General features: G+C 71.8%; 55 protein-coding genes and 1 pseudogene (2 of these 56 only partly in view). 23 read left to right on the forward strand and 33 right to left on the reverse strand.

All coding sequences use genetic code 11. From position 1 onward, the window contains the following. Positions 1–531, forward strand: partial view of an aminomethyl-transferring glycine dehydrogenase gene (gene gcvP, locus ABGB21_RS22935; RefSeq protein WP_347679438.1) — the end only. It extends 2,289 nt beyond the left edge of the window; the window shows 531 of its 2,820 coding nt (coding positions 2,290–2,820); its start codon lies off the left edge, out of view; the stop codon is at positions 529–531. Between the two features lie 57 nt (positions 532–588). Here gcvP and ABGB21_RS22940 read toward each other — a convergent pair whose 3' ends face one another. Beyond that, positions 589–789 (reverse strand): DUF5999 family protein, encoded by a 201-nt coding sequence (locus tag ABGB21_RS22940; protein ID WP_331215219.1) that lies wholly within the window; start codon positions 787–789, stop codon positions 589–591. A gap of 122 nt (positions 790–911) precedes the next feature. On the opposite strand from ABGB21_RS22940, the gene ABGB21_RS22945 reads away from it, so the two are divergent. After that, positions 912–2,138 carry a chorismate-binding protein gene (locus ABGB21_RS22945; RefSeq protein WP_347679440.1) on the forward strand — a complete coding sequence of 409 codons (1,227 nt, stop codon included), beginning with the start codon at positions 912–914 and terminating at the stop codon, positions 2,136–2,138. 118 nt (positions 2,139–2,256) lie between these two features. Here ABGB21_RS22945 and ABGB21_RS22950 read toward each other — a convergent pair whose 3' ends face one another. Further along, positions 2,257–3,147, reverse strand: coding sequence for a dihydrodipicolinate synthase family protein (locus tag ABGB21_RS22950; protein ID WP_347657227.1), 891 nt, complete (start codon positions 3,145–3,147; stop codon positions 2,257–2,259). A 71-nt stretch (positions 3,148–3,218) separates the two neighbouring features. Here ABGB21_RS22950 and ABGB21_RS22955 point away from each other — a divergent pair, with 71 nt between their 5' ends. From ABGB21_RS22955 to ABGB21_RS22975, 5 genes are all read left to right on the forward strand, one after another. After that, positions 3,219–4,154: a LysR family transcriptional regulator gene (locus tag ABGB21_RS22955; protein ID WP_347679442.1), complete on the forward strand. Its 936-nt coding sequence runs from the start codon at positions 3,219–3,221 to the stop codon at positions 4,152–4,154. A gap of 177 nt (positions 4,155–4,331) precedes the next feature. Beyond that, complete coding sequence (locus ABGB21_RS22960; RefSeq protein WP_347679444.1) at positions 4,332–5,171, forward strand: helix-turn-helix domain-containing protein; 840 nt, start codon at positions 4,332–4,334, stop codon at positions 5,169–5,171. A gap of 66 nt (positions 5,172–5,237) precedes the next feature. Further along, positions 5,238–5,828, forward strand: coding sequence for a dihydrofolate reductase family protein (locus ABGB21_RS22965; RefSeq protein WP_347679446.1), 591 nt, complete (start codon positions 5,238–5,240; stop codon positions 5,826–5,828). Between the two features lie 246 nt (positions 5,829–6,074). Next, the gene (gene def, locus ABGB21_RS22970; protein WP_347657231.1) at positions 6,075–6,578 is read left to right on the forward strand and encodes a peptide deformylase; all 504 of its coding nucleotides are present in this window, start codon (positions 6,075–6,077) and stop codon (positions 6,576–6,578) included. 134 nt (positions 6,579–6,712) lie between these two features. After that, a complete protein-coding gene (locus tag ABGB21_RS22975) occupies positions 6,713–7,492 on the forward strand; it encodes an endonuclease/exonuclease/phosphatase family protein (protein WP_347679448.1) in 780 nt (259 codons plus the stop codon). A 10-nt stretch (positions 7,493–7,502) separates the two neighbouring features. Here the strand turns inward: ABGB21_RS22975 and ABGB21_RS22980 are convergent, their stop codons facing one another. Further along, the gene (locus ABGB21_RS22980; RefSeq protein ID WP_347656940.1) at positions 7,503–8,387 is read right to left on the reverse strand and encodes an AraC family transcriptional regulator; all 885 of its coding nucleotides are present in this window, start codon (positions 8,385–8,387) and stop codon (positions 7,503–7,505) included. A gap of 141 nt (positions 8,388–8,528) precedes the next feature. Between ABGB21_RS22980 and ABGB21_RS22985 the strand changes: the two genes are divergently transcribed. Further along, complete coding sequence (locus ABGB21_RS22985) at positions 8,529–9,185, forward strand: class I SAM-dependent methyltransferase (protein ID WP_347679450.1); 657 nt, start codon at positions 8,529–8,531, stop codon at positions 9,183–9,185. 136 nt (positions 9,186–9,321) lie between these two features. Here ABGB21_RS22985 and ABGB21_RS22990 read toward each other — a convergent pair whose 3' ends face one another. Further along, complete coding sequence (locus tag ABGB21_RS22990) at positions 9,322–11,265, reverse strand: ABC transporter ATP-binding protein (protein WP_347656877.1); 1,944 nt, start codon at positions 11,263–11,265, stop codon at positions 9,322–9,324. 291 nt (positions 11,266–11,556) lie between these two features. Between ABGB21_RS22990 and ABGB21_RS22995 the strand changes: the two genes are divergently transcribed. After that, positions 11,557–11,697 carry a hypothetical protein gene (locus tag ABGB21_RS22995; RefSeq protein WP_347679452.1) on the forward strand — a complete coding sequence of 47 codons (141 nt, stop codon included), beginning with the start codon at positions 11,557–11,559 and terminating at the stop codon, positions 11,695–11,697. A 16-nt stretch (positions 11,698–11,713) separates the two neighbouring features. Here the strand turns inward: ABGB21_RS22995 and ABGB21_RS23000 are convergent, their stop codons facing one another. After that, the gene (locus tag ABGB21_RS23000; RefSeq protein ID WP_347656879.1) at positions 11,714–12,715 is read right to left on the reverse strand and encodes a tyrosine-type recombinase/integrase; all 1,002 of its coding nucleotides are present in this window, start codon (positions 12,713–12,715) and stop codon (positions 11,714–11,716) included. Between the two features lie 175 nt (positions 12,716–12,890). On the opposite strand from ABGB21_RS23000, the gene ABGB21_RS23005 reads away from it, so the two are divergent. Then, complete coding sequence (locus ABGB21_RS23005; RefSeq protein ID WP_347656880.1) at positions 12,891–13,550, forward strand: hypothetical protein; 660 nt, start codon at positions 12,891–12,893, stop codon at positions 13,548–13,550. 106 nt (positions 13,551–13,656) lie between these two features. On the opposite strand, the gene ABGB21_RS23010 is transcribed toward ABGB21_RS23005, so the two are convergent. The 9 genes from ABGB21_RS23010 to ABGB21_RS23050 all read right to left on the reverse strand — a co-directional run bounded on the left by ABGB21_RS23010 (position 13,657) and on the right by ABGB21_RS23050 (position 22,095). Further along, positions 13,657–14,385, reverse strand: coding sequence for a class I SAM-dependent methyltransferase (locus ABGB21_RS23010; protein WP_347656881.1), 729 nt, complete (start codon positions 14,383–14,385; stop codon positions 13,657–13,659). Between the two features lie 213 nt (positions 14,386–14,598). Beyond that, positions 14,599–15,225: a hypothetical protein gene (locus tag ABGB21_RS23015; protein ID WP_347656882.1), complete on the reverse strand. Its 627-nt coding sequence runs from the start codon at positions 15,223–15,225 to the stop codon at positions 14,599–14,601. An 11-nt stretch (positions 15,226–15,236) separates the two neighbouring features. Further along, on the reverse strand, positions 15,237–16,532 hold the full coding sequence (locus ABGB21_RS23020; RefSeq protein WP_347679454.1) for a hypothetical protein: 1,296 nt from the start codon (positions 16,530–16,532) through the stop codon (positions 15,237–15,239). After that, positions 16,444–16,911, reverse strand: a complete 468-nt coding sequence (locus ABGB21_RS23025; protein ID WP_347679456.1) for a hypothetical protein — start codon at positions 16,909–16,911, stop codon at positions 16,444–16,446. The genes ABGB21_RS23020 and ABGB21_RS23025 overlap by 89 nt, the downstream gene beginning before the upstream one ends. A gap of 457 nt (positions 16,912–17,368) precedes the next feature. Continuing rightward, positions 17,369–17,758, reverse strand: coding sequence for a MerR family transcriptional regulator (locus ABGB21_RS23030; protein WP_347656884.1), 390 nt, complete (start codon positions 17,756–17,758; stop codon positions 17,369–17,371). Between the two features lie 23 nt (positions 17,759–17,781). Further along, complete coding sequence (locus ABGB21_RS23035) at positions 17,782–19,287, reverse strand: SulP family inorganic anion transporter (RefSeq protein ID WP_347679458.1); 1,506 nt, start codon at positions 19,285–19,287, stop codon at positions 17,782–17,784. 1,173 nt (positions 19,288–20,460) lie between these two features. After that, entirely contained in the window at positions 20,461–21,372 is a 912-nt protein-coding gene (locus tag ABGB21_RS23040; RefSeq protein WP_347679460.1) for an NADP-dependent oxidoreductase, read from the reverse strand. A gap of 25 nt (positions 21,373–21,397) precedes the next feature. Next, entirely contained in the window at positions 21,398–21,577 is a 180-nt protein-coding gene (locus tag ABGB21_RS23045; protein WP_347656887.1) for a hypothetical protein, read from the reverse strand. Continuing rightward, the gene (locus tag ABGB21_RS23050) at positions 21,574–22,095 is read right to left on the reverse strand and encodes a MarR family transcriptional regulator (protein ID WP_347656888.1); all 522 of its coding nucleotides are present in this window, start codon (positions 22,093–22,095) and stop codon (positions 21,574–21,576) included. The genes ABGB21_RS23045 and ABGB21_RS23050 overlap by 4 nt, the downstream gene beginning before the upstream one ends. 18 nt (positions 22,096–22,113) lie before the next feature. Between ABGB21_RS23050 and ABGB21_RS23055 the strand changes: the two genes are divergently transcribed. Continuing rightward, positions 22,114–23,682 (forward strand): MDR family MFS transporter, encoded by a 1,569-nt coding sequence (locus ABGB21_RS23055; RefSeq protein ID WP_347679462.1) that lies wholly within the window; start codon positions 22,114–22,116, stop codon positions 23,680–23,682. 216 nt (positions 23,683–23,898) lie between these two features. Here the strand turns inward: ABGB21_RS23055 and ABGB21_RS23060 are convergent, their stop codons facing one another. Further along, on the reverse strand, positions 23,899–24,684 hold the full coding sequence (locus ABGB21_RS23060) for a class I SAM-dependent methyltransferase (protein WP_347679464.1): 786 nt from the start codon (positions 24,682–24,684) through the stop codon (positions 23,899–23,901). A gap of 48 nt (positions 24,685–24,732) precedes the next feature. Between ABGB21_RS23060 and ABGB21_RS23065 the strand changes: the two genes are divergently transcribed. Beyond that, entirely contained in the window at positions 24,733–25,290 is a 558-nt protein-coding gene (locus ABGB21_RS23065; protein WP_347679466.1) for an XRE family transcriptional regulator, read from the forward strand. Between the two features lie 12 nt (positions 25,291–25,302). Here ABGB21_RS23065 and cpt read toward each other — a convergent pair whose 3' ends face one another. The 5 genes from cpt to ABGB21_RS23090 all read right to left on the reverse strand — a co-directional run bounded on the left by cpt (position 25,303) and on the right by ABGB21_RS23090 (position 28,812). Continuing rightward, on the reverse strand, positions 25,303–25,818 hold the full coding sequence (gene cpt, locus ABGB21_RS23070) for a chloramphenicol phosphotransferase CPT (protein ID WP_347679468.1): 516 nt from the start codon (positions 25,816–25,818) through the stop codon (positions 25,303–25,305). An 84-nt stretch (positions 25,819–25,902) separates the two neighbouring features. Next, positions 25,903–26,595, reverse strand: coding sequence for a hypothetical protein (locus ABGB21_RS23075; RefSeq protein ID WP_347679470.1), 693 nt, complete (start codon positions 26,593–26,595; stop codon positions 25,903–25,905). 130 nt (positions 26,596–26,725) lie between these two features. Next, the gene (hemC, locus tag ABGB21_RS23080; protein WP_347679472.1) at positions 26,726–27,667 is read right to left on the reverse strand and encodes a hydroxymethylbilane synthase; all 942 of its coding nucleotides are present in this window, start codon (positions 27,665–27,667) and stop codon (positions 26,726–26,728) included. 175 nt (positions 27,668–27,842) lie between these two features. After that, positions 27,843–28,034, reverse strand: coding sequence for a DUF397 domain-containing protein (locus tag ABGB21_RS23085; RefSeq protein WP_347679524.1), 192 nt, complete (start codon positions 28,032–28,034; stop codon positions 27,843–27,845). Then, complete coding sequence (locus tag ABGB21_RS23090; RefSeq protein ID WP_347679474.1) at positions 27,994–28,812, reverse strand: helix-turn-helix transcriptional regulator; 819 nt, start codon at positions 28,810–28,812, stop codon at positions 27,994–27,996. The genes ABGB21_RS23085 and ABGB21_RS23090 overlap by 41 nt, the downstream gene beginning before the upstream one ends. A gap of 284 nt (positions 28,813–29,096) precedes the next feature. On the opposite strand from ABGB21_RS23090, the gene ABGB21_RS23095 reads away from it, so the two are divergent. Further along, positions 29,097–29,405 carry a hypothetical protein gene (locus ABGB21_RS23095; protein WP_347679476.1) on the forward strand — a complete coding sequence of 103 codons (309 nt, stop codon included), beginning with the start codon at positions 29,097–29,099 and terminating at the stop codon, positions 29,403–29,405. A 16-nt stretch (positions 29,406–29,421) separates the two neighbouring features. Continuing rightward, positions 29,422–29,811 carry a hypothetical protein gene (locus ABGB21_RS23100; RefSeq protein WP_347656897.1) on the forward strand — a complete coding sequence of 130 codons (390 nt, stop codon included), beginning with the start codon at positions 29,422–29,424 and terminating at the stop codon, positions 29,809–29,811. A 76-nt stretch (positions 29,812–29,887) separates the two neighbouring features. Here the strand turns inward: ABGB21_RS23100 and ABGB21_RS23105 are convergent, their stop codons facing one another. The 4 genes from ABGB21_RS23105 to ABGB21_RS23120 form a co-directional block, all read right to left on the reverse strand. Next, positions 29,888–30,298 (reverse strand): VOC family protein, encoded by a 411-nt coding sequence (locus ABGB21_RS23105; RefSeq protein WP_347656898.1) that lies wholly within the window; start codon positions 30,296–30,298, stop codon positions 29,888–29,890. A gap of 5 nt (positions 30,299–30,303) precedes the next feature. Further along, positions 30,304–30,759: a helix-turn-helix transcriptional regulator gene (locus ABGB21_RS23110; RefSeq protein ID WP_347656899.1), complete on the reverse strand. Its 456-nt coding sequence runs from the start codon at positions 30,757–30,759 to the stop codon at positions 30,304–30,306. A 359-nt stretch (positions 30,760–31,118) separates the two neighbouring features. After that, positions 31,119–31,850, reverse strand: coding sequence for an alpha/beta hydrolase (locus ABGB21_RS23115; protein ID WP_347656900.1), 732 nt, complete (start codon positions 31,848–31,850; stop codon positions 31,119–31,121). A gap of 191 nt (positions 31,851–32,041) precedes the next feature. Next, positions 32,042–32,770, reverse strand: coding sequence for an SDR family oxidoreductase (locus ABGB21_RS23120; protein WP_347679478.1), 729 nt, complete (start codon positions 32,768–32,770; stop codon positions 32,042–32,044). Between the two features lie 148 nt (positions 32,771–32,918). Between ABGB21_RS23120 and ABGB21_RS23125 the strand changes: the two genes are divergently transcribed. Both ABGB21_RS23125 and ABGB21_RS23130 read left to right on the forward strand, forming a co-directional pair. Continuing rightward, positions 32,919–33,644, forward strand: a complete 726-nt coding sequence (locus tag ABGB21_RS23125) for a hypothetical protein (protein ID WP_347656902.1) — start codon at positions 32,919–32,921, stop codon at positions 33,642–33,644. Between the two features lie 291 nt (positions 33,645–33,935). Then, the gene (locus ABGB21_RS23130; RefSeq protein WP_347656903.1) at positions 33,936–35,396 is read left to right on the forward strand and encodes a glycine hydroxymethyltransferase; all 1,461 of its coding nucleotides are present in this window, start codon (positions 33,936–33,938) and stop codon (positions 35,394–35,396) included. Positions 35,397–35,527: 131 nt separating this feature from the next. Here ABGB21_RS23130 and ABGB21_RS23135 read toward each other — a convergent pair whose 3' ends face one another. The 3 genes from ABGB21_RS23135 to ABGB21_RS23145 form a co-directional block, all read right to left on the reverse strand. Beyond that, on the reverse strand, positions 35,528–36,427 hold the full coding sequence (locus ABGB21_RS23135; protein WP_347656904.1) for a 2-hydroxyacid dehydrogenase: 900 nt from the start codon (positions 36,425–36,427) through the stop codon (positions 35,528–35,530). A 79-nt stretch (positions 36,428–36,506) separates the two neighbouring features. After that, positions 36,507–37,505 carry a cytochrome d ubiquinol oxidase subunit II gene (gene cydB, locus ABGB21_RS23140; protein ID WP_347679480.1) on the reverse strand — a complete coding sequence of 333 codons (999 nt, stop codon included), beginning with the start codon at positions 37,503–37,505 and terminating at the stop codon, positions 36,507–36,509. 35 nt (positions 37,506–37,540) lie between these two features. Continuing rightward, positions 37,541–39,001 (reverse strand): cytochrome ubiquinol oxidase subunit I, encoded by a 1,461-nt coding sequence (locus tag ABGB21_RS23145; RefSeq protein WP_347656906.1) that lies wholly within the window; start codon positions 38,999–39,001, stop codon positions 37,541–37,543. A gap of 148 nt (positions 39,002–39,149) precedes the next feature. Here ABGB21_RS23145 and ABGB21_RS23150 point away from each other — a divergent pair, with 148 nt between their 5' ends. Further along, a complete protein-coding gene (locus ABGB21_RS23150) occupies positions 39,150–39,947 on the forward strand; it encodes a lysophospholipid acyltransferase family protein (protein WP_347656907.1) in 798 nt (265 codons plus the stop codon). On the opposite strand, the gene ABGB21_RS23155 is transcribed toward ABGB21_RS23150, so the two are convergent. Continuing rightward, positions 39,944–40,957 carry a hypothetical protein gene (locus tag ABGB21_RS23155; RefSeq protein WP_347679482.1) on the reverse strand — a complete coding sequence of 338 codons (1,014 nt, stop codon included), beginning with the start codon at positions 40,955–40,957 and terminating at the stop codon, positions 39,944–39,946. The two genes, ABGB21_RS23150 and ABGB21_RS23155, sit on opposite strands and share 4 nt — an antisense overlap. 69 nt (positions 40,958–41,026) lie before the next feature. On the opposite strand from ABGB21_RS23155, the gene ABGB21_RS23160 reads away from it, so the two are divergent. Beyond that, positions 41,027–41,608, forward strand: a complete 582-nt coding sequence (locus ABGB21_RS23160; protein WP_347679484.1) for a TetR/AcrR family transcriptional regulator — start codon at positions 41,027–41,029, stop codon at positions 41,606–41,608. A 59-nt stretch (positions 41,609–41,667) separates the two neighbouring features. Here ABGB21_RS23160 and ABGB21_RS23165 read toward each other — a convergent pair whose 3' ends face one another. The 4 genes and pseudogenes from ABGB21_RS23165 to ABGB21_RS23180 form a co-directional block, all read right to left on the reverse strand. Then, positions 41,668–43,275, reverse strand: a complete 1,608-nt coding sequence (locus ABGB21_RS23165) for a poly(A) polymerase (protein ID WP_347679526.1) — start codon at positions 43,273–43,275, stop codon at positions 41,668–41,670. Positions 43,276–43,849: 574 nt separating this feature from the next. After that, positions 43,850–44,383: pseudogene (locus tag ABGB21_RS23170) on the reverse strand (RNA ligase family protein); the annotation flags it as partial. A 77-nt stretch (positions 44,384–44,460) separates the two neighbouring features. Continuing rightward, entirely contained in the window at positions 44,461–45,000 is a 540-nt protein-coding gene (locus ABGB21_RS23175) for a LuxR family transcriptional regulator (RefSeq protein ID WP_347679486.1), read from the reverse strand. A gap of 20 nt (positions 45,001–45,020) precedes the next feature. After that, positions 45,021–47,678 carry a LuxR C-terminal-related transcriptional regulator gene (locus ABGB21_RS23180; protein WP_347679488.1) on the reverse strand — a complete coding sequence of 886 codons (2,658 nt, stop codon included), beginning with the start codon at positions 47,676–47,678 and terminating at the stop codon, positions 45,021–45,023. 182 nt (positions 47,679–47,860) lie between these two features. Between ABGB21_RS23180 and ABGB21_RS23185 the strand changes: the two genes are divergently transcribed. The 4 genes from ABGB21_RS23185 to gndA all read left to right on the forward strand — a co-directional run bounded on the left by ABGB21_RS23185 (position 47,861) and on the right by gndA (position 53,625). Further along, positions 47,861–49,378 carry a dynamin family protein gene (locus ABGB21_RS23185; protein WP_347679490.1) on the forward strand — a complete coding sequence of 506 codons (1,518 nt, stop codon included), beginning with the start codon at positions 47,861–47,863 and terminating at the stop codon, positions 49,376–49,378. Then, positions 49,375–51,309 carry a dynamin family protein gene (locus tag ABGB21_RS23190; RefSeq protein WP_347679492.1) on the forward strand — a complete coding sequence of 645 codons (1,935 nt, stop codon included), beginning with the start codon at positions 49,375–49,377 and terminating at the stop codon, positions 51,307–51,309. Before ABGB21_RS23185 ends, ABGB21_RS23190 begins: the two co-directional genes overlap by 4 nt. Then, a complete protein-coding gene (locus ABGB21_RS23195) occupies positions 51,306–51,968 on the forward strand; it encodes a hypothetical protein (protein WP_347679494.1) in 663 nt (220 codons plus the stop codon). The genes ABGB21_RS23190 and ABGB21_RS23195 overlap by 4 nt, the downstream gene beginning before the upstream one ends. Before the next feature lie 187 nt (positions 51,969–52,155). Then, complete coding sequence (gene gndA / locus ABGB21_RS23200) at positions 52,156–53,625, forward strand: NADP-dependent phosphogluconate dehydrogenase (protein ID WP_347679496.1); 1,470 nt, start codon at positions 52,156–52,158, stop codon at positions 53,623–53,625. Positions 53,626–53,653: 28 nt separating this feature from the next. Here the strand turns inward: gndA and ABGB21_RS23205 are convergent, their stop codons facing one another. After that, on the reverse strand, positions 53,654–54,979 hold the full coding sequence (locus ABGB21_RS23205) for an Hsp70 family protein (protein WP_347679498.1): 1,326 nt from the start codon (positions 54,977–54,979) through the stop codon (positions 53,654–53,656). 101 nt (positions 54,980–55,080) lie between these two features. On the opposite strand from ABGB21_RS23205, the gene ABGB21_RS23210 reads away from it, so the two are divergent. After that, positions 55,081–55,723: the 5' portion of a glycerophosphodiester phosphodiesterase gene (locus ABGB21_RS23210; protein ID WP_347656917.1), read on the forward strand. 155 nt of this gene lie beyond the right edge of the window; only the first 643 of its 798 coding nucleotides appear in the window; its start codon is at positions 55,081–55,083; its stop codon lies off the right edge, out of view.

Genomic DNA, 55,723 nt, shown 5'->3' on the forward strand with positions numbered 1-55,723 from the left:
GTGCTCGCCGCGAACTACGTGGCGGCCCGGCTCCGCACCCACTACCCGGTGCTCTACGCCGGCAACAAGGGGCTGGTCGCCCACGAGTGCATCCTCGACCTGCGGCCGCTGACCAAGGCGACCGGGGTCAGCGTCGACGACGTCGCCAAGCGGCTGATCGACTACGGGTTCCACGCCCCGACGATGTCGTTCCCGGTCGCCGGCACCCTGATGGTGGAGCCGACCGAGAGCGAGGACCTGACCGAACTCGACCGGTTCTGCGACGCGATGATCGCGATCCGGGCCGAGATCGACAAGGTCGGGTCGGGGGAGTGGCCGAAGGGGGACAACCCGCTCGCCAACGCCCCGCACACCGCGGCGATGGTCGGCGGCGACGACTGGCCGCACCCGTACCCGCGGTCGGTGGCGGCGTACCCGGCCGGGGTCGACCGGCGGGCGAAGTACTGGCCGCCGGTACGCCGCATCGACGGGGCGTACGGCGACCGGAACCTGGTCTGCGCCTGCCCGCCGCCCGAGGCGTTCGCGAACTGACCCGTCGTCACCGTCGGTGATCAACCGGTCAGGTGCGCCCCGGTCGGCGTCAGCCGTTCAGCCGACCAGGGCGTGCCGGGCCGGGCCGCGGTGCGGCGCGATCGTCCGACCGTCGGGCAGCAGTTCTCCGGTGTCGTCGAAAACGATGACACCGTTGCAGAGCAGGCTCCAGCCCTGCTCACGGAAGCAGGCGATGACCCGGGCGGCTTCCCGGTCGGGAGCCTCGGCGGAGGGACAGGTGGGTTGGTGCTGGCACATCGGGTTCTCCGGACGGTGAGGGCAGTGTGGCATGGTTCACATGGCCAGTCACGGACGGTACCAACGCCCGGGGCACGATGACGAGCAGCTTTCGAACTGACGCGGGAGAATCCACTTTTCGGATGAGGCAGATCGATACGGTCGGCGTGGGATCGCTCCCAACCGGGCTGTCCCCGGGCATCCCGGGCATCCCGGCCGGATGCCGGACCCGGTTGACCGAACACGACCGGCTGCAGTGGTGGTGCGCCGACGGCGGCGACCCGGCCCGGCTGCTGGAGGACTTCCTCGCCGGGCACGGCCTGCCGGTCCGCGACCTCGCCCGACCGGCGGCCCCACACCCCGACGTACCCCGGCCCGGCACGGTCTGCGGGGCGGGGGTGTTCGTCTCCGCCGCCGCCGGCGCCACCATGGTCCGAGGCGCGGTCGGCCCGCCGAGTCCGGCGCCGGCCGTACCGGACCTGGTCGCCGTCGTCTACCGGCACACCACGCCGTCGACCTCCCAGCCGGGCGACCCGGACACCTGGCCGGCGGCCCCGACCGGCTGGCGGCTCGGACCGTGGCAGCCCAGCTGGACCGGGCAGGCGCACGCCGCCGCCGTCGAGCAGGCCCGGGCCGCGATCGGCCGCGGCGACATCTACCAGGTCAACGTCGTCGGACACGCCGCCGCCCGGTACGACGGCAACCCGGGGCCGGCCCTGGCCCGGGTGGCCCGGCTGCCCGGCGCCCGCTACGGCGGCGTACTCACCGGACCCGGCTGGGCGATCGGCTGTGCCTCCCCGGAAACCCTGGTCGAGGCGACCGCCGGCCGGGTCACCACCCGCCCGATCAAGGGCACCCGGCCGGCGACCGACGACGGACGACGGGACATGCTCACCTCGGCCAAGGAACGGGCCGAACACATCATGATCGTCGACCTGGAACGCAACGACCTGGCCCGGGTCGCCCGCACCGGCTCGGTACACGTCGACGACCTCTACACGCTGCGCCGCTGGTCCGGACTGTGGCAGGCCGAGTCGACGGTCTCCGCCCAGCTCGCCGACGGCTGCGGTCTCGCCGACCTGCTCCGCGCCGTCTGCCCCGGCGGCTCGGTCACCGGAGCGCCCAAACTCGCCGCGCTGGCCGAGATCGCCGCCCTGGAACCGGTCGGCCGGGGCGCCGCCATGGGCGGCTTCGGCTGGATCGACGCGAACGGCCTCGACCTCGGGCTGACCATCCGCACCGTCGCGGTCGACGCCGACCGGGTCCACGTCTGGGCCGGCGGCGGCATCACCTGGGACAGTGACCCGCACGCCGAGGTCGCCGAGGCGGCCGCCAAGGCCGGCCCGGTCCGCGCCGCCCTGGCCGGCTGACCGCCCGGCCCACCAGGCCGGCCGCGTCAGGCGTCGCCGCCGGTTGACCACCGGACCCACCCGGCCGCCTTCCCACCGTTACGGACCCACCCGGCTGGCCCGTCCACCGCCACCGTGTTCACCCGGCCAGCCCGGCCAGCCGGGCCAGGGCCGCGTCGACCGCCCCGGGGCCGGCGGGCAGCAGCGGCAGCCGTACCCCGGCGGTGCGGATGCGGCCCTGGGCGTGCAGCACACCCTTGACCACGGCCGGGTTCGGTTCGGCGAACAGGGCCGCCGACAGCCGCGACAGTGCCGCCCCGAGGGCACGGGCCCGCGCCACCTCGCCGTCCCGCCAGGCGGCGACCAGTTCCGCGAACCGGCCGGTGGCCAGGTGCGCCGAGGCGAGCACCCCGCCGGTCGCGCCGAGCGCCAGCATCGGCGACAGGAACACGTCGTCGCCGGCCAGCACCGCGAACCTCGGCGGGGGATCGGCGAACAGTCGTACGGTCTGCTCGTCGATGGCGCCGGCCGCGTACTTCACCCCCACCACCCCGGGCAGCCGGCCCAGTTCGGTCAGGCAGGCCGCGTCCAGCGGCCGTCCCGTCCGGTACGGCACGTGGTAGACGATCAACGGGACGGGAGCGGACCGGGCCAGGGTGGCGAAGTGTGCGACCACACCGGCCTGTGACGGGCGGACGAACGACGGCACCGGCACCAGCGCGTACCCGATCTCCGGCCAGCGGACGAGGTCGGCGAGCGCGGCCGCGCAGGCCCGGGTGTCGCCGCCGCCGGCGCCGACCGTCACGACCGCGCCCCGGTCCCGGCCCACCCGGACGCACACCTCGACCACCCGCCGTCGCTCGGCGGCGTCGAGGGTGCCGGCCTCGGCGGTCGTGCCGAGGGCGACGATCCCGGCGGCGCCGTCGGCGAGTACGGCGTGGGCGAGTCCCTCGAGCGCCTCGCCGTCGACGGTGTCGGCGGCGGTGAACGGCGTGACCAGCGGGACGTGGATTCCGCACAGCGATGTCATGCCTCCGAGGCTGCCCGCCCCGACCCGAAAGCTCCAGTTCACATTTCTTCCTGCCAGCGTAAGGTCAGCTGATGCTCGATGTCCGTCGCCTGCGCCTGCTGCGGGAACTCGCCCGGCGCGGCACCATCGTCGCCGTCGCCGACGCGCTGGCGTTCACCCCGTCGGCGGTCTCCCAGCAGCTCGGCGTCCTCGAACGGGAGGCGGGGGTGCCGCTGCTGGAACGGACCGGGCGCAGCGTCACCCTCACCCCGGCGGCCCGCAACCTGGTCCGGCACGCCGACGCGGTCCTCGAACGACTGGAGCGGGCCGCCGCCGAACTCGCCGACACCCGACACGGGCTGGCCGGTCCACTGCGCATCGGCGCCTTCCCGACCGCCACCCGGGCGATCGTGCCCGCCGCGCTGACCGCCCTGGCCCGCGGGCACCCCGGCCTGGAGCCGATGGTGCGGGAGATCGACCCGGCCGAGGTCGCGCACGCGTTGCGGGCCGGCGACCTGGACGTCGCCCTGGTCCACGAATACGACTTCGTCCCCGCCCCCGCCGAGCCGGGCGTGGCGAGCACACCACTGTGCAGCGAGGCGATGTACGTCGCCACGCCCGCCCCGGCACACGACCACCCGGACGACGACGGCCCGGCGCTGCACCGCTGGCGGGAGTCCGCGTGGATCACCGCGACAGCGGGCAGCCTGTGTCACACGATGACGGTCCGGGCCTGCCAGGCCGCCGGATTCCACCCCCGGATCCGGCACCGCGTCGACGACTTCGACACCGTACTGGCCCTGGTCGCGGCGGGTCAGGGCGTCGCACTGGTGCCGCAGTTGGGGATCGTGAACCCACCGCCGGAGGTGGTCCTGACCCGGCTGCCGATCCACCGCCGGACCCGGATCGCGTACCGCGACGGCGCCGCCGCGCACCCCGCCGTCACCGCGGTCGCCGCCGCGCTGCGCAGCGCCGTGCCGCCACAGTTGCGTCCCCCGGCCGCGGGGGCCCTGCGTCCGCCGGCGTGACGGTCACCCGCCGGTCGGGGTGTCGAACACGTCGTACACCTGTTCGGACGTCGCGGGGGTAAGCAGGCTGAACAGGTAGAGGGCGGTGGCGTCAGTACCGCGAACCCCGGGTTGGCGGCAGCGCGGCTGGACCATCCCGGCGTGCGATGCCGGCGCGACGTCGGCGATGCTGTGCGTGTGGAGTACGTGTCCAGAGTGCCGCGACCGCCGCTGGACGGGCTGATCGACGACCTTTACTACCTGGAGGGTGCGTCGCCGTACGCCCGGCTGACGCTACCGCCCGCGCCGTCGGCGTTGCTCATCGTCAACCTCGGGGCGCCGTTCCGCATCCGCGCCGGCACCGACATCGAGACGGCCGAGTACGCCGACGGCTGTGTGGTCACCATGCCCACCCGCGCGTGGGAGTTCGGCTACCCACTCCGGACCCGGTCCGTCGGCGTGCACTTCAAGCCGTGGGGGCTGGCGCCGTTCCTGCCGATGCCCGCAGCCGAGCTGTGTGACCGGCCGCTGACGGTGGAGCAGGTGTGGGGCCGGCCCGCCATTGCCGAGCTGCGAGACCGGCTGGCCACGGCGGACGGACCGTACGAGATGCTGACGCTGCTCGAGGCGGAGCTGATGCGACGGCTGTGCGAGACCGCCGGCCTGGGGCTGGTCCGCCATACGAGCAGCGTCATCGCGGCGACCAGCGGGGCGGTGGCGATCGGCGACCTGGGCGTGGCAGCCGGGGTCAGCAGCACCCACCTGGCACAGCGGTTCAAGGAGCTCGTCGGCGTCACGCCGAAGCGGCTGGCCCGCACCTACCGTTTCGCCGCCACCGTGTTCGCGATCAACCCCGCCGGACCGATCGACTGGGGCGACCTCGCCGGTGGCGCAGGCTACTTCGACCAGGCCCACTTCGGCCACGAGTTCCGGGCGTTCACCGGGCTCACGCCGACCCGGTACGTCGAAGTCCGGCGGCGGTTTCTGCGGGAACATCCCGGTCACGCGCTGGACGGTTGGCCGCTGCCGGCCGATTGATTTTGTACAAGAGCGGCAGCGCACGGCCCGCTAGTTTGGGGGCACCCGGAAGCAGAGGAGAGCCCTGTGGGCACGGTCGTCATGTACAGCTCGGTGTCGGTGGACGGCTTCGTCGCGGACGAGAACGACCAGCCCGGACCGCTGTTCGACTGGTTGACCGGCGGTGACGTCCCGTTGGACGACAGCGGCGTATTGAAGGTGTCGCAGACCTCCTACGACCACACCCGGGCGTACTGGGACCAGGTCGGGGTGACGGTCGTCGGCCGGCACGTCTTCGACCTGACGGACGGCTGGGACGGGAAGCCTCCGGGTGGCATCGACCACGTGGTCGTCGTGACGCACCGGCCGGCGCCCGAGGGCTGGGACCCCGAGGCGCCGTTCCACTTCGTCGACGGCGTCGCGGCGGCCGTGACCAGGGCGCGGGAACTCGCCGGTGACCGCATCGTCGAGGTCGCCGCTGGCGACGTCGGTGGCCAGGTGCTCGCCGCGGGCCTGGTCGACGAGGTGCGGATGGACGTCGTGCCCGTGGTGTTCGGGTCCGGGAAGCGCTACTTCGGGTCGGTCCACGCGCAGCACCTGTTGGAGGATCCTGACCTGGTGATCCAGGGCAACCGGGTGCTTCACCTGCGCTACCGGGTCCGCCGTCGACCGAGCTGAGCGGGAACGCGAAGAAGCCCACCGCGAACGTGCCACAAGTCCGGACTGGGCGGGTTCGCCTTCGACGTCGACTCGACTCGACAAATTCGGCGATCAACCGCTTGTTCACGACCGCCCGCAGCCCGTCCGGGACCCCACCACCATCGACGCCCCCCGTACCGGCACCAGAATCTCCGTACGTTGCACAGAGCGCGGTGGAGGTGGCTGGAACAACAAAACCGGTAACGAACCGATAAGGTTCCGCTCATGACCATGCGGCCCATCCGAATCATCGGCGACCCCGTGCTCCGCACCCCCTGCGAGCCCGTCACCAGCTTCGACGCCGAACTACGAGCCCTGGTCACCGACCTCATGGACACCCTGCTCGGCGCCCCCGGCCGCGCCGGCGTCGCCGCACCCCAGATCGGCATCAGCGCCCAGGTCTTCGTCTACGACGCCGACGGCCACCGCGGCCACCTCATCAACCCCACCCTCGAACTCTCCACCGAAACCCAGACCGACGACGAAGGCTGCCTCTCCATCCCCGGCCTCTACTTCCCCACCCCCCGCGCCCTGCACGCCACCGCCCACGGCTACGACCAACACGGCGAACCCCGCACCGTCACCGGCACCGGCTTCCTCGCCCGCGCCCTCCAACACGAAACCGACCACCTCAACGGCCGGCTCTACGTCGACACCCTCCGCGGCGACACCCGCCGCCAAGCGCTCCGCGAAATCCGCGCCGGCCGCTTCGCCACCCCCGACCGGTAACCACCCCTCACCGCCCCCGCCACCGCCGCACCCACAACCCCACCAACCCCAACCCCACGAACACCACCGCCGAACAACACAACGCTTTGAAAAGCACGCCCAAACTGTGCCACGTCGCGCCGTAAGGTGCAGAGGTGCGCCTGGCAACCTTCAACCTGCTCCACGGCAGATCCCCCCACGACGGCCTCGTCGACGAAACCCGCCTCGCCGCCACCGTCGCCGCCCTCGACGCCGACATACTCGCCCTGCAGGAAGTCGACCGCGACCAGTCCCGCAGCAACCACCTCGACCTCACCGCCATCGCCGCCCAAGCCCTCGACGCCCCCGCCCACCGATTCGCCGCCGCCGTCGTCGGCACCCCCGGCGAACAGTTCCGCCCCCTCACCCACGACGACGACGGACACGGCGAACCCCTCTACGGCGTCGGCCTCATCAGCCGCTACCCCGTCCGGTCCTGGCAGGTCATCCGACTCACCGCCCTACCCGTACGCTCACCCGTCATCGTCCCCGGCCCCGGCGGCGGCATCGTCCTGCTCCGCGACGAACCCCGCGTCGTCCTCGCCGCCGAACTCGACACCCCCCACGGACCCGTCACCGCCGCCGCCACCCACCTCTCCTTCGTACCCGGCTGGAACATCCGACAACTCCGCCAGGTCGTCCGCGCCCTACGCACCCTGCCCCCACCCCGCATCCTCCTCGGCGACCTCAACCTCCCCGCCAGCCTCGCCACCCTCGTCTCCGGCTGGCGATCCCTCGCCCACCGCCCCACCTACCCCGCCACCCAACCCCGCGTCCAACTCGACCACATCCTCGCCGACCCCCGCGACAGCCACCCCCTGCCCGCCGTCACCGCCATCACCACCCCCGCCGCCACCATCTCCGACCACCGCCCCCTCGTCGTCGACCTCGCCTGACACCAGAGGCTCAGCACGCGGGAGGGACAGCGTCACGCCACCGGGCCGGAGTCACCCCGTGTTCCGCCCGGAAGCGTCTGATGAAGTAGCTGACATCGGGATAACCGACCCGGCGACTGACCGCCGCCACGGTCAGCCCGGTCTCCGTGAGCAGCAGGCGCGCCTGCCGCATCCGGCGCTGCGCGATCCACTGCTGCACCGTCCGGCCGGTCTTCCGGCGTACCACCGTGGTCAGGTGACCGGCGGTCAGCGCGAGTTCGGCGGCCACGTCAGCCAGCGAGATCGGTTCGCGGTAGCGCCGCTCGATGGTGTCGAAAACGGCCGCGAGCAGCGGCTCGTCCGCCGACCGGAACTGGTCGGCGACGCCGGCCGACAACCGCGCGGCGGCCACGAGCAACAGGGTCAGGTGCGCGAGGGCGGCCTCCCGGTGGCCGTCGCGACGGGCCCGCAACTCGGCGTCGAGCACGGCGAACCGCTCATCCCAGCCCGGCCGGTCCGCCAGCGGGATGCGCAACCGCTGCGCCCGGTCGGTACCCCGGGCGAACGGAAACAACAACGGGTGCGTCCGCCACGACGAGTACGGCCCCGACATCCCCGGCCGCACGACGTCGACCGGAAACCACACCACCCAACCGTCCGCGACGACCTCCCCATGCGAATCACCGAACGAGACGACCTGCCCCGGCGCGACGACGAACAGATCCCCGTCGCTCACCGTCCACGTCCGCCGGTCGATCAACACCCTCCCGGCAGCGTGCCGCGCGTAGAAAAGCACCAGGAAGTCATGCGCGTGCGCACCACCAGCGGCAGGACCCACCACCGGCGCGTCCTCGGGAACCCGGGCCACCGCGACCGGGACGATCCCGGGCACATGGCCGAAGCCGACGACCGGCACACCCCGCCCGGTCACCCCGACCGAACGGGACACCGGCACCAAACTTCGTCTCATCCCACCCACAGATCCGCCATTGTCCAGCCCCTCGACGTCCACGAGGCTCAGAGTACGACCCAATTTCATCCGATCTCGGAGCGTGACATGACCAGACGAATCGACAGCCCCGAACAGCACTACATACCCGGCATGGGCAAACACTGGCTGCTGCCCCTCTACGACCCGTTCTCCCGGCTCGCCCGCGTCGGACGCGTCCACCGGCAACTCCTCGACCGGGCGGACCTCCGACCAGGCCAGCGCACCCTCGAAATCGGCTGCGGCACCGGCAACCTGCTACAGGCCCTCGGACGCCGCCACCCCGACATCGACGCGCTGGGCATCGACCCGGACCCGGCGGCACTGCGCCGCGCCCGCCGCAAAGCGACCCGGGCCGGCCTGCCGATCCGGTACGAACGCGCCTTCGCCAGCGAACTACCCCTGCCCGACAGCACCGTCGACCGGGTACTGTCCGCGTTCATGCTGCACCACCTCGCCGAGACCGAACGGGCCCGGGCCCTGCACGAAGTCAGCCGGGTACTGCGTCCCGGCGGTCAACTGCACGTGGTGGACATCGACGGCACACCCAGCGGACGGAACGCGAACCGGCCCCACCGCCACCCGCGCTTCGACATCCTCCCCGAACAGGTACCCGCCGCGCTGGCCGACGCCGGCCTGACCCACGCCACCGAGAACGGTCGCAGCAGGCAATGGTTCGGCGGCCTCGCCTTCTACCGCGCCGAAGCCCCGGCCACACAACCCTGAGAGGCCCGGGACCCCCCGAACGGCTAGCCTTCTGCGGCAGCGCTCCCCAGCGTGTACCGGGACGCCCAAGCCGTCGGCGGCCATTCCGGTACACGATCCGTTCGGTCAGCCGCAATCGGCGCAGCGGTCAGCGCCCTCAGCGGGTGCCTGGGTCAACAGCACCAGGGGCATCCGCCACAACGTGGACCTGCCCCCCATCCTGATCAACGGCCGTACCGAGGAAACCACCAGACTGCCGCGACCACAGGTCCGCGTAGATCCCGCCTCGTTCCAGCAGTTCGGCATGGGTGCCCTGCTCCGCGATCCGGCCACTGTCGAGGACCACGATCCGGTCCATGCGGGCGATGGTAGACAGCCGGTGCGCGATAGCGATCACGGTACGGCTGGTCATCACCTCGCCGAGCGTGTCGTGGATGGCGGTCTCCGCCTCGGAATCGAGCGCGGACGTCGCCTCGTCCAGGACCAGGATCGGCGCGCTGCGGTAGAACGCCCGGGCCAACGCGATCCGCTGCCGCTGGCCGCCCGACAGGTGCACACCGCGCTCCCCGACATGTGCGTCCAGGCCGGTCCGGTCATCCGCGTCCCTCAGCACGGCAACGAATCCGTCGGCGGATGCCCGGCGCAGCGCCACCTCGATCTGTGCGTCGTCGGCTGAACCGGGACCAGCGATGTTCTCGCGAATCGAGCGGTGCAGCAGCGTCGCGTCCTGGGTAACCATGGCGATCTGGCCGCGCAGGCTCTCCTGCGTCACGTCCCTGATGTCGGTGCCGTCGATCATGATCGTGCCGGACTCCGCGTCGTGAAACCGCAGGAGTAGGCCAACCAACGTGGACTTACCCGCCCCAGACCGGCCGACGAGGCCGACCCGCTCACCGGCCGCGACGTCGAGGTTCAGCCGGTCGAGCCCGCCAACACCGCGGCCATAATGATGGCTGACCTGTGAAAAGCTGATGGCTCCGCCGCGTACCCGCAGCCGGGCTGCCCCCGGTTTGTCAGCGACCGCGAGCGGTTGCGCGACGGTCCGCAGGGCCCTCCGGAGCGCGCCGACGGACCCGAACAGCGACGACACGGCGTCCAGCAGCCACTCCGCCATCGCGGTGATCCGGAAACTGAGCGCCAACGCGGCCGCGACCAGACCTATCGGCGCGACCTCGGCACGCCAGAGGGCGACCCCGTATCCGACGAGTCCGACAAGCAGCGCGCTGCCGAACGCCATCATGGCGCTGTTGATCGTCACCTCGACCCGCTGCAGGTCCAGGTGTGCCCGTCTGGCCCGCGCAAACACCCCGACGTCATGCGCGGTGCGGGTCTCCTGACCGCCGAGCAGCGCGAGCGTGTCGACGTTCGCGTACGAGTCGACAAGCAGGCCGGTCAGCGCGGACTCCGCGTCCTGCAGGCGTTCCGACGCGCGCCGGTAGCGCGGCACCGCCCACCGCATGAGCAGCGCGTACGCCAGGATCCAGGTGCCGAGCGGCAGCAGCAGACGCACGTCGATCGTGGACATCAACCACACCGAGCCGGCAATGTAGGCGATCACGAACACCAACGTGTGAATCACCGCATACGCGGCGGTGCTGGCAGCATCGCCACCGTCGCGGACCCAGGTGGCGATGCGTCCGGCAAGGTCGTCGCGGAACCAACCGACGGACTGCCGGGACACGTGCCGGTGTGCCCGCCAGCGGGCGAGCGGGCGGGCGTTGGCCCGGAACGCGATGTCGTCCAGCGCCTCGCTGGCCAGGTTCACCAGCGGTCTGACCAGCAGCACAAACACGGCCACCGTGAGCAGCTCGGCGCCATGGCCGGCCCAGAAAGTGTCCGGGCTTGTGGCGGCGAGCGTGTCGACCAGGCGGCCCGCGTACCCGATGAGCCACACCTCGATCGCGGCGCACAGGATCGTGGTGGCGACGGCAGCCGCTACGACCGGCCGTAGCGGCCGGAACTCCCGCAGGAGGAACTTCCGGACACTGGCCGCCGGAGTGGAGTTGGTGCCGGTGGGGAAGGGGTCAACAGGGTTTTCGAACAGACGTAACACGAAGTGCCTCTCCGGCGGTGGAGACAGACAAGGGACCGGGACAACCACCGGACGTCCTCATAATCAATCTCCTCTTCGTGTCGTACGGGCGAAAGCTCTCCCCGCGAGGCTAGGGGAACTCGTGCGGCGCTGCCTCCGATTTCACGGCCGGCGCACGACATGTGACCCGACACGGCAGCATCAACGACAGCGAATCTCAAGTGGAGGGTCAGCGTCTGCCACGCCAGATCCCGCTCGCCCAGTTTGTCGGGGTGGGGCGCCCCGGCGGCACCAGGGCACTGGCTACCATCCCGCACGCGGCACGACGCACCCCCGACGCCGTCCCCGGCGGAGGTGACCATGAACCAGCCCACCCGTACCGCCCCCCCCGTCGACGTCGGCGCCGAACAACCCCGCCGGGTCGCGGTCAACGGCGACCTGGTCGGCGTCATCACCGCCGACCGGCGCACCCTCGTCATCGCCATCTCCCGGACCAACTGACACCCACACCGGGCCGTCAGTCCCCGCCCGCCGCCACCAACCGGCCCAACGCCCGGTTGGTGCGGTTCGCCCGCACCGCCGCCCGCTGCTGCGCCGCCGTCACCTCGATGTAGTTCTGGCTCGTCGCCAGACTCGCGTGCCCCAACAACCGCATGATCTCCGACGCGCTCGCCCCGTCCTCGGCCAACCGGGTCGCGAACGTGTGCCGCAACGCGTGCAACTGTGCACCCCGCGGCACCCGGTCCAGGATGCCCGCCCGCCGGTAACACGACCGCACCAGATACTGCAGACCACCACGCCGCAACGGATCCCCGTACCGGTCCACCAGCAGCACCGAGTCCGGACGCACCGTACGCGACCCGAACCGTCGACACCGGCTGTCCAGATAGGACGCCAACACCGCGTCGAGCTCCGGCTCGATCGGAATCGTCCGGGCCCGACCACCCTTACCTGCCACGTCCACCCGCCGCTCACCGGCCCGCCCGGCCAACGAACCCACCCGCAACGCCAACATCTCCGCCAGCCGCAGTCCGGCGCAGAGCGCCAACGCCACCACCGCCAGATCCCGCTCCGGCCACGGATCACGCTGCCGTCCGTCCGGCCGGACCAGCGCGTCGAGCAGATCCTCCGGGGTGCGCTCGCCGCGCAGTGGCTTCGGCGGCGGGGGAGGGACGACCGGCTTGTCGACCGCGGGCATCGGATTACCCGGTACGACGCCGTCGGCGACCAGGAACCCGAAGAAACCGTTCCAGGTGGACCAGGCCCGGTGTACGGAGGCGGCGGCCCGGCCGGCCGCGAACCGGGCGAAGGCCGACCGCAGGGAACGGGGCGTCAGCGCGTCGAGGGGCAGGGTGGCCAGGGGGAGGGGAGTGGTGGGGTCCTCGGCGACCAGTCGCGCGATGGCCAGCAGATCCCGCCGGTACGCGGCCAGGGTGTGCGGGGAGGGCTTGCGGGTGGCCCGGGAGGTCAGGAACTCCTCAACGAGGGGGAGTAGCAAGAAGTCCTTTTTGTCATGCATAACGAATATTATGCATGATTTGCGGATCAGGGCCAGTACCAAGATCCTTATTGTCCGGTTGTCGTGCCCCGGCCAGGGCCAGAACCGACCCAGCCGACTGGCACCCTCACGCGGGGGAGCCGCCGCACCCGTGCTCGACTGCCGCAAGCGGGATCAGGAGCGAGATGATGTCGGCGTGACCTGGGATGAGCTGACTCGAACGGGACTGGAGTACGCGCTGAACGAGGCTGAGGTGGTAGGGCTGCGTCCGACCTCGTCCGACTCGGTGTGCGAACTGCTGCTGCATGTCCGGGCACAGCCCGAGGAGGCGGCCAGGGACCACGATCCACGCAGGTTGCTCCGCCTGCGGCGGGTGACGCGGATCCGGGTGCTTCTGCGTGAAGAGCGGCAGGACGGGTACGGCCCGGCCATCCCGATGAGCAGTCTGAACGATGTCGAGTCGTTCTTCGCGTCGCTCGGCGGTTGGGAGTCGATGTACGGCTGGGAGTTCCTCGACCGCCCCTCGCGTACCGACGACTGGCCGCACGAGCCGAGCCTCACCGTCGACGTTCGATCGGGTCACGCGCCGCACTCGCTGTTCTGGTTTACCGAGTGCTGGAGGCCCGGTGACGGCGCGCGCTACTGCATCGAGGGCACCGTCGACTTCGACGACCTCGAGGTCGCCTACGCCGACGGCACGGTGGAACCTCTCGCCCGGTTCATCGCCGAGGGGCGGCGCTGGTGGGAGCTACTGTTCGGCCGCAACGGGCGGCCGCCGGAGGTGCAGACGACATCGACAGAAGCCCCGTCCTGGCGCAAACCCGGACTGGGCAGCACCTACCTGGACGGGCGGTGAGCTGATCCTCGATCGTGCGAAGGCCATCCGGTGCGCGCTGTTCCTCCCGGGAGGGTGCCACCCCGGTCGCGGGCCGGCTGGATCCGGCATCGCGTCTGGCGCCGTTTCAGGTGGAGCGTTCGGTGATGAACACGAACTCTCGACCCGGGCGGTCGGGTGCCTCCCGTACGTCGAGGACCCGGTAGCCGTTGGCAGCCAGGCTCGATTCGACCTCGTCGCGGCCGCGGAACCGGAGGGTCGAGTCCGAGGTGACGACCGCGCCGTCGGTCAGGAACCGGTAGGTGTAGCGGAACGAGACGAACGGGAGGCTGACGTCGGTGACCTCGAGGCGCCGTTCCACCGGCCCGATGCCGGGGATGTCGCGAGTGACCGGGTCGACGTCCGCCGCCCACTGCTCCCAGTCCCGATGCTCCGGACGTCGGGATTCGAAGACGAGGTGGCCGTTCGGGCGAAGGGCGTCGTGGACGCCGTGGAGGGCCTGAGTCCAGTCGTTGTCGGTAAGGAAGACCTGGGCCACGTTCCCGGTCATCGTCGCCAGGTCGGCATCGAGTGCCGGCAGTGTCGTGGCGTCGCCGTGGATCCAGCGGATCCGTCCCGCTGGATCCTTCTGCTTCGCGACCTCGAGTGATGCTTCGGCCGGGTCGACGCCCACGACGTCGTGGCCGCGTCCGGCGAGCAGGACCGCCAGGGATCCTGTCCCGCAGCCGACGTCGAGCACGAGGCCCGCGGTCAACTCGCCGGCGATCGCGAGGTAGGCGGCCAGGTCGTCGCGGTCTCCGTCGAAGGCGTCGTAGACACGTGCGAGGCGAGGGTGGGCGAAGATCGCATCGGGCATCCGCCGACCATATCCACCGGCAGGGGCTCCCGGTACGGCTTCACCACGTCGAGGTTGACATAATGTTCATTATCGACCTAACGCCAGGTCGTGATCACCCCGCCGCGTCGCCTCGCCGAGCAGGACGTAGGTGTTGCTGCTCATCCGGGGATCTGGGCCAGGGCCTGGTCGAGATCCGCCCACACCCTGGACAGCCGTTGACGAAGGCCGAGGCTAGAGTTCGGCGGCGATGGCATCCATCGACGCAGTGAACGCCTCGATCGCCTGGGTGCGGTATTGCGTTTGCTTGTCGCCACTCACGTCGGTGGTGATGTAGTCGAACTGCGCGATCACCGCGATGTCGTCCATCATGGCCTCGAAGCGGAAGTTGTACTGGTAGCCGTGAATACCGTCCTTGCAGGGCTTGCTCGCGCACGGTAACTCGTCGGTCAGCGGATCCGCCTGATCGAGGGTGAGAAGCTTCTGCACCGTCTCGGGGGTGTACTCCGGGTACCGCACCTGCTGGAGCTGCGTCTCGGTGAGAATGCCGTAATTGAACTCGGCTCGGCCGAAGGCAGGGGCCTTGGCGGCTACGTCGTAGTATTCGCCGACCGGCTCGATATCGCAGAGTGGTGCGTTGGTCGCCCATCCTGTCGGTTTGTTGAACTTGGCGGTGTATTGGATGGTCCCGTCGGCTGGCAGCTTCACCGCATCTTCCAGCGCGTCGCAGACCGCGCCGTAGTCGGCTTCCCCGGCCTGGGCACTGGACTCCGGCGCGGATGGGGGCGCTGACCCGCCATTGCTGGGGTCTGCTGGCGAGTCGCAGCCCGCCAGCAGAAGCACGACGACGACGCCGGCCACAACTCGTCTCATCACCTGGTCGCCTCCGTCTCGTACTCCGGCCCGCCTGTGTCGTCGCCACCCGGGGTGGTGTCGGTGACAAAGGGGGGCGCACCCGGGATGTGCACCTCCCAGCCGCTGCGGTCGGTGTCCTCCGCCCAGTCGTCGGCGTGGTCCGGAGCGGGACCCTCGTCCCAGTCCCGCATGATGGAGTTGTAGGCGGCCTGGCGCTCCGCGTCCGTCGACGCGTAGGACTGGGCCGCCGCCTTGATCTGCTCGCCCGCAGCATAGAGGCGTCCGCAGGCGGTCCTCAAATACCCTTGGTACTCCACGACCAAGGCCTTGACCTTCGGGTCGGCGTAGCCTTCGGAACCGTCCTCGGTGGCCAATGACGCGTCGGCCGCTTGGACGTCGCCGATCTTCGGGATGAGCTGGTCCTCGTAGATCTCGGCACATTCGAAGCAGGTGTCGGCGAGTTCCAGGACGGTGCCGATGTCGGCGTGGAATCCGTCCGGGTCTCCGTTGCCGGTGGCAGTGTTCTCGGTCAGGTCGTACAACTCCAGGTTGAAGCTGTCGATCCCGAAGATGGTGTCGCGGAGGCTGTGGATGCCGTTGTTGTAGTCGTTCTTTCGGGAGAAGAGGTCGTTGGACTGCTCGTCGAGGTTGTCCCAGAGGGCGGTCATCACCGCCTCGAGCTCGTGTGCGTACTTGGTGTGCTTGGATTCCGGTGCGAAATTCTGTCCGATGATGCCGATGAGAATGCAACTCGCGCCGACGGCACCGGAGGCTGGGTTCCAGCCGCCGCCGATGGTGAGGGCCGTGCCCATGCCCTGGAAGGTCTGCCACACCGGGTTGAGATCGGTGGTGACCACATGGGTCTCATCGAGTGCCTTGCTGGCGTCGCTGAGGATTTTCAGCGAGCCGGAGCGCATCTCCTGGATGATGGTGCCTCTGGCGCTGTAGAGGTTGTGGATGCCCCCGGCGATCTGGGCCTGGTGGAAAAGGGTCGGCGCGATCGAGGCGAAGAAGCCGTCTTTGAGGGTGTCTGCGGCCAGCCCGGTCCAGGCCACGTACCAGCCCGCATTCTGGCCGTTCGCGCCGATGAGCTTGTCGACCTTGTTGATCAGGTCGGCGTTGCTCGATGGGACGAAGCTGGCATCAGAGCCGCCAGCGGACTGCAGGCCCAGGGCACCGCCGATCGTGAGGATCGCCTGCTGCGCACTCTCGATCGCGCGCTGGTCATGGGCGTCGAATTTTGGCAGTTGGTTGAGGACGGCGCTGCCTTCGCCGTAGGCCCAGTACTCGACGCTTTGCATGACCGAGTTCATGCCGCAGTAGATCTCGTTCGGCGTGGGCACTTCGTTGCCGCTGCGGTCGTACGTGGTGGGTGGGGGGGTAGCCCATCTCCGGGCTGAAGGTGCGCCCTGGGTAGGAGGGCACCTCGCCTTCCTGGTCGCCCTCTGCCCAGGTGATGACTTCACATGAGCCCCAGATGAGGTGGACCTGGTTGATCGGGTCCCAGTAGTCCCAGATGTCTTCCCCGTAGGGAGCGTGGTAGCGGCGGAACGCCGTCTTGAATGTGTCGTTCCGGCGGATAGCTGTTGCGACCTCTTTGCGCCAACGTTTCGTCAGGGCCTTGCGGAAGGCGTTCACCTCGGCTTCGAGGGTGGAGTAGAAGTTCGTGTCGTAGATGATGTCGCCGGACATGTAGGCCTCCCCCAGGCTTCGGAGCCGACTCGAGTTCGAGCCGGTCGGCGACGCCCGCCGGCGAAGATCGTCCTCGGTCGTCCGGAAGAGCGCGCGACACTCGCACTGCACCGATACGCAGCGAGAGTAGCCGATCCGATCAGGTATGCGACTGCCTCGATCGGTCGGCCGAGTGGGTCGCGGAGGTGGGGCGTGGTGTGTTCGGTGGAAGGTGCGCGAGTTCAGGCTTGATGGGGGTCTGAGTCTCTGTGGACGGTCGGCGGCCGGGGATGACCGTGGCGATCGGGTCGGTTTCTTCTGGTCAGGCGCCAGGTGAGGACCTGTCCGCCTCTCCCCTCGCCCGACGTCGGATCGTTCGGGTCGGTCCTGTCGCACGACATGTCGGGGACGAGAGGTTCTGACTGGAGCAGGCTCGCCTGCCTGGGTCGGTGAGCGAGGGCCCCGGCTGGGCGACGGCCTACCGGTGCTGGTCGATCTGTTCCTGCATCTGCTGGGCGAACTGTTCGGCCATCGTGAGTTGTTCGCGCAAGGTGGTGACGCGGTTGACGGCGGCGGTGTGGAATGTGGCGAGACGGTCCTGCAGCGCTGCCCGCTCGCTGCCGTCCGAGACGGAGAGCGCGTCGAGGATCTCGAGGAGGTCGCGCATCTCCTCCAGGGTGAAGCCGAGGGGTTTCATGCGTTTGATGACCCGGAGCCGGTCGAGGTCGGGTTCGGTATAGAGCCGGAACCCGCCCTCGCTGCGTGCGGACGGTACGACGAGGCCGGCTTCCTCGTAGTGGCGGATGGTGCGGATGCTGAGTCCGACACGGTCTGCGGCTTCGCCGATCTGCATGCGCCCTGCGGTCATCGGGTCAGTGTGCCCGGTGTCCATCAGTGTCCGGCGCCGAGCTTGCCGGCGAGGTTGCTGTGGAAGCGGGCGCTGGCCTCGTTCAGGCCGGTGATCTCGACGCGTTTGCCGCGGGATTCGTACTTTGTGTTGATCGCGTCGAGAGCGGCGACGGAGGACGCGTCCCAGATGTGCGCGGCGCTCATGTCGATGATCACGTGGTCGGGGTCGCCGGTGTAGTCGAACTGGTAGACCAGGTCGTTGCTGGAGGCGAAGAACAGTTCGCCGTGTACGTGGTAGACGCGGGTGCTGCCGTCGGGGTCGAGCACGCTGGTGACCTGGGCGAAGTGTGCGACCCGGCGGGCGAAGATCACCATCGCGGCGAGTACGCCGAGTACGACGCCGACGGCCAGGTTGTGGGTGGCCAGGGTGGCGGCGACGGTGACGACCATGACGGTGATCTCGCCGGCGGGCATGCGTCTGAGGGTGGCCGGGGCGATGCTGTGCCAGTCGAACGTGCTCACCGACACGATGATCATCACGGCCACGAGGGCCGCCATCGGGATCAGGGCGACGACGTCGCCGAGCGCGACCACGAGGATGAGCAGGAACACTCCGGCGAGGAAGGTCGAGAGGCGGGTGCGGGCGCCGGACGCCTTTACGTTGATCATGGTCTGTCCGATCATGGCGCAGCCGCCCATGCCACCGAAGAAGCCGGTGACGATGTTCGCGACGCCCTGGCCCCAGGACTCGCGGGTCTTGTCGGAGTGGGTGTCGGTGATGTCGTCGACGAGCTTGGCGGTCATCAGCGACTCCAGCAGCCCGACCAGCGCGATCGCGAGGGCGTACGGTGCGATGGTGGCGAGTGTGTCGAAGGTGAACGGCACGTCGGGCAACCCGGGTACGGGCAGGCTGTCCGGCAGGGTGCCCTCGTCGCCGACGGTCGGCACCGCGACGTGCGTGATCACGGTGAACGCGGTGAGCGCGACGATCGCGATCAGCGGCGCCGGCACCGCCGTGGTGACCTTCGGCAGGAACACGATGATTGCCAGTGCGACGGCCACGAGTGGGTACACCAGCCACGGGACGTCGATCAGGTGCGTCAGCTGTGCGGTGAAGATCAGGATCGCGAGGGCGTTGACGAAGCCGACCATGACGCTACGTGGGATGAACCGCATCAGTTTCGCCACTCCCAGCAGGGCGAGCGCCACCTGGAAGACGCCGCCGAGCACGACCGCGGCGACCAGGTACCCGAGGCCGTGTTCCTTGGCCAGCGGCGCGACGACCAGGGCGACCGCGCCGGTCGCGGCGCTGATCATCGCCGGGCGGCCACCGGTGAAGGCGATGGTCACGGCCATGGTGAACGAGGCGAAGAGGCCGACCCGGGGGTCGACGCCGGCGAGGATGGAGAACGAGATCGCCTCGGGGATCAGCGCGAGGGCGACGACCAGGCCGGCCAGGACCTCGGTCCGCAGCACCCGTGGCGACCGTAGCCACTCTGGCCGTGACCATCCGGACGCGCGCTTCGCTGCTGTCACCTGTTCAGACATCAAATCTCATTTCCGCTCAAGCGCACGCGCCGCGGCACGCCAGGGAGGCCACGCCGTCAGCGGGGCCGCGCGACCTGACCATCGAGGGGTTCCGTCCGGACGTGGGCAGAACCTCGATCACCGCATGGCGGGCTTCACTGCCGGCCGGTCTTGTCGCTGTCGAGGGGCCCGTGACGCCACGTCCCTGGCAGCACCGAGAACCCTACCCTGACGTGAGGGTAGGGTTCTCGGTGCTGGTGCCGTGGTGATCATCACCAGGTGGCGGCGACCGTCCGGGAACGCGGCCGGGCAACAATGCGCCGGCCGGGCGGCCCTGGTCCTAGCGTCGACGCCACGGGGGTCGGGGAAGAACGGTACGGGAATTGACGGCGCGTCTGCGGCTGCGCGGGACCCGTCCGGGGCCGTAGGTGGACCGGTGGTGCCGGTGGGGTTCCGGTCCGGCGATCACGGTGGGGCGTACGGACGGTTTGCGGGTGACACCGACCAGAGGTTGATGGAGAAACCGGGGTCGGGGAGGCCGTGAACGGTCGGTGACATCGAAGACGATCCGGTGCTCACCTCTGGTGGCGTGCGGTGGGTGAACTCCCCCGCACCCGTCCCACCGGGGACGGAGTCTGCCGTCGACGCTCATGAAGCGGCCGGAATGGCAGGGCGGGACGGGCAGGGGCGAGCGGCTGTGCCGCGGCGCCCAGGGCAATGCGGTATGAGGACGTGAAGACATGATCTCTCTGTCTGCAGATCTGACGGAAGGCACGGGTAACAGAGCCGACGGCGATGCCGGCGACCGGTGTGCGGAAAGGTGTCAGGTTCAGAGAGCAGGCGGTGTCATGCGGGAGAGTCCTCACCTCGGGTGCAGGTCACGGTAGGTGATGCCGCTCCCCCGGGTCTACCCGTTTGTGGGCCGGGCGCGGTGCCGGGGCGCGTTTCTCCCGCACCGGAGTCGGGCGAGCCTGTTCATGCCTGTTCGTGGCGGCCTGGATCCTCAGCCAGGTCGGGTCGCTCTCGGAGTCCTCGGTGAGCGTTTCCAGGTCGCCCGTCGGATCGGTCGACCTCCGCGGCCCAGGAAGAGTCTGTGATGACCTTCTCCAGGAGCCGCAGGAAGATCGACAGCGTCTCCGGTCCCCTGTCCCCCACCGGCGATCTTGGGCGGGTTGGGGGCGTCGTACTGCCCTGTCACGACACCGTGAGTACGACCTTGCCTCGTGCGTGTCCTGTTTGTACTGCGCGGTGGGCCTGGTCCGCCTGGCTGAGCGGGAACGTCGCGTGGATCGGGATGTGTAGCCGCCCTTCCGCGTAGAGGGTGACGAGTTCGCGCAACGCGGCGGTGGATCGACCGCCGAGGCGGAGGATGCCGTGTTCGCTCACTGCGTGGGCGTCGACGAGGGTGCCGATGCGTTGCCGGTCCGGTACCAGGGCCAAGGAGGCGGCGATGGCCTCACCGCCGACGGCGTCGAGTACGGCGTCGACGCCGTCGGCGGTGAGTAGTCGGATCCGGTCGACGAGCCCGGGGCCGTAGGTGACTGGTGTCGCGCCGAGCGAGCGGAGGTAGTCGTGGTTGTGGTGGCTGGCGGTGCCGATGACGGTGGCGCCGCTGAGGCGGGCGAGCTGTGTGGCCACGGTGCCGACGCCACCTGCGGCGGCGTGGATGAGTACGGTGTCGCCCGGGCGGACCCCGAGTTGGTGGAGTGCGGTGTGGGCGGTCTGGCCGACCGCGGGTAGGCCGGCGGCGACCGTCCACGGCATGCTGGCGGGCTTGTGGACGGTGTCGGCGGCGTCGACCAGCACGTATTCGGCGTAGCCTTGGGCCGTTGTCGAGCCGAGTACCTCGTCGCCGACGGTGAGTCCGGCTACTCCGTCGCCGACCTGGTCGACGATGCCGGCGTATTCGTTGCCAAGGCGTTGTGGGAAGTCGACGGGCATGGTGGCGGCAAAGTCGCCCCGGCGTAGTTTGACGTCGACGGGGTTGACGCCGGCGGCCTTCACTCGGATGCGGAGCTGCCCGGTGCCGGGTGTGGGTGGTTCGATGTCGATCGGGTGTAGTACCTCGGGGTCGCCGTAGGCGGAGAAGGCGATCGCCATGGGCATGGGGGTGCTCCTCGGACGTTGTGGGTCAGGCGGGGTACGGCTGGGCGGTGCGGGCGGCGAGTAGTGCCTGGCCCCACCAGGTGCGGTGTCGCAGTAGGGTGTCGGCGACGTCCGGGGTGTGTTCACCGAACCGGCCGGTGCGGGTGCTGGCGATGATTGCCGCGACGCGCAGGGGTGGCTGGCTGCCGTGTTGTTCGGTGTTCACGTCTGGTTTCCTTCTGGGGCGCCGGTGTGTGTCGGTTCGGGGGTCGGCTGCGGTGCCGAGAGGGTGCGGCGGATGTCGGCCAGCGCCTGGGCGAGGTTGTCGCGCTGCTGTTTGTCGAGTCCGCCGAAGGTGCGGTGTTCCAGTTCGGTCCAGATGTCGCGTACCTGTGGGCAGAGTTGTCGTCCTTTGCTGGTCAGGGCGACGACGGCTGTTCGTCGGTCGGTGCGGGACTGGGTGCGTGTGATCAGGTCGGCGCGTTCCATCGCCTGCAGGGTGTTGGTGACGGTGGATCTGTCGCGGCCGAGGAAGTGGACGATGTCGGTTTGCGCTGTCCGTCCCCTCTCCTGGAGGAACAGCAGTACCAGTTCCTGCGGTGCGACCAGGTTGATGCGTTGCAGCATCGTGGTCGCGAGTGTGGCGTGTGCCCGGACGACCTGGAGTAGCAGCGAACTCAGCGGCGCCTCGGACACGCTCACCCCGGCGTGTGGGGCGCGGCCTCTGTCGTCTGTCTCGGTCATGGGCACAGCGTAACCATAATGTTGGCATGCCAGCAAAATGGGCGCTACCGTTGGCATACCAACGGATTGGGGTGTGAGCGGTACATGGGCGGGCACGGTGTGACGGAGCAGGAGCCGCGGCGGCGAGCGGCAGGCGACGCGGAGGCCGGCCACGAGCCACCGGACGGAGGGTCCACGCCACCGGAACGGCTGGATCCGGCACTGCTCAAGATCGCCGGAGTGGTGCTTGTCGGGGCGGTGGCCGCGCTGCTCGACACCACGATCATCAGCGTCGCGCTGAATCAGCTCGGCGAGGCGTTCGGTGTCCCCGTCTCCACGGTGCAGTGGGTCTCCACTGCTTACCTACTCGCGATGGCGTTGGTCATCCCGCTCACCGGGTGGTGTGTCGACCGCTTCGGCGCCAGGGTGACCTGGCTGTGGGTGCTGGCGGTTTTTCTCGCCGGCTCGGTGCTCTGCGGCGCCGCCTGGTCGGCAGGCAGCTTGATCACCTTTCGGGTGGTGCAGGGGCTCGGCGCCGGCATGATCCTGCCGCTGACCCAGATCATCCTGGCGCAGGCCGCCGGCGGGCGCGGGTTCGGCCGGGTCATGGCTCTGGTCGCCGTACCGGGAAACCTGATCCCCATCGTCGGGCCGGTACTCGGTGGCGTTGTCCTCAACGTCGTGTCGTGGCGTTGGATCTTCCTGATCAACGTGCCCGTCTGCCTGCTCGCCATCGTGCTGGCCAGGCGGGCGCTCCCCACCACACCCGGGCACGGCCGCCAACGACTCGACGTGCTCGGTCTCGCCCTGCTCGCGCCGGCCGTGCCGGCGATGATCTACGGCCTGTCCCAGGTGGGCGGGAGTTCAGCCCTCACCGCCGCCGGTGTGGTCGTACCGGTCGTTATCGGTTTCGTCCTGCTCGCGGCGTTTACCACCTATGCCCTTCGTGTGACCCGGACGCCGGTTATCGACCTACGCCTGTTCAGGTACCGCTCGTTCAGTGCCTCGGCGGCGTTGCTGTTCCTGTCCGGTGCGGCGCTCTACGGTCCCCTGTTCCTGCTGCCCCTCTACTACCAGCAGGTTCGCGGGTTCGACGCCTTCACCACAGGTCTTGTACTCGCGCCCCAGGGTGTCGGCACCGCCCTCGCTCTGGCTGTCATCGGTCCGCTGGCCGACCGGATCGGCGCCAGGCCACTGGTGCTGGCGGGGGCGCTGGTCACCGCGCTCGGCACACTTGCGTACACCCAGGTGGCGTCCGGGCCGGACGACGTTCTCCTCGCCGTCGCGCTGGTGCTGCGCGGGGTGGGCCTGGGCGCGGTGGGGATTCCGGTGATGGCGGCGGCCTACCAGCAGTTGCCACACTCCGCGATCGCCCATGGGACCAGTGCGATGAACATCCTCCAGCGTCTCGGTGCCTCCTTCGGCACCGCGGTTATCGCGGTGATTCTGCAGCAGCGGCTCGACGAGCATGGCATCGGCGACGTGACCGCTGGCGTCCGCCCGGAGTCGTTTGTCGGCGCCTTCTGGTGGACCGTCGGGTCGGCCGTACTCATCCTGCCGCTCGCCCTGCTTCTGCCTGGACGGGAACGGGCAGTGACGCGTCGGTGAATAGGCGTGGGGCGTGACCGTCCCGGGCGGCCTCGTCGCTTGGCTGCCCGGCGGGCGGGAATCTCCTGGTCCCGCGAGGTTGCGATGCCCTGGGGGCGTCGTGACCCGCTGGTCTGGACGGGCGTGGGGGTTGCCGCCGCTGTCGCCGTGGCGGTCGGGCTTGCTGGCAGGGGCGGTGGCCTCGGTGGCCGGGGCGGGCCGAGGTCCGGCGAGCGGTCAGCGGCGGGCCAGCCAGATGGTGCGTTCGGTGCGGACGGTGAGGTCGTCGCGGCCGGCGAGGCCGGCGACGACCGTGTCCAGGGCGGCGAGGTCGGCCGGGGCGAGCCGCTCCGCCAGGCTGTGTCGCATCCGGGTGAGGGAGACCTCGGCGTACCGGGTGGCGGCGGCGGGCAGCGGCGGTCGGAGGTTGATGTCGACGTGTCGTTCGGTGACCGAGGTGAAGCCGGCGTGTTTCATCCGGTCGCCCCAGTTCTCGTGCATGTGCAGGCCGGCCTCGTGGCGGCGTTGTGCCGCTTCGGTGTGGCCGCGTAGTTCGACGTCCTCGTCCGGGGTGCCGGTGAGGAAACGGGGGAACGAGTCCAGTTCGGCGATGACCAGGAGCCCGCCGGGCCGTAGTGCGGCGTGCGCGGAGGCGAGTGCGGTGTCGGGTTCGGCCATGTGGTGCATCGAGGCGGAGGCCCAGATGACGTCGGTGGGTCCGAGGTCGGGCCAGGGTTGGTCGAGGTCGGCTTCGCGGGTACGGATCCGGTCCCCGAGGCCGGTGGCGTCGGCCCGGTCGCGGAGGTGGGTGAGCATCTCCGGGGAGATGTCGACGGCGGTGATGGTGGCGTCGGGCAGGTGCCGGGCGAGGGCGAGGGAGCCGGTGCCGCTGCCGGCGCCGAGGTCGACGATGTGGGGTCGGGCGGGGGCTTCGCGGCCGATCCAGGTGATCAGGTCGTGGAGGTGGTCGTGCAGGACCTCGGCGTCCAGGTCGAGCAGTTCGATCATGTGGTCGTGTGCCATGGCGGCAACGGTAGCCGGGTATTGCTCTATTGGCATAGCATCTTGCGCATGAAGCAAGACGATGATCTGGAGGCTCTGGTCCGGCAGCGGATCCGTGGCCTGCGGATCGCCCGCGGCTGGTCGCTGGACGAGCTGGCCCGCCGCTGCCTGATCAGCCCCTCCACGCTCAGCCGGATCGAAACCGGGCACCGGCGGATCGCCCTGGACCAGATGGTGACGATCGCCCGGGTGCTCGGGACCACGCTCGACCAGCTGGTCGAGTCCGACGCCGACGCCGACGTGGTGATCCGTCCGCACTGCAACGAGCAGGGCGGCGTCACCACCTGGTTGCTGTCCCGGGACAGTGACAAGACCGTCGCCAAGCTGCGGATCACCCGTACGGTGCCGGAGGAGCTGCGGGTGCACCCGGGGCGCGACTGGTTCACCGTGCTCTCCGGCACGGTCGAGCTGCGGCTCGGTGAGCGGACGATCCTGGTCGGTACGAACGAGGCGGCCGAGTTCTCGACCATGGTCCCGCACGCGTTCGGCGCCCACGACGGCCCCGCCGAAATCCTCTGCATCCTCGACCACGAGGGCGAACGCAGCCACCTGGGTCCGGAGCGCTGAGCGGGTGACCGGTCAGCTCACGTGGGCGGCGATGACCCGGGCGCAGTCCAGCGATTCGGTGTGGCTGGTGTCGACCTCGACGTCGTAGGTGACCCCCTGGTGCACGATGTCGGCCTGGCCGGCCGCCATGCCGACGACCCGGTCACCTCGGGCGATCTCCCGGGCCGCCGCGATCTCCGGGTCACAGCGGACCCCGACCCACAAGACGGTGAGGCCGGCCAGGTGCCGGCGGAGCCGCTCCTGGGAGGCGCCGCCGCCGAGAAAGACGTCGTCGATGATGACGTACGCCCCGGCTCTCGCCATCGCGGCGACGCCGGCGGTCCAGGCGTGCTGGACGGCACCGAAGCCCTCGCCGAGGATGACCTCGCCGTGCGGCCCGAAGGTGACCATCGCCGGTGGCAGTCGGTCGACGAGGTCATCGACGCCGAGGTTGATCCACGGGTTCGGCAGCAGGTGTTTGAGGCAGCGGACGATGCCCGACTTGCCCGAACTGGAACCGCCGTTGAGCACGATGATCTGCGTTGACATGTGAGCTGTTCGCCTCCCGCCGGCATGGTGTCCGGCACAAGGTACGGGATTCTGTGGCCTCGACGGCCGGACCGGCGTGGCAGCCTACGAGGATCCTCGCGAGAACGACGTGGCCAGCTCCATGATCTCCGCCGCGACACCCGCTGGGTCACGCAGCATGTGGAGGTGATCCCCCAGCATCCTGCGCGCCGGCCAACCACGGGCGCGGGCGTCCTCTCGCTCGTCGGCGTAGGTGTCACCGAAACTGAGGTATCCCGCCGAGACCGCGTCCCACCCGTCAGGCAGGTCCACCCGGGCGGCGAGGTACTCGAACGGCATCCGCGCCTGCTCTGCCTCCACCCGGGCACGCGTCTCGGCATCGGGGAACAACCGCACCACGGACTCCTCCGGCCACCAGCGCGTCCACGGCGGCAGAGTCCCGTCGGGGCCCACGTGATCACGGAGCATGTCCCTCAGGCGGGCCGGTGCCACAGGCACGTCGCCCCTCGCCGGCGGCAGGACCGCGTCCACGAAGACAGCACCGCGCACCGGACGCGTCATCACGATCGCAGGGACATACAGACCCGCATTGCTGTGGGGCACGAGCACCAGATCGTCAGAGTCGGGAAGCCCTTTCTCGATTGCTGCCAGGACCGCCGCCGGCGAGGTTGGTGCCGGGTCGGGCGACGCCGGCACCACCGCGGTGACCCCGAAATCAGCTCGCAGCGCCGAGGCGACAGGCGCCCACACCGCCGGACCGAGGAAAGGGCTGGGAATGAGCACTGGGGAGATTGCCATGATGCGTTTCTAGCAGCCACACCGTGCGGCGAGCCGATCCCGAGGCGATGTGACCCGTGTCAGGTGGCCCGATGTACGCAGCCTGTCCTCCAGGGACGACGGTCGGGGCAGGAGGCAGAGCGTGGCCAGCTCAGCTGTTGAGCGGTGCAGGCAGGTCGAGTAGGTCACGGGCGCCCTGCCGGAGCAGGGCCGCGGCGACGGAGGTCCCGAGGGTGATCGGGTCCGTCGCCCACTCGTGCACGTCGAGTACGGTCTTGCCGTCCAGGCTGATCACCCTCGCCCGCAGGCCGAGGCGCCCGTCAGGCTCGGTGCGGGCGAGCGCGGCGATCGGGGAATGGCAGTTGCCCCGCAGGATGTGCAGCATGGTCCGTTCGGCCACGGTCTCCCGCTCGGCTTGCGGGTCGCCGAGGCTGGCGGCCAGCTCACGGGTGCTGGTGTCGTCGTCCCGGCACTGCAGGACCAGGGTGCCGGAGCCGACAGCCGGGAGCATCGTGTCGACGTCGAGCGGATCGGTGATCCGGGCGGCCTGCCCGATCCGCTGCAGCCCGGAGACCGCGAGCAGCAGCGCGTCGTACCTGTCGCCGGCGTCGAGTTTGGCCAGCCGGCTGTTCGCGTTGCCACGGATGGCCACCGGCGCCAGGTGCGGCCAGTGCCGGGCCAGCTGTGCGACCCGCCGCACCGCAGAGGTGCCGATCCGGGTACCGGCGGGCAGTTGCTCGATCCGCAGACCGCCGGGGTGCACGAGGCAGTCCCGGACGTCGTCGCGGGCCAGGTAGGCGGCCAGCACCGTCCCGGCCGGAGCCGGCCGGTCCCCGGGTACGTCCTTGACGCAGTGCACGACCAGGTCGACGTCCCCGGCGAGCAGGGCGGCGTCCACCTCCTTGGTGAACGCTCCCTTGCCGCCCAGCGCGGCCAGGTCGCCGTGCCAGCGGTCTCCGCTGGTCGACATCGACCTCACCTCCACGGTGACGTCGGGGTACCGGTCGGCGATCATCGCGCGGACCCGCTCGACCTGGGCCAGCGCCATCGGGGAGTTGCGGGTACCGATGCGCAGCAGGCGGGAGTCGGACATACCGGCGAGGGTAGTCCGCCAGGTACGGACGCCGATGCGCGGCCCGGTCGCCCGGTCCATCGGCGCCGGCCGGATCTCCCGCTGGCCGGGTGGCTCTCGTTTCCCACGACGAAGCCCTCGACCCGGAGGTGTTTCCCGGGGTCGAGGGCTTCGTGTCGTCGTACGGGGTGGCGGGTCAGCCGTGCTGCCTGGCCAGGGTGACGAAGCCCTGCCAGGCGGACGGGGTGAAGGTCAGCACCGGCCCGCTCTGGTCCTTGCTGTCCCGGACCAGTACCCGGCCCGGCAGGTTGTCGGCCACCTCGACGCAGTCTCCGCCGCTCTGGCCGCTACGGCTGGCCTTGCGCCAACTCGGCCGCTGGGTCGTCATAGTCATTCACCAACCTCAGGATCAGATTCCGCGACTGGTCACACGGGAGGGCGACCGCCGCTATAGTCTGCCACGCCCGTTCGAGGCCGGTCACCCGAGTTGGTTCCGCGATTACCCGGCCCTCGTAGAAGTCCTCCACCAGACCGACGGTGCCGCTGCCCTCCATGCTGGCCAGGACAAACGACCCGCTGCGGCCGGCGTGCAGCCCGGCGGAGTCCGGCACGACGTGGACAAAAACGTTCGATCGGATGCTGGCGTCGGCCAGGTGCAGCAGCTGGTCCTTGGCGATCTCGGGCGGACCGTACCGCAGCGCGGCGGCGTCGATGATGAAGGCGAAGGTGGGCCGGTCGGCCCGGTCGAGAATGGTCGCCTGTCGCTCCATCCGGTTGGCGACCCGGTCGGCCACCTCGTCGTCGCTGAGCATGCCGGTGCTGGCGAAGATCGCCCTGGCGTACGCCTCGGTCTGCAACAGCCCGGGGATCAGGGTCGGCTGGAAATAGCGGAGAATCGTTGCCATCTCCTCCACGTTCTGCCAGGGCCGGAACCAACTCGGGGCCGGCCGTCGATCTTTTCTGGCCTCGGCAGAGAGCTCCTGGATCTCGTCGCCGGTGTCGAGGAAGGCGTCGATGGCCGCCGCGGTGTCCTCCTTCGGAATGAGTCGGGCGGTCTCGAAGGCCGCGATCAGCGACTTGCTGACCTGCACCGCCTCGGCCATCTGATCCTGGGTGACGCCCCGGTCCGCCCGTAGCTCCTTGAGTCTGGCTGGAAGGTTATTCACCTTTACCACCCCCGTATAAGGCTGTGTGGCCCCGAGGTGATTCGCCCCGGGGCCGGGTATCCACCGTTAGTGCGCTCCGCCCATCTTCCATTAGCCATAGACGACAGTCCAGGGTGGAGTCGACGGAGTTGGTACGGCCCAACCCGCCGGGAAAAACGTTCCCCTCGCGTTTCCCCGTGGGCCGATACTCCGTCGGCGGGGACCGCCCACCGGTGACGCCTGTACGGGCGTGGGCGGTCCCCGCCTCCCCCACATTCGGCGAACCTGCGTGAGGCGGCGACATCGTGAGAAGACACCACCGGCACTGGCGACGGCTCTGGCTCTACTGCTGGTGCGGATTCCGCTGGACCTGCCCGGACGCGGCACCCGTCGTACCGATGCCGTTCAACCCCGACCCCACGCCGCCCCGACCACGCAACCAACGAGCGCTGTGGCACGTCTCGGTGGGGCGCCCTTGGCGTAACCAGCGGCCGTCGTGGGACGGTCCGACCGGGTTCGGCCACCGGGTCGGGCGGGCCGGCCGGCTCACTCCGGCCCAACAGGCCCGCGCCACCGCCGGCAGTACCGGCGCTTCCGCTCGCGTCGAGCGCTGAGATGGGTGTGGTCGTGATGCGGAACCTGCGACAACTCGACGAGATGGACCGGGAACACGTCCCGCAACGGCCCCGGTGGACGTGTCGCGCCTGCCACGACGACTGGCCGTGCCGAATCGCCCGGTCCCTGCTGCCGGCACAGTTCCGGCTCGACCCGCTGGCGCTCTTCGTCTATCTGGGGATCTGTCTCTACGAGGCGACCGAGGACCTCTACAAACTGCATCCGAATCCTGGCCCGGATCCGGCCATCCTGCACGCCCGGTTCCTCGGCTGGGTGCCCGAACGCCGGCTGATCGTGGGCGCGCTGGCCCGGCGCTTTGCGGCCGGATATCCGATCACCGGCCCGGTCGGAAACGCCGGTTCGGCCGGAAGCACCACGAGGCCGGAGACGAACAGCGGCCCGTAGGTCTGCTGTCCGCACCAGCCTCGTGCCACGCCGGCCGTGCCCCGTCGACTGCCGACGGGGACGATCGACGTCAGGGTCAGCGGAGTTCGTTGATCCGGAGCAGGTTGCCGGCCGGGTCGCGGAAGGCGCAGTCCCGTACGCCGTACGGCTGTTCGGTCGGCTCCTGGACGACCTCGGCGCCGCCGGCCTGCAGCCGGTCGAAGACCGTGTCGAGATCCTTGCTGGCCAGGGTGAGGGCGCCGTAGCTGCCCTTGGCCATCAGTTCGAGGATCGTGCGCCGTTCGTCGTCGGTGATGCCCGGGTCGGCGGCCGGCGGATGCAGGACGATCGAGGTACCGGGCTGGTTCGGCGGGCCGACGGTGATCCACCGCATGCCCTCGAACCCGACGTCGTTGCGGACCTCGAAGCCGAGGATGTCGCGGTAGAAGGCCAGGGTGGCGTCCGGGTCGGTGTGCGGCAGGAAGGCATAGTGAATGGTGATGTCCATGCAGGTCACGCTAGTTGCGGCCAGCGGACCCGCGCTTCTTGATTCCTGATCGGTCTGGTCACCTGTTTCGCCAGGCAGGACGGCATCTCGGCGGTCACCCGGGCGGCCCGGACCCGGGCCCGGTAGGCGCTCGGCGACATCCCGACCAGTTCGGTGAACCGGGTGCTGAAGGTGCCCAACGACGAGCAGCCGACCGCAAAACAGACATCGGTGACGCTCAGGTCGCCACGGCGCAGCAGGGCCATCGCGCGTTCGATGCGCCGGGTCATCAGATAGGCGTACGGCGACTCGCCGTACGCGGCCCGGAACTGGCGGCTGAGGTGTCCGGCGGACATGTTCGCGCTGCGGGCGAGTGCCTCGACGTTGAGCGGCTGGGCGTACTCGCGGTCGATCCGGTCCCGGACGCGGCGGAGCCGGGCCAGGTCGCGCAGGTGCTGGGTTTCGGCGGAACTGCTGGTCACCTGCCCGATGGTGCCAGCTGGGACCGACATTCGCCCAGCATCGCCGGCGTCGTACCAGGCTCTGCTGCCGATCTCGGCGGTCCACGATCCGCCGTACGGCGTTCGCCGGGGCGCGCGAGGTGCACGTCGACGAGGCCGGTTCGGTACGGATGGCCGGTGACGTGCTGGTGGTGACCGGGGCGTGAGGCGGGCCGTCAACCGCCCCCACCGGCCGGTACCGCCGATCGCCGGTACCGCCGCGGTCGGGGCGGTTGTGCATCTGCTGGTCCGCCGTCATCAGGTGGGCCGGGACCTGCTCTCGATGAGCGGCATCCCGGCCGGCAGCTCCTGCCGTCTGCTGCCGGTCTGGAGGCTCGACCTCACCTCAGATGCCGGGCGAAGAACCGGTTCCCGTCGTCCCCCTCGAACTGCGGGACGCCGGTGTGCCCGCCCATGTTGGCGTGCAGCGTCTTCTCCGTGGAGCCGAAGGCGTCGAACAGGTCCAGGGCCAGCTGCCGGTCGTTTCCCTCGTCGTCCCACTGCAGTAGGACCTGCAGCGGAATGGTGACCTGCCGGGCCTCCTCGAACATGCTGCGGGGCACGTAACTCCCGGCGAACAGCAGGGCGGCCGAGATGCGCGGCTCGACCACCGCCAGCCGGAGGCCGATGGCGATCACCCCTCCCGCGTACCCGACCGGGCCGCCGATCTCGGGCAGCGCCAGGAGGGCGTCCAGGGCGGCCCGCCATTCCGGGACCGCCTTGTCGACCAGTGGGAGGACGAGCCGGGCGACGATCTTGTCGTCGACCGGCTCACCGGCTTTCAGCGCCCGGTGCAGGTCGGCGCGGGCCTGCTCGGCGGCGGCGGATCGGGGCCGGTCACCGCCTCCGGGGAGTTCGATGGTGGCGGCGGCGAAGCCCTCCGCCGCGCAGTGCCGGGCCCGGGCCACCAGTCGGGGGTACATCCTGTGCAGTCCGCCGGGGTGGCCGAGCAGGATCAGCGGAGCCGGTGCGGATGCGGATCCGGGCGTCCACAGGATGCCGGGGATCTCGCCGAGGGTGAATTCGCGCTCGAGGAGGCCGTCGTCGAGGCGCTGCGCAGAAGTGAATCGCACGGTCGTGCCTTTCGGGAGTGCTCGTGAACGGCGCTCCCGGACGACCTATCGTCCGACCGTGACCCCAGAGGGGAGCACCCATGTCGATACTGCGTTCACGGGTACCACCTCCTCGTTCTCTCGCACGGCCTTCGGAACGTAGCAGTGGCCGCCATGGTCCGCAAACGGGTTGTCGCGAAGGCGGGCCCCCGTTACCGGCCGCCGGCGACCCGGAGTACGGCGCCGCTGGTGTAGGAGGCGGCGTCGCTGAGCAGCCAGACGATGGCGGCGGCGACCTCGTCCGGCTGCCCGGCGCGGCCCAGTGGTGCCTGCGCGCCGACCTGCCGAGCCCGGTCAGGTACCCCGGAGACGGCGTGGATCTCGGTGTCGACGACGCCGGGTGAGACGGCGTTGACCCGGATGTTCTGTGGGCCGAGTTCCTTGGCGAGGCCGATGGTGAGGGTGTCGGTGGCGGCTTTGACGGCGGCGTAGTGGACGTACTCGCCGGGGCTGCCGAGGGTGGCGGCGGCCGAGGAGACGTTGACGATGGCGCCGCCGGTGGTGAACCGTCGGGCGGCCTGCTGGGCGCAGAGGACGTACCCGATGAGGTTGACGTCGACGACGTGTCGCAGGTCGGTGAGGGTGAGGTCGGTGAACGGGCCGATCGGGCTGGTGGTGCCGGCGTTGTTGACCAGGCCGGTCGGTGTGCCGAGTTCGGCGGCGGTGTCGAAGAGGCGGGCGACGTCGTCGGGGTCGGTGGTGTCGGCGCGTACCGCACGGCCCTGCCGGCCGGCGGCGTGTACGTCGCGCAGCACCTTCTCGGCGGCGTCGGCGTCGCGGCGGTAGCAGAAGACGACGTCGTGTCCGCTGGCGGCGAGCTGGCGTACGGTGGCGGCGCCGATTCCCCGGCTGCCGCCGGTCACCACGGTCAGCGGTGGCATGGTGCTTCCCCTCTCGGACGACCCGGCCCATCGTGTCAGGACGTGACGGCGACCGGTATGTGATCTTCGTCGGTGTGTCCGTCTCGACGTTGTCGGGTCGGACTGGTAGTAAGGCAGGAATCAAACAGGTGTACGGAAGAGGGAATCGATGACTGCCGCGGATACCGCCGAGCAGGGCTTGTCCACCGAGGAGTTGCAGCAGATCAGGGACGCGTTGGCGAACGGTCGTAAGCCGAAGGTGATGTTCACCGAGTCGGCGGGGCAGATCGCCGGTCAGCTTGGTCAGGTGGTCGAGTTGACCGATCCGCAGGTGTCCGAGGAGTGGGTGGTGGTCCGGTTCGGCCGCGACGAGCTGCCCTTCTCCCCCGCCGATCTGGCGGTGGCGCCGAAGGGGGCGACGCGACGGGTGAAGGCGGAGCCGGAGGCGGCGGAGGAGCCGGCTCCGGAGCCGGAGTTCAAGATTGTGCGGGAGCCGGTTCCGGCACCGCGCGAGGAGGCGAGAGTGACGGCAGTGGAGAGCGGTCCGGCGGCGGACGCGGGCGCGGCGGAGGCCGAGGTGAAGCCGGCGAAGCGGGCGGTGAAGGCGGCCCGGCCGGCGAAGGGCCCGGCGGGGTTGACGGTGACGTTGGCGTACGCGGACGGCGAGTGGACGTTGGCGGCGTCGCAGGGGACGAAGGCGCTGGCAAAGCCGTACGTGATCAAGCCGGCGGAGGCGTTGAAGATGGTCGCGTTGATCGACGTTCCGGGGGTGCAGGAGGCGGTGGAGCAGATCCTGTCGGTGGAGCGGCGGGAGGCCGAGCAGCAGGCGGAGAAGCTCCGGGCGGAGCTGGCGGAGATCGAGGCGCGGTTGGCGGAGTTGCGCGACGCCGGCTGAGGCTGTCGGCGGTGCCCCCGATGCACCGGCGGGGCGTCCGGCCGGTGTGGTGGACGGTGGAGGCCGGGTCTGATTGGTAGGCTCGGCCTCGGGCCGTGACTGGCGTGCTTGGGATGGGGTCAACCATCGGGAAGCGGCCCCGTCGCCGTCGGGAAACGGTCCCGGCGGGTGACGTGATGTGACGCGTGACGTCACGTGTGCCGTGCGCCTGGGCCATTCTCCTCTGTCGGCCCGGGAGGCTCCATGACCAGTTCTGTTTCCGAATCCAGTTCTGCCGCCGCGTCCGGATGGGTGTCCGAGTCCGGTGCGGGCGCCGCTGCCGGCAGCGTGGAGTCGGTGGCGTTCCGTTCGGCGTTGGACGTGGTGCGTGCGGTGGAGCCGCGGATCGCCGACGCGATCGGGGCGGAGCTCACTGACCAGCGCGAGTCGCTGAAGTTGATCGCGAGTGAGAACTACGCCTCGCCGGCGGCGCTGTTGGCGATGGGTAACTGGTTCAGTGACAAGTACGCCGAGGGGACGATCGGGCGGCGGTTCTACGCCGGCTGCCGCAACGTCGACTCGGTGGAGTCGATCGCGGCGGAGCACGCCCGGGAGTTGTTCGGGGCCGCGCACGCGTACGTACAGCCGCACTCGGGGATCGACGCGAACCTGGTGGCGTTCTGGGCCGTGTTGGCCGACCGGGTGGAGGTGCCGGCGCTGCGGGAGGCCGGGGTGCGGCAGGTCAACGACCTGTCCGAGGCGGACTGGGCGGCGCTGCGCCGGTCGTTCGGTGACCAGCGGATGCTGGGGATGTCGTTGGACGCGGGCGGACACCTGACCCACGGGTTCCGGCCGAACATCTCCGGCAAGATGTTCGACCAGCGTAGCTACGGCACCGACCCGGTGACCGGGCTGCTCGACTACGACGAGGTACGGCGGATCGCCCGCGAGTTTCGGCCGTTGATCCTGGTCGCCGGCTATTCGGCGTATCCGCGTCGGGTCAACTTCCGGATCATGCGGGAGATCGCCGACGAGGTCGGCGCGACGTTCATGGTGGACATGGCGCACTTCGCCGGCCTGGTCGCCGGGAAGGTGTTCACCGGCGACTTCGACCCGGTGCCGTTCGCGCACATCGTGACGACCACCACGCACAAGTCGCTGCGCGGGCCGCGCGGCGGAATGGTGTTGTGCGGTCCGGAGTTGGCCGCGCAGGTGGACCGGGGCTGTCCGATGGTGCTCGGCGGTCCGCTGCCGCACGTGATGGCCGGCAAGGCGGTGGCGTTGGCGGAGGCCCGGCGGCCCGAGTTCCAGACCTACGCGCACCGGGTGGTGGAGAACGCGTCCGCGTTGGCCGACGGTCTGCTGCGCCGGGGCGCGACGCTGGTCACCGGCGGCACCGACAACCACCTGCTGCTGCTGGACGTCTCCGGGTACGGGCTGACCGGCCGGCAGGCGGAGGCGGCGCTGCTGGACGCGGGGATCGTGACGAACCGCAACGCGGTACCCCGCGACCCGAACGGGGCGTGGTACACCTCCGGGATCCGGCTCGGTACGCCGGCGTTGACCACCCGGGGCTTCGGGGTGGCGGAGCTGGACGAGGTCGCGGACCTGCTGCACGCGGTGTTGTCGGCGACCCGGCCGGGCGCCGGGCCGGACGGCGGGGTGTCGAAGGCCCGGTACGTGGTCGACGCGGGTGTGGTGCAGCGGGTCGCGGGTCGGGCCGCGGACCTGCTGGGCCGGCATTCGCTGTATCCGACGGTGGATCTGGGCTGACCGCGGGCGGGCGTGCCCGCCGTGCACGCGACGGCGTCGGATGTGGGAGTCGGCGACTACCGCTCCCACACCCGACGGCGTCGGATGGTCAACCGAGAATGCCGGAGTTGGCCCGTCGGTGGGACCGGAAGCTACGGCCCGACAACAACGTTCGCGAGCGGCTCGCCGGCCGCGTACCGCCGCACCTGGTCGACCAGCAGTCGGCGGGCCCGGGGTGCCAGCGCCGAGGTCAGGCCGCCGACATGTGGGCTGATCAGGACGTTCGGCGCGGACCACAGCGGATGGTCGGCGGGCAGTGGCTCGGGGTCGGTGACGTCCAGGGCAGCCTGCAGCCGGCCCGCGGTGAGCTCGGCGAGCAGCGCGTCGGAGTCCACCACCCCACCCCTCGACACGTTCACCAGCAGGGCGCCGTCGGCCATCGCGGCGAGGAAATCCTTGTCGACCAGGCCCTCGGTCTCCGGGGTCAGCGGAGTGCAGAGGATGACAACATCCGCCTGTGGCAGCATTTCCGCGATTTCGGAGATCGGTCGCACGCCGGGGCGGGCGCTGCGGGCCACCCGGCTGATCTCCACCTCGAACCCCGCCAGCCGGCGTTCGATCGCGGCGCCGATCGAGCCGTACCCGACGATCAGCACCCGGGCGTCGGCCAGCCCGGTCGACCAGCCGGTGGCCCAGCGGCCCTCGTCGCCCGCCCGGACGAAGTCCGGCAGCCGACGTCGGGCAGCGAGGGTGAGCGCCACAGCCAGTTCGGCGGTGGCCGCGTCATGTACGCCCCGGCCGTTGGCCAGGATCAGACCGGGCCGCAGGAACGGCAGAACGTGTTCATAGCCGGCGGTCACGGTCTGTACGACTTTGAGGCGGGGCATCCGGGCGATCGGCTCGCAGAGGCGTGCGTCGATGCGCCCGTACGGAATGGCGTAGAACTCGACATCGTCCAGGTCATCGGGCGTGGGCTGAGTGCCGTCGTACAGTACGACGTCAGGATCGCCGAGCTCGGCCACTGCGGCGGGGTGAGGGATCAGGTAACGCACGGCGACAAGCATGCCGTAGCGCCTGCCTGGCGGCGCACCGCCCTCGCGCTGGTTGACGGCGGGGTCGGCCGCCGCCTGTTCAGTGCGGCGGGATGTGGGCGACGCCGATCCGCCTGCGGAACACCCAGTAGGTCCAGCCCTGGTAGGCCAGCACGACCGGGGTGAAGAAGAGCGCGATCCAGCTCATGATCTTCAGGGTGTAGGGGGCGGAAGCGGCGTTGGCGACGGTCAGGGTGCCGGCCGGGTCGGTCGTCGACGGCAGCACGTTCGGGTAGAGGGCGGTGAACAGGGTCGCCACGGTCAGGCCGATTGCGGCGGCGGTGCCGGCGAAGGCCCAGCCCTCCCGGCGTACCCGGGTGGCGGCGATCGCGGCGACCAGGGCGAGGGCCGCGACGACGGCTACCGCGATCGCGGCCGGGGTGTGCCGGATGCCGAGGGTGGTGGCGAGGAAGGCGGCGGTGATCGCGGCGGTGGCCGGGGTGAGCCGGGCGGCGAGCCGCCCGGCCCGGACCCGGACGTCGCCGGTGGTCTTCAGGGCGAGGAAGACCGCGCCGTGGGTGGTGAACAGCGCCGCCGTGGTCAGGCCGCCGAGCAGCGCGTACGGGGTGAGCAGGTCGCCGAGTCCGCCGGTGTGGTCGTGGTGGCTGTTCAGGGGTACGCCGCGCAGGATGTTGGCGAAGACGATGCCCCAGATGATCGCGGGAATCAGGGAACCGACGATGATCGCGGTGTCCCAGCGGTTCTTCCAGGCGGCGTCGGGGCGCTTGTGCCGGTACTCGAAGGCGACACCGCGGAAGATCAGGGCCAGCAGGATGAGCAGCATCGGCAGGTAGAAGCCGGAGAAGAGGGTGGCGTACCAGCCGGGGAAGGCGGCGAAGAGCGCGCCGGCGGCGGTGATCAGCCAGACCTCGTTGCCGTCCCAGACCGGGCCGATGGTGTTGATCAGGACGCGGCGTTCCCGGTCGTCGCGGCCGAGGACGGGCAGCAGGATGCCGACGCCGAAGTCGAAGCCTTCGAGGATGAAGTAGCCGGTGAACAGGACGGCGACGAGCAGGAACCAGAGGGTGGTCAGCTCCACGGTGGACTCCGGATGGATCGACGGGTCGGCGGGGGTCAGTAGGCGAAGGCGAGCGGGCGGTCCCCGTCGTCGCTGTTGTCCGGGTCGGGCTGCTCGGCGGCGGGTTCGGGGTCGGGCAGGCCGGCGCGGGCGTACCGGAGCAGGAGGCGGACCTCGACGACCGCGAGGGTGGCGTAGACGAGGGTGAAGGCGGTGAACGAGGTGAGGACCTCGGTCAGCGAGACGCTGCGGGAGACGCCGTCGCGGGTGAGCATCTCGCCGAAGACGACCCACGGCTGCCGGCCCATCTCCGTGAAGATCCAGCCGAAGCAGTTGGCGGCCAGCGGCAGCAGCGGCATGACCAGGCCGGCCCGCAGCAGCCACCGGTTGGTCGGGGTCCGGCCCCGGCGGTGGGTCCAGAGCACCAGGGCGGCGATCGCGGCGGCGGCCAGCCCGAGGGCGATCATGAAGCGGAAGCTCCAGTAGGTGACCGGGATGATCGGGGTGTAGCCGCCGGGGCCGTACTGGGCGACGTACTGGGCCTGCAGGTCGTTGATGCCGCGGACCTCGCCGTGCGGGTCGCCGGTGCCGAGGAACGACAGCAGGTACGGGATCTTGATGGCGAACAGTTCTCGGCTGCCGTCGAGGCTGCCGACGGTGAGTACGGAGAACGAGGCCGGCTGTTCGGTGTGGTAGAGGGCCTCGGCGGCGGCCATCTTCATCGGCTGCACCTGGGTCATGATCTTGCCTTGGAAGTCGCCGGTGATGACGACCAGGGCGGCGGCGGCCAGGGTGACCCAGGAGCCGAACCGCAGCGCGAAGCGGAACGCGGAGTGGTCGTCGTTCCTCCGCTCCCCCGCCTCCGGCGCGGTGCTGTCGGCGGCGGGTGCGGTGCGGCGCAGGTGCCACAGGGCGATGGCGACCATGAGTGAGCCGGCGACGAGGAAGCAGCCGGCGAGGGTGTGTGGGAAGGTCGCCAGGGTGACCTTGTTGGTCAGGACCGCCCAGATGTCGGTGAGTTCGGCCCGCCCGGTGTCGGGGTTGATCCGGTAGCCGACCGGGTTCTGCATCCACGAGTTCGCGGCCAGGATGAAGTACGCGGACAGCGAGGAGCCGATGGCGGCGGCCCAGATGGTGGCGAGGTGGATCCGTTTCGGGAGCCGGTCCCAGCCGAAGATCCACAGGCCGAGGAAGGTCGACTCCAGGAAGAACGCGAGCAGGGCCTCGATGGCGAGGGGGGCGCCGAAGACGTCGCCGACGAAGCGCGAGTAGTCGCTCCAGTTCATCCCGAACTGGAACTCCTGCACGATGCCGGTGACCACCCCCATCGCGAAGTTGATCAGGAAGATCTTGCCGTAGAACTTGGTCAGCCGCAGGTAGCGCGGGTCGCCGGTGCGGTGCCAGCGGGTCTGCAGGATCGCGACGAGGATCGACAGGCCGATGGTCAACGGCACAAAGAGGAAGTGGTAGACGGTGGTGACACCGAACTGCCACCGGGCGACGTCGAGCGCGTCCACGGCAACCCCCAGGTAGTTACTACCAGACGTAGTAAATACTACCTGTCGTCGTAGATGGCGGCGCTGGGAGGTCGGTCACCCTCCCGCCGGCGAGGCGCCACCGCCCCGGTCCCCGCGACCCGGCCACCCGTGCGACCATCGACCGCTGATGGACACCAACACCCGCACCGCCGAGCCGTGGCGCGCCCCCCGCTTCTGGCTCCTCCTCCAGGTGCTCGCCCGGGGCGTCGTCGGGCTCGTCGCCCGGCTGCGGGTCAGCGGGGACGTACCGGACCACCTGCGGAACGGGCCGCTGATCCTGGCCGCCAACCACATCAACCCGTTCGACCCGATCGTGCTGACCGCCGCCTGCCGGGTACGCCGGATCGCACCCCGGATCATGGCCACCGGTGGGGTGTTCCGGGCCCCGATCGTCGGCGCCGCGATGCGGGCCAGCGGACACATCCGGGTCGACCGGCGCACCCCCACCGTCGGCCTCGCCCTGGAACACGCCGCCGCGGCGGTCGCCTGCGGCTCGGTCGTGCTGGTCTATCCCGAGGGACGGATGGGACTCGACCCCGCCATGTGGCCGGAACGAGGCAAGACCGGCACCGCCCGGCTCGCCTTCGCCAGCGGCGCCACCGTCGTACCGGTCGCGCAGTGGGGAGCGCACGAGATCCTCCCGTACAGCGCGCCACGCGGCATGGTTCGGGCGCTCGCCCGGGCCCTGCCCCGCCGGCCGGTGATCCGGGTGCACTTCGGCCCGCCGGTCGACCTGACCGGCATCGACCCCCGGGTCCCGGGCGCGGCCAACCGGGCCACCGACGCCATCATCGACGCGGTCACCGCCGCCCTCGTCCCGCTGCGCCCCGACGAACCGGACCTGCCCCGGTACGTCGACCCGACCCGACCGACCGAGACCCGCCGTCAGCACCGACGCCGCCCCACCGCCGGATCGGACGCCTAAGCGGCCGACCGGCGCCGCGTGCGCGAGTGGCCGTACGCGGCAAGGGCGTGGAAGGCGGCCTTCGGTGTCCACGAGCCGTCCGGCAGCACCCGCACGATCCCGCGCGCGGCCAGGTCGAAGTCGTGCTCCGGGTCGGCGGTGGTCGGCAGGTGCCGGTTCGCGAACGTGTACACGAACGCGGCCTCCACCCCGCCGGCCTCGTAGTCGCGCAGCAGGTCCACGAGGTAGCGGGCCTGGCCCTCCTCGTCGCGCTCCAGTTCCGCGGTGAGCTTCGCGGCGCGGCCGCGCTCGTCGAACGTCACCGGCTCCGCCCCGCCCGCGACGTCGGCCGCGCCACGGAACGTGCAGCAGCCGAACTCGGTCACCGCGTACGGCTTACCCTGCCCCACCGCGGCCGCCAGGGTCTGCGGGAACGCCGCGGCGTTGGTCGCGTCGCGGTACCCGGCGTCGCTGGCGATGATGTCGAACAACGCCCAGTCCACGGCCTCCAGTGGGATCGAGGCGTAGCTGACGGGACCGCCGAACCGCTTCCGCACCATGGGCACCGCCTCGGCGAGGAAGTCGCCCACGGCGGCACGCGCGGCCGGGACCGCCTCCCGCATCCGCATCGGGTCGGTGAACAGCGCCATGCGCTCGGCCAGGTCGCGGCCGGGTAGGAAACCGTCGGTGAAGATGGCGATCTCGGAGCCGGTGAGGTAGACCACCGACGCCCCGCTCCGCCGCAGCCGCTCGGCCCGCTCCGCGCCGTCGAGCACAAACGCCATGAGCGCGTCGCGATCGAGGCCGTTGGTGAACGGGCAGTACCAGACCTCGAGTCCGGCCTCGGCGGCGAACCCGGCGGTCAGTTCGAGCCGGTCCTGGAGCCCACCGGTGATGCGGACCGCGTCGCAGTGCAGCTCGTCGCGGATGACGCGCAGGTCACGCCGCACGTTCTCGGGGTCGAACGGCTCGTGGGTCGTGGACCCCGCGCTCACGAAACCGGTGTCGTAGTTCATGCCGAAAACACGCATCGAACGGCTCTCCTCGCCCATTAAGGTACTCCGCGTACCCTATAAGGTACGTCCAGTACCCTGCAAGGTGTGGGCACGAGGCGCCGGGGCGAGCAGCTGGAGCGGGCGATCCTGCACGCGGCGGCGGAGGAGCTGCGTGAGTCCGGCTACCCGGGGATGACCATGGACCGGGTAGCCGCCCGGGCCGGGACCAACAAGAACGCCATCTACCGCCGGTGGCCGAACCGGGCGGCACTGGGCGTCGCCGCGTACCGTCACCTGTCCGACGCCGTAATGCCGAATCCGGACACGGGCACCCTGCGGGGCGACGCGCTGGAGATGCTTCGGCGGGCGAACGAGACGTGGTCGTCACCGCACGGGGCGATCCTGCGCGGGTTGCTCGCCGCCGCGGCTGACGACCCCGAGCTGCTCACCCTCATGCGGGAGCGGTCCGGCGGGGACACCATGGATCGCGTGTGGCTGGCGATACTGGAGCGCGCCGCCGCCCGGGGCGAGGCACCGGCCTCGGCCGCGCACCACCGGGTGGCGACGACGCCGATGATGCTGCTGCGCGCCGAATACGCGATGCGCGGCCACCCCTCCGTGCCCGACGAGGTACTGGTCGAGATCGTGGACGAGGTGTTCCTGCCGCTCGTGCGCGGCCACGGCTGAACACGAGCCCGATCGACCACCGGACACCGACACACCGGTCGCCAGGGCCGGTGGCGCGGTCAGCGCAGGGTCGGCAGGTCGCCGCCGTCGCGCCGGTCGACGGACGCGCCCGGCAGTTGGACCAGCCACGGCCGGGCCAGCGCCGCGAGTCGGGCCCCGTCCGGCGGCGCCGGACCGAGCCCGATCGCGAACCGGGTCAGCCCCGGACCGGTCTCGAACGGCCGGGGCCAGGCGTGCACGTCCGACACCCCGGCCCGGTCCAGGACACCGAGCAGCGCCCGGAGCCGCCCGCGTACCCGGCCCGACGTCACCTCGTACGCCTCGGTCGGGACCGCCCGGACGGTCAGCACCGCCCAGGCGGCGTGCCGGCGGTGCAGCGGCGGCGCGGCCAGCAGCGCGGGCCAGGGATCGGCGTCCGGCCCGGTGCCCTCGACGATTTCCCAACCGGCGTAGAGCTCCCGGGTCAGCAGGTCCCGCCCGCCGATGTCAACCTGGCCGCTGCAGGAGCGTACCGGCGCGCTCGGGGTGAGGATCCGCACCGCCGGTTCGTCGTCGGTGACCGCCTCCGGAGCGGCGAGGTCGATGGCCGTCGGGTCCAGGGCGACCGGCTGCCGCCAGTCCCAGGCCGCCCAGTCGGCGAAGAAACGCCCGAGCAGCGGCCGGGAGTCGGTGTGCTCGGCGTCCCGCGCCGCCAGGACCGTCCGCGCTGCCAATACCGTCCAGGCCAGCCCCGGCAGCCCGCCGAACGGCGCACTGTCCAACCCCCGGGCGTACGCCCACGCCTTCACCTGCCGGGCCAGCCGGACGAACCGGGTACGGTCCGCGCCGACCGCGGCCCGGAGCGCGTCGGCGTCGCTGACCGCACTCAGGGCGATCACGCCGGACCCGCCCACCTCGGCGCGCCGGGTCACCGCCTCGACGGGCGGCACGTCGCCGGTGGCGACCACCGCCACGTCGACGGTGAGATCCTCGACGGAGAAGCGCAGCCCGGGGACCCGGGCGCCGACCACCGGTCGCAGCCCGGCCGCCGCCGGCAGGGCCACCGCGATCCGGGTCCGGACCGCCGAGGCGTCGACCGTGCCCGGCGCCGCCACCACCACGTCCAGGTCGGCGCCGGGCAGCGCGCAGCCGACCCGGCGGGACCCGACGACGTGCACGACCGCCTTCGGCAGGGCGCCCCGCATCCCGGCCACCACCTGGCGGGCCAGGACGATCCGTCGCCGCTCCCCCGCAGTCGTGGCGGCCGACGCCGAGCCGACCGTCGGGGCAGGCGACGCGGCGGTCGCGGGAAACGGCGACCCGACATCGTCGAGCCAGCGCAGCCGGCCGGTACCCAGCGCGACAGACCACCCCGGCGACGCCCGGCAGGCCCGCGGCGAAGAAACTCTTGCCGCTGCCGGACGGGCCGACCGTGACGACCAGGCGTGGGAACCGGCCGTCGCGCCACCGCCAGGTCGCCGCGACCGCCTCCTCGACGGTGCCGATCCGCCCGTCGGCATAGGTCTCGCGGGCCTCGGCCCAGCACCGGTCGGCGGTGTCCGGGTCGAGCGCGGACAGCGCGTCCCGTAACCCGGCGCGCAACGGCTCCAGCGGTGCCTCGGCGAGCAGCCCGGCGTCGTCGGCGTACAGCTCGGACCAGCCGACCTGTTCGGCGGCGGCGACCACATCGTCGTCGTGGCGGCGGCCGACCAGTACGGCGGAGGCGAGCGCGTGCAGGATCCCGAGGTCGGCCGCGCCGGCCAACCGGACCAGCCCGGCCCGCCGCTGCGGATCGGGAAACGGCCGGTGCAGCCGGCGGTGCAGGCCGACCAGGTCCGCGACCCGGCGGGCCAGCGGCATACCGAGCGGCGTCACCAGCCGGGGCGCCAGCCGGGACCGGTCGGCGCCGTGGCACAACGCGGCGAGGACGCCGGCGAGCCGGGCGTCACCGGAGCGGCCCAGCAGCCCGAGTCGGGTGTGGACGTCGGCGACGACCAGCCGGGCCCGGTCGACCGCCGCCACCTCCGGGGCCGTTCCGGCAGCGGCTTCTCCGGCCGCGGTCGACTTGGCCGATCGGGCGGTGGCGGGGTGGACCAGGTCGGCGCCGGTCAGCCCGAGCGCGGCGAGCAGGGCCGGCACGTCCGGCGTACCACCCGAACGGACCTGCCAGAGCGCGGCACGCGGGCTCAGGCCGTTCTCCACCACCGGGGCGAGCATCCAGTGCCGGTCGGTCCGGACATGGTCACGGCGTACCCACTTGCCGACCCGGCGGGGGAACTCGTCGAGGGTGAACCCGTCGACGGTCCGCACGACGTACCCCTCCTGGCTGGTCAGGTCCAGCCGCAGCCGGCGCAGGAGCCGCTCGTCGAAGCGGCCCCGCCACAGCACCGGCGGCACCGGCACCCCGAGCCGGCGGGTGAACCGGACCGTGGAGTCCCAGTCCAGGCAACGGTCGCCGGCCCAGACCGAGAAGGCGAAGAACCAGCTCTCCAGATCCCGGTAGGCGATCGAGTGCCGGGCGTGGACGTTCTCCCCGCAGACCCGCCAGCCGGCCGGTATCGCGTGCGCGATCCGGCCGTGCAGCGACTTGACCCAGGTACGCGACGGGTGGTGGCCGGAGTCCAGCGACCGGGCGTGCAGCCCGTCGGCGTACATCGTGGTGTTCTCGCCGTCGAGTTTCTCGGTGACGACGACCTGGCGCCCCACCAGCTCCGCCAACCCGTCGGCCCGTACGTCGTCCGGGGTGGCCCCGGGCGACCACGGCAGGTGCGGGGTACGGGGATAGGCGGTACGCATGGTCCGATCCGGTGCTCGACGACGCGGTGATCGACGACGGTACGCACCGGCGTCGAGGACGGACCACCGAATAAGTGTCAGCCGGGGCGGCGGCGCTGCCGCAGGTAGGCGAGGACCGCCTCCCGGGTGGTGCGGACCCCGAGCGCCTGGCGGGCCTGGGCGATCCGCCGGTTCGCGGTCCGCAGCGACAGGAACTCGGCGGCCGCGGCGGCGGCGATGGTCTCGCCGTCGGCCAGTCGTTCCAGCAGCGCCCGCTGTTCGGGGACGAGCCGGTCCAGCGCCGACTCGGTGTCGGGGGCTGTCGCCGGTTCCCGGTCCGGGTCCTGGTGGACCGGGCCGATCCGGCCCAGGTCGTCGACCAGGGCCCGGCCGAGGTCGCCGGCCGGGTCGACGATCGCCACCACCCCGGCGCCCCGGGCGGCGGCGAGCACCGCCAGCCGTACCGTCTCCGGGTCCGGCACCCGACCGAACAGGACCAGCCGGGCGGCGGCGAGGTCCCACCCCGCCTCGGTGACCGCGAACCCCTCCCGGGTCTGCCAGCCGGCGCGGGCCAGTCGGCGCAGCACCGTGGTCGCGTCCGACGCCGACGGCAGGACGTAGCGCGGCGGATCACTCATCACGGCACCTCCATCACCGGTCACCGCATCTCCAAGGCGAGCGCGGCGGCCTCGGTACGGGTCCGCGCACCGAGTTTGCGCATCCCGGAGCGGACGTGGGTCTCCACCGTCTCGCCGGAGATGCCCAGCCGACCGGCGATGCGTCGGGTCGGTTCGCCGGCCGCGACCAGCCGCAGCACCTCACGTTCCCGGTCGGTGAGGTCGCCGTCGGTACGGCCGCCGCGCCGGTCGCGGCGTACCGCGTGCCGGCGCAGGGCCCGCCGGGTCCGGCCGAGCAGCACCACGAGGCCGGCCTGCTCGGCGCGTTCCTCGGCGGCGAGCAGCGTCGCGACCCCACGGGTCGGGTCCGGATCGTGCAGGCCGGCGGCGAGCAGGCAGCGGACCTCCTCGCGGACCGCTAGGTCCCGCCAGTCGGTGGCGGCCCGGGTGAACCCGGCCGGGTCACCGCCGGGCGTGGTCCAGGCGGCCAGGGTCCGGCGCACCGGTGCGGGCGGCCCGGCGGGCCCGCCGATGTCGACGCCCGCGTCGTCGCCTGATCCGGCGGGCGGTCCGGCGCCGGCATCGTCGCCGGGTGGCGCATCCGGGCCGGCCGGCCGACGGGTGTCGTACGCCGCCCAGTGGGCGGTGATCCGACGCAGGCCGTCGACCAGGGTCGACCCGTCGGCCGGCCCGCCGACCGCGTGTTCGGGTTGGCCGTCGAGCCAGGCCGCCTCCCGGCCCACCCAGTCGAGCAGCGCGCCGGCGGCCCCGGCCCGGTCGGTCACCCGGGCCAGTCGGGCCCGGGCCGGGCCGAGCAGACCGCCGTCGGCCTCGGCCAGGCCCGCCGCCGCCGTCGCGTAGCCGCGCGCCGCCCCGGGCAGGGTCCGGTCGGTCAGGTCGGCGGCCCGGCGGGCCGCCTCGTCCGCCGACAGCGCCGGCAGTCCGCCGCGTAGCGCCGCGCACCACAGCCGGGCCGCGAGGAACCGGGTCTGCCAGCTGTACGCCAGGTCGACGGCGCAGGCCCGCTCGGCCGCCTCGGCCGCCTGTCCGGCCTCGACCAGCCGACCGTCGGCGAGCAGGGTCTCGACCAGCAGCCACGCGGCCCAGCGGGCCGACAGCGGGTCACCGGCGGCTCCGGTCGCGGCGGCGGCCGAGGCGAGTCCGGTCTCCCAGCCGGGTGCGCGACCGGCGGCCCGCACGGCGGCCAGGGCGGCGCGCAGCCCCGGATGGGCGGGTTCCGGACCGTACCGGGCGACGAGATCCGTCGCGGTGCGGGTGGCGGCGTCGGGATCGGTGCCGAGCTGGACGAGGAGGGTGATCCGGTCCCGGGCGGCGCGTTGGTCCGGGGTGGCCGAGTCCGGGATCCGGGCCACCACCGCCGCGGCGGAGGCCAGGTCGCCGAGCTGGACCAGGGCCTCGGCGCGCAGCAGGTCCGGTGCGACGCCGAGCGGTGTCGCGGTGGTCAACACCCGGGCCGCCGCCCGGGGTCGGCCGCAGTCCAGCGCGGCCTGGGCGGCGGCCAGCCGCACCGGCGGCTCCGGGTCGACGTCGGGCAGCCCGCAGGCGGTCAGCAGCAGGTCGGCACGCTCGCCGACGGTGTCGGCGGTCGCGGTCGCGGCCACCGCCCGCCGGTACGCGTCGACGCTGTCACCGGCCGCCGCCAGGTGCCGGACCGCCTCCGGGGCCGGGACGAGGTCGGCGATCCGCCGGTGCAACGCCCGCCGACCGGGGTCGTCGAGCAGCCCGGCGGCCACCTCGGCGACGTACGGCGACACCGCCGCGACGACCGGGCCGCCGGCGGCCGGGTCGACGGTCACCAGCCCGGCGGCGGCGAGTTCGTCGACACCGGCGCCGAGCAGCCGACGGTCGGCGGGGCGGCCGAGCAGCCCCAGCGCGGCCATCGCGGTACGGGCGGGACGGGTCAGGTCGGCCAGTGCCGTCGCGACCGCATATCCGACCTGGTCGACGTCGAGGGCTGGCGGGGTGGACCTGGCCCGGCCGTCGTCGGGGCGGATTTCCCGGGCGACCGCCCGGCGGGCCAGGGTCGTCACCGCCAGCGGCACCCCGCCAGCGCGCCGGACCACCTCGGCCACCGCCGTCGGCGGCAGCGCCGGGGCGACCCGGCCGACCAGCGCCGTCGCGGCGGCCGGGTCGAGTGGCGGCACGGCCAGCCAGCCGGTCGCCGCAGCCCGCAGCGCGTCGACCGCGGCCGACGGCAGCCGGTGCGGGGTACGCAGCGCCACCGCGACCCGGCAGTGCGTGGCCAGCGGCACCAGGGCGGCCAGCGTCGCCGGGTCGGCCCACTGCAGGTCGTCGAGGAGCAGCAGACCGGCCCGGACCCGGGACCGGACCGCCTCGGCCAGCAGCGCCGGGTCGTGGGCGGGCAGCCGGACCCGGACCGCCCGGGCCAGCGCGAATCCGGGCTCGGCGGGCAGGCTGGCCAGGCCGCCGCCGGCGAAGACCGGCCCGCGGAACGCCGTGCCGAGCCGGGCCAGGGTGCTGCTGCGTCCGCCGCCCGGCCCGCTGTGCAGCACGACCAGGCCGGGGGTGGCGAGCAGCGCCGACCCCACCTCGACGACGTCCGGGGCTGCCGGGTGCGGGCCGGCGTCGGGCGCCTGCCGGGGCCGGTACTGGTCGGGCGGGTCACCGACCGGGGCGGCGTACCGCAACGATTCCTCCCCGCCGGGGTCGGTCGCCACCGTCGGCGTGAGACGGTGGCACGAACATGGGATCCTGCGCCGGCAGGATATTCATAGTGTGGGGTCCGGCAGGTGCAGCCCGCCCCTGCCGCCGTGTGTCGGGAAGGACAGCTGACGAGATGAGCGCGTGCCACCACCGGGTATCCCCCATTCTCGCCGACCGCACCGCCGGCTGACGAGTCATGGGCCCAGGTCCGCTCAGCGTCCGCGTCGCCCGGCTCTGCGACGAGGCCGGTCCACGGCTCGACGCCGGCACCGCCCAGCAGGTGCTGGCGGTGCGTCGCCGGCTCGACGAGCCGCTGCGGGTGGCGATCGCCGGCCGGCTCAAGGCCGGCAAGTCGACGCTGGTGAACGCGTTGATCGGTCGGCGGGTCGCGCCGACCGAGGTGGGTGAGTGCACCCGGATCGTCACCCAGTTCCGGTACGGCACGGTGGACCGGGTCGACGTGGTCCGCCGCGACGGCGGGCGGATCAGTCTGCCGCTCGACGACGCCGGCATGATCCCGCAGCGGCTGGGGGTGCCCCGGACCGAGATCGGGTACGTCGACGTGACGTTGACCAGCGACCACCTGCGGGACCTCACCGTGTTGGACACGCCCGGCCTGGCGTCGACGAACACGTCGGTCAGCGCCGGCGCCCGGCGGCTGCTGTTCGAGTCGGCCGGCGCACCGTTCGACGACACCATCGACGCCGACTCGGTCGGCGCGATCGCCGGCGCCGAGGCGATCGTCTACGTCTTCACCCAGTCGGTCCGCGACGACGACGTGGCGGCGCTGGAGGCGTTCCGGTCGGTGTCGGCCCGGCTGGCCAGCAACCCGATCAACTCGATCGGGTTGTTCAACAAGGTCGACAAGCTGGTCGGCGGGGCGGCGGACCCGTGGCCGGTCGCCGGTCCGCTGGCCGCCGACCAGAGCGCGGTGCTGCGCCGGGTGGTGTCGGAGGTGGTGCCGATCGTGGGACTGCTCGCCGAGACCACCGAGGCCGGCCGGCTGACCGCCGCCGACTGTGAGGCGTTGCGGACCATCGCCCGGCTGCCACAGGCCGAACGGCTGGTGCTGCTCGCCTCGGTGGACCTGTTCACCTCCCGGGACTGTCCGGTGCCGCGACAGCAGCGGGAACGACTGCTGCGGCTGCTGGACCTCTACGGCATCGGGTTCGCGATCGCGCAGTTCGTCGCCCAGCCGCAGCTGGCCAGCGGGGACCTGGTCCGGCTGCTGTTCGCCGCGTCCGGGTTCCCCCGGCTGCGCAACACCCTGGACCAGGCGTTCCGCTGGCGGACCGACGCGATCAAGGCCGGCTGGGGGTTGTCGAGTCTGGACCGGCTGGCCGGTCACGCGCCCCGCCCGGAGGACCGGGAGCTGCTGCGGGACGCGATCGAGCAGCTGCTGCAGCAGCCGGAGTACCACCGGCTGCGGCTGCTGGAGGTGGCCCAGCTGGTGATCACCGGTTCGGTGGAGCTGCCGGAGCCGATGGAGCAGGAACTGACCCGGTTGGCGCTCTCCACCGACCCGGGGTGGATCCTGGGTCTTCCGGCGGCCGATCCGGACCAGCTGGCCCGGGCCGCGTTGGACGCCGCCACCCGGTGGCGGGTGTACGCGGTCGCCGGTGCCAGTCCGGCGCAGTCCCGGGTGGCCCAGGTGGCGCACCGGGGATTCTTCCTGCTGTCGCAGCGGGTCCGGGCCGAGGGGAGCCTGCGGTGAGCACCGGCGCCGGCACCCGTGGCAGCGGCCCGGTGGCCCCGGCCCCGCGCACCCGAACCACCGGTGCCGGTGCCGGTGGCGAGGCGGCGATGGGTGCCGCGCTCGGCGGTGCGGTCGACGTCGGGCTGGCGTACCTGCGGAAGGTGGCGCCGGACGCGGCGGCCGAGGTCGACCAGCTCCGTCGCCGGGTGGTGACCCGGCCGACGATCGTGGTCGTGGGCGAGACAAAACGGGGAAAGAGTTCCCTGGTCAACGCCCTGGTCGGGGTGCCGGGGCTGTCGCCGGTCGACGTCGCGGTCACCACCGCCTGCTATCTGGAGTTTGTGCCCGGCCCGCAGGCCGGCGCCCGGGCGTGGCTGCCCGGGCAGGCCGAACCGGTGCCGTTGGAGGTGTCGCAGCTGCGGGACTGGGCGACACCGCTGGGGCGGCTGCCCGACGACGTACGACCGCCCCGGCATATCGAGGTCACCCATCCGGCGCCGCTGCTGCAGTACCTGAGCCTGGTCGACACCCCGGGCACCGGCGGGCTGGACCCGGCGCACGCGCAGATCGCGCTCGAGGCGGCGGCCCAGGCGACCGCGCTGCTGTTCGTGGTCGACGCCGCCGCCCCGTTCGCCCAGCCGGAGCTGGACTTCCTGATCGAGGCGAGCAAGCGGGTGAACCTGGTGGTGTTCGGGTTGACCAAGGTCGACGCCTATCCGGGGTGGCGGACCATCCTGGCCGACAACCGGGCGCAGTTGCAGGCGCACGCACCCCGGTTCGGGTCCGCCCCGTGGTTCCCGGTCTCCGCCCGGCTCGCCGAACTCGCCCGGACGGTGCCGGCGCAGGCCGCCGGTGAGCTGGTCCGCGAGTCGCGGATCACCGCGCTGCAGCACGCCCTGGTCGACCTGGCCGGCCGTGGGCACCTGCTGCGGCAGGCGAACGTGCTGCGTACGGTCCGTAGTGAACTGGTCTCGGTGGACCTGCAGTTCGGTGAGCGGCTGCGGGCCACCGACCCGGACCCGGCCGAGGCGGCCCGGGTGAAGCAGGAACGGGCGGCGGTCGCGGCCCGAAAACGGACCGAGTCGCGGCAGTGGTCGCTGGCGTTGAGCGCCGAGACGCAGCGGGCCCGGGTCGAGGCGACCGGGCTGCTGCGCGGCTACGTCGGCGGATTGCAGGAGGAGTTCCTGAACCGGATCGACTCGGCGCGCGGCGACGACCTGAAGGGGTTGCCGCAGCAGGTCGACGAGGCGCTGCACGCCCTGTCGATTCGCCTCTCCGCCGACCTCGAGGTCCGGTTCCGGCAGGTCGGCGAGCGGGTGCTGGCCGAGGTGTTCCAACCCGACGAGCTGGGGTTCGTGCTGGGCAGGTTGAACGCGACGCTGCGGCACGCGCTGGCCAGCAAGCCACGTCGGGAGGGCGGGGCGGACAACATGATGATCGCGTTGTCGGCCGGCGGAATGGCGTTCATGGCCGGTCGGGGCGCGATGGCGGGTGCCTCCGCGCTCGGCGCCGGCGCGCTGGTCGGCGGCAGTCTGCTGGTCCCGTTCGCCGGGCTCGGGCTGGGGCTGGCCGCCGGTGGGTTCATCCTCTACCGGCGGCGGGTGACCAGTGACCGCCAGCAGGCCCGGATGTGGCTGCGCGAGGTGGTCGCGGACGCCCGGGCGGCGCTGTCGGACGAGATCACCCACCGGTTCACCGACCTGCAGTACGCGCTGACGCTCGCCCTCGACGACGCGATCGAGCGGCGGCTGCGTCAACTCGACGCCCGGATCGCCGAGATCGACGCGGCGGCGGCCGAGGACCAGGCCGGTCGGGCCCGGCGCCGGGCCGCGACCCAGGCGGAGCGGGACGCGGTACGGGCCCGGATCAAGCAGGTCGACGAGGTGCTGCAGCGGGCCCGGACGCTCGCCCCGGCACCGGCGACCGAGACGAGGGGAACGGGCGGATGACGGACCACTGGGGCGGTTGGCCGTCGGACCAGCCGGACTTCGACGACCCCGACGACCACACCGTCGACGGCTTCGACCAGCACGACGACGGTTTCCACGCGGCGGACGGGTTCGACGCTGACGGTCCGGCGGACGGGTTCGAGCCGGCCGAGCCGGTGGACGGGTTCGGCGCGGCGAACCCTCCGGCCGGTGCCGACCCGTACGCCGAGACCGGTTTCGGCTCCGTGGATGCGTACGCCGAGGCAGGATTCGGTCCGGCCGAGCAGCCGGACGGCGACCCGTCGTCGATCGAGCCGGTGGGCGGCGACCCGTTGGTTGGTCCGCCGGTCGGCGCCGACCCGGACCTCGGCCCGTACGGCGACCCGGCGGCCTGGCCGGTCGTCGACGAGACCCTGGTCGGCTGGCCGGCGGACATCCCGCCGCCGGAGCCGGTCGACGGTTTCCCGTGGACCGATCCGGAGCTGCTGGGGCGGCCGGAGGACGTACCGGCGCCGGAGCCGACGGCGGAATCCGGGCCGGCACCGGCACCGGACGAGCTCGCCGCCTACGCGGCGGAGGGCCTGCCGGTCGACGGTGACCCGTGGTCGGCGTTGGCGGCCTCGGAGGATCCGGCGACGAGCAGCCTGGCCCGGTTCTGGCAGCAGCCCGAGGACCGGTGAGGGGCCGGGCCGGCCCGGACGCCGGCAGCACAGGTGGTGATCTTACTTACGACGTGGTTCGCCCGATTCATCCGATGTCGGTGCGGATACTGGAGAACGGCCGGCCCCGACGGCCCCGGCACGACGATTCCCGGAAGGGGGAAGCGGCGTCCACCCGGCCGTGACGGTCGGGCGCCGCGACACACACATGACAGAGCAGACGACGGCCAACCGTCCGGAGGCGACCGCGCAGATCGGTGTGACCGGTCTCGCGGTCATGGGTCGCAACCTGGCCCGTAACCTCGCCCGGCACGGACACCGGGTCGCGGTGCACAACCGGTCACCGGAACGCACCCGCAGCCTGGTCGCCGAGCACGGCGACGAGGGAACATTCGTGCCGAGCGAGTCGCTGGCCGACTTCGTCGCGTCGCTGGAGCGGCCCCGGGCGGTCATCGTCATGGTCAAGGCGGGCGCCCCCACCGACGCGGTCATCGACGAACTGGTGCCGCTGCTGGAACCCGGCGACATCGTCATCGACTGCGGCAACGCCCACTTCGGCGACACCCAGCGGCGGGAGACCGCGCTGCGGGAACGCGGCCTGCACTTCGTCGGCACCGGCGTCTCCGGCGGCGAGGAGGGCGCCCTGCTCGGGCCGAGCATCATGCCCGGCGGATCGGAGGAGGCGTACCGCAAGCTCGGTCCGATCTTCGAGTCGATCGCCGCCCAGGTCGACGGCGTACCCTGCTGCGCGCACATCGGGCCCGGCGGCGCCGGCCACTTCGTCAAGATGGTGCACAACGGCATCGAGTACGCCGACATGCAGCTCATCGCCGAGGCGTACGACCTGCTGCGGGAACGGCTCGGTGCGACCCCGGCCGAGATCGGCGACATCTTCGCCGAGTGGAACACCGGCGACCTGGAGTCGTTCCTCATCGAGATCACCGCCGACGTGCTGCGGCACGTCGACGCCCGGACCGGCACCGCCTTCGTCGACGTCGTCGAGGACCAGGCCGAGCAGAAGGGCACCGGCCGGTGGACGGTGCAGAGCGCCCTCGACCTCGGGGTGCCGATCACCGGCATCGCCGAGGCGACCTTCGCCCGCTCGCTGTCCGGGCACCCCGAGCAGCGGTCGGCGGCCCGGCGTACCTTCGCCGACACGACCGGGGTGACCCCGGCCGGCGACGTCGACCGGGACGCCTTCGTCGAGGACGTCCGGCGGGCCCTCTACGCCTCCAAGATCGTCGCCTACGCGCAGGGCTTCGACCAGATCCGCGCCGGCAGCGAGGAGTACGGCTGGGGCGTCGACCCGGCCACCCTGGCGACCATCTGGCGCGGCGGCTGCATCATCCGGGCCCGGTTCCTCAACCGGATCCGCGAGGCGTACGACAGCGACCCGAAGCTGCCGACGCTGCTGGTGGCGCCCTACTTCGCCGACGGGGTCGCGCAGAGCATCGCCAGCTGGCGGCGGATCGTCGGCTACGCGGCGCAGGCCGGGGTGCCCGCCCCCGCCTTCGCCTCCTCGCTCGCCTACTTCGACGGGCTGCGCCGCGACCGGCTGCCCGCCGCGCTGATCCAGGGACTGCGGGACAACTTCGGCGCCCACACCTACCGTCGGGTCGACGACGAGGGCAGCTTCCACACCCAGTGGGCCGGTGACCGTACCGAGTCGCCCGCCTGAGTCGGGTCGGCGGTGGCCGGCCCGGGTTTCAGTCGGCGCCGGCCACCGCCACCAGCACTACCAGCGCGACCACCACCAGTGTGGCCAGCACACCGGTCCAGCGCGCACCGCTGGCACCGTGCCAGAACCGGCCGGCCGGTGCCGTACCGGCAGCCGTCGTGAACACCGGCGCGGTCACCACCCCGGACGGTGTCCCGGTTCCGGACGACACCACCGTCCCGGTCCCGGTCGACGGCCGCGACCCGGCCGGAACCGTCGACCCGGACGACAGTGTGGACGTCGTCGTCACGGTCGACGGCGGCGGATCGGCCAGCGCCCCCTCGGCGACCACCGTCTCCGGTTGCTCCAGGGCGGTCGGCGCGACCCCGAGCCGGGCGTGGATCAGCCGGGCCACCAGCGGAATCCGGCTCGACCCGCCGACCAGGAAGATGCCGTCCAGCTCCCGGGGCGCCAGACCGGCCCCGCGGACCACCCGGGCGAGCCCGTCGACCGTCGGCGCGAGCAGCGGCTCGGCCAGCGACTCCAACTCCTCCCGGGTGACGTGCGCCCGGACGTCCAACCCGGGCAGGTGCAGTTCGGCGCTCGCCGCCCGGGACAGCAGTTCCTTCGCCGCCCGGGCCTCGTCGTACAGCAGGCTCCGCCGGCGGCGGCCCTCGACGTCGGCCGGGGTGAGCAGGCCGCGCCACAGCCCGGTCCGGTCTCCGGCGTGGGCCCGGCCGAGCTGCTCGACCAGCGCCTGGTCGACGTCGAGCCCACCGAACTGGGCGTCACCGGCCTCGGCCAGCACCTCGAAGCCGTCCGGGGTGCGGCGGACCACGGTCAGGTCGAGGGTGCCGCCGCCCAGGTCGTAGACGGCGAGCGCCCGGCCCGGCGGCAGCGCGGCGCCGAGCGCCGTGACGTAGTAGGCGGCCGCCGCGACCGGTTCGGCGAGCAGCGTCGGGGTCGGCAGGCCGGCGTCACCGGCCGCCGCCACCAGCACCGACCGGCGACGCTCCCCCCACCCGGCCGGATGGGTGAGCCGCACCTCGTCGACGCCGCCGAGCTGCCGACCCGCCTCGACCGCGACCCGGCGCAGCACCGCGGCGACCAGCGCGACCACCGCCACCTCCCGGTCGCCGAGCAGCACCGTCCCGTCGTCGATCCGGCGTTTCGGGTGCGGCTCGTAGCGGGCCGGGTCCAGCCGGGCCGCCCGTTCGGCGTCCCGGCCGGTCAGCGGGGCGCCGGTCCGGTCGAGGCAGACCCCGGACGGCAGCAGCGGTGTGCCGTCGAAGAGCAGCGGCCGGGGTCGACCGTCGCCGCCGCGTACCGCCGCGACCGTGTTCGAGGTGCCGAAGTCGATGGCGAGCAGCCGCATGGCCGACACCATACTGTCCCGCCGCCCCGGCCCGGTCGAACGTTCACCGTCGGCCGCCCACCGGCCACCCGGTGGTCAACCCGGCCGGCCATACTCGCGGAATGATCCACAACTTCGGGTACCTGGACGCGCCGACCCCGCTGGCCTTCGCGCACCGCGGCGGGGCGGCCCGGGGTGACGAGAACACCGCCGAGGCGTTCGCCCGGGCGGTCGGGCTCGGCTACCGGTACGTGGAGACCGACGTGCACGCCACCGCCGACGGGGTGCCGGTGGTGTTCCACGACCCGACGCTGGAGCGGATGACCGGCGAACCGGGACGGATCGCCGCCCTGCGCTGGGCCGACCTGCGGGCCATCCGGGTCGGCGGTGCCGCCGCGGTCCCCCGGCTCGACGACGTCCTCGGCGCCTGGCCACAGGTGCGGTTCAACGTCGACGTGAAAGCCGACGACGCGGTCGACGCCACGGTCCGGGCCGTCGAGCGGGCCGGCGCCGCCGACCGGGTGCTGCTCGCCTCGTTCAGCGACGCCCGGCTGACCCGGCTGCGTCGGGCCGCCGGGCCGACGGTCGCGACCTCGCTCGGGCTGCGCGGGGTGGCCCGGCTGCGGCTGGCGTCGCTGGCCGGCCGGCGTCTGGTCCTGCCGCCGTCGGTGGTCGCCGCCCAGGTCCCGGTCCGCTACCGGGGGGTGCCGGTGGTCGACCGGCGGTTCGTCGGGTACGTGCACCGGCTCGGCCTGCAGGTGCACG

It is taken from the genome of Plantactinospora sp. B24E8, from assembly GCF_039871735.1.
Classification (GTDB): Bacteria; Actinomycetota; Actinomycetes; order Mycobacteriales; family Micromonosporaceae; genus Plantactinospora.

Coding starts and splice junctions, on each gene's coding strand:
- ABGB21_RS22940 (WP_331215219.1), bottom strand. CDS start 789: ATGTGCCAGCACCAACCCACCTGTCCCTCCGCCGAGGCTCCCGACCGG.
- ABGB21_RS22945 (WP_347679440.1), top strand. CDS start 912: ATGAGGCAGATCGATACGGTCGGCGTGGGATCGCTCCCAACCGGGCTG.
- ABGB21_RS22950 (WP_347657227.1), bottom strand. CDS start 3,147: ATGACATCGCTGTGCGGAATCCACGTCCCGCTGGTCACGCCGTTCACC.
- ABGB21_RS22955 (WP_347679442.1), top strand. CDS start 3,219: ATGCTCGATGTCCGTCGCCTGCGCCTGCTGCGGGAACTCGCCCGGCGC.
- def (WP_347657231.1), top strand. CDS start 6,075: ATGACCATGCGGCCCATCCGAATCATCGGCGACCCCGTGCTCCGCACC.
- ABGB21_RS22985 (WP_347679450.1), top strand. CDS start 8,529: ATGACCAGACGAATCGACAGCCCCGAACAGCACTACATACCCGGCATG.
- ABGB21_RS22995 (WP_347679452.1), top strand. CDS start 11,557: ATGAACCAGCCCACCCGTACCGCCCCCCCCGTCGACGTCGGCGCCGAA.
- ABGB21_RS23000 (WP_347656879.1), bottom strand. CDS start 12,715: ATGCATGACAAAAAGGACTTCTTGCTACTCCCCCTCGTTGAGGAGTTC.
- ABGB21_RS23010 (WP_347656881.1), bottom strand. CDS start 14,385: ATGCCCGATGCGATCTTCGCCCACCCTCGCCTCGCACGTGTCTACGAC.
- ABGB21_RS23020 (WP_347679454.1), bottom strand. CDS start 16,532: ATGAACTCGGTCATGCAAAGCGTCGAGTACTGGGCCTACGGCGAAGGC.
- ABGB21_RS23025 (WP_347679456.1), bottom strand. CDS start 16,911: ATGTCCGGCGACATCATCTACGACACGAACTTCTACTCCACCCTCGAA.
- ABGB21_RS23030 (WP_347656884.1), bottom strand. CDS start 17,758: ATGACCGCAGGGCGCATGCAGATCGGCGAAGCCGCAGACCGTGTCGGA.
- ABGB21_RS23035 (WP_347679458.1), bottom strand. CDS start 19,287: ATGTCTGAACAGGTGACAGCAGCGAAGCGCGCGTCCGGATGGTCACGG.
- ABGB21_RS23040 (WP_347679460.1), bottom strand. CDS start 21,372: ATGCCCATGGCGATCGCCTTCTCCGCCTACGGCGACCCCGAGGTACTA.
- ABGB21_RS23050 (WP_347656888.1), bottom strand. CDS start 22,095: ATGACCGAGACAGACGACAGAGGCCGCGCCCCACACGCCGGGGTGAGC.
- ABGB21_RS23055 (WP_347679462.1), top strand. CDS start 22,114: ATGTTGGCATGCCAGCAAAATGGGCGCTACCGTTGGCATACCAACGGA.
- ABGB21_RS23060 (WP_347679464.1), bottom strand. CDS start 24,684: ATGGCACACGACCACATGATCGAACTGCTCGACCTGGACGCCGAGGTC.
- ABGB21_RS23065 (WP_347679466.1), top strand. CDS start 24,733: ATGAAGCAAGACGATGATCTGGAGGCTCTGGTCCGGCAGCGGATCCGT.
- cpt (WP_347679468.1), bottom strand. CDS start 25,818: ATGTCAACGCAGATCATCGTGCTCAACGGCGGTTCCAGTTCGGGCAAG.
- ABGB21_RS23075 (WP_347679470.1), bottom strand. CDS start 26,595: ATGGCAATCTCCCCAGTGCTCATTCCCAGCCCTTTCCTCGGTCCGGCG.
- hemC (WP_347679472.1), bottom strand. CDS start 27,667: ATGTCCGACTCCCGCCTGCTGCGCATCGGTACCCGCAACTCCCCGATG.
- ABGB21_RS23085 (WP_347679524.1), bottom strand. CDS start 28,034: ATGACGACCCAGCGGCCGAGTTGGCGCAAGGCCAGCCGTAGCGGCCAG.
- ABGB21_RS23100 (WP_347656897.1), top strand. CDS start 29,422: ATGCGGAACCTGCGACAACTCGACGAGATGGACCGGGAACACGTCCCG.
- ABGB21_RS23105 (WP_347656898.1), bottom strand. CDS start 30,298: ATGGACATCACCATTCACTATGCCTTCCTGCCGCACACCGACCCGGAC.
- ABGB21_RS23120 (WP_347679478.1), bottom strand. CDS start 32,770: ATGCCACCGCTGACCGTGGTGACCGGCGGCAGCCGGGGAATCGGCGCC.
- ABGB21_RS23125 (WP_347656902.1), top strand. CDS start 32,919: ATGACTGCCGCGGATACCGCCGAGCAGGGCTTGTCCACCGAGGAGTTG.
- ABGB21_RS23150 (WP_347656907.1), top strand. CDS start 39,150: ATGGACACCAACACCCGCACCGCCGAGCCGTGGCGCGCCCCCCGCTTC.
- ABGB21_RS23155 (WP_347679482.1), bottom strand. CDS start 40,957: ATGCGTGTTTTCGGCATGAACTACGACACCGGTTTCGTGAGCGCGGGG.
- ABGB21_RS23165 (WP_347679526.1), bottom strand. CDS start 43,275: ATGTGGTCGCCGCCGCCGAACAGGTCGGCTGGTCCGAGCTGTACGCCG.
- ABGB21_RS23175 (WP_347679486.1), bottom strand. CDS start 45,000: ATGAGTGATCCGCCGCGCTACGTCCTGCCGTCGGCGTCGGACGCGACC.
- ABGB21_RS23185 (WP_347679490.1), top strand. CDS start 47,861: ATGGGCCCAGGTCCGCTCAGCGTCCGCGTCGCCCGGCTCTGCGACGAG.
- ABGB21_RS23195 (WP_347679494.1), top strand. CDS start 51,306: ATGACGGACCACTGGGGCGGTTGGCCGTCGGACCAGCCGGACTTCGAC.
- gndA (WP_347679496.1), top strand. CDS start 52,156: ATGACAGAGCAGACGACGGCCAACCGTCCGGAGGCGACCGCGCAGATC.
- ABGB21_RS23205 (WP_347679498.1), bottom strand. CDS start 54,979: ATGCGGCTGCTCGCCATCGACTTCGGCACCTCGAACACGGTCGCGGCG.